This is a genomic window from Streptomyces sp. NPDC101225, from assembly GCF_044767585.1.
Taxonomy (GTDB): Bacteria; Actinomycetota; Actinomycetes; order Streptomycetales; family Streptomycetaceae; genus Streptomyces.
Genome location: NZ_JBIWOE010000020.1, coordinates 1 through 56,755, shown reverse-complemented (window position 1 = coordinate 56,755; position 56,755 = coordinate 1). Strand labels below are relative to the sequence as shown.

Annotated in this window: 46 protein-coding genes, 1 tRNA gene and 6 pseudogenes (1 of these 53 cut by a window edge); 21 read left to right on the top strand and 32 right to left on the bottom strand. The window is 71.8% G+C overall.

Going from position 1 to position 56,755, the window contains the following annotated elements:
• Positions 1-1,224, bottom strand: partial view of a lytic transglycosylase domain-containing protein gene (locus ACIRPX_RS26110; RefSeq protein WP_404199135.1) — the 5' portion only. It extends 531 nt beyond the left edge of the window; the window shows 1,224 of its 1,755 coding nt (coding positions 1-1,224); the start codon lies at positions 1,222-1,224; its stop codon lies off the left edge, out of view.
• A gap of 358 nt (positions 1,225-1,582) precedes the next feature.
• Here ACIRPX_RS26110 and ACIRPX_RS26105 point away from each other — a divergent pair.
• Both ACIRPX_RS26105 and ACIRPX_RS26100 read left to right on the top strand, forming a co-directional pair.
• A pseudogene (locus ACIRPX_RS26105) lies at positions 1,583-1,630 on the top strand (hypothetical protein); the annotation flags it as partial.
• 71 nt (positions 1,631-1,701) lie between these two features.
• The gene (locus ACIRPX_RS26100) at positions 1,702-2,604 is read left to right on the top strand and encodes a DUF4184 family protein (protein WP_404199132.1); all 903 of its coding nucleotides are present in this window, start codon (positions 1,702-1,704) and stop codon (positions 2,602-2,604) included.
• On the opposite strand, the gene ACIRPX_RS26095 is transcribed toward ACIRPX_RS26100, so the two are convergent.
• Positions 2,570-2,929 carry a hypothetical protein gene (locus ACIRPX_RS26095; protein ID WP_404199129.1) on the bottom strand — a complete coding sequence of 120 codons (360 nt, stop codon included), beginning with the start codon at positions 2,927-2,929 and terminating at the stop codon, positions 2,570-2,572. The two genes, ACIRPX_RS26100 and ACIRPX_RS26095, sit on opposite strands and share 35 nt — an antisense overlap.
• A 429-nt stretch (positions 2,930-3,358) precedes the next feature.
• Positions 3,359-6,085 carry a DNA polymerase I gene (polA, locus tag ACIRPX_RS26090; protein ID WP_404199127.1) on the bottom strand — a complete coding sequence of 909 codons (2,727 nt, stop codon included), beginning with the start codon at positions 6,083-6,085 and terminating at the stop codon, positions 3,359-3,361.
• 134 nt (positions 6,086-6,219) lie between these two features.
• Between polA and ACIRPX_RS26085 the strand changes: the two genes are divergently transcribed.
• The 9 genes from ACIRPX_RS26085 (at position 6,220) to ACIRPX_RS26045 (ending at position 16,186) form a co-directional block, all read left to right on the top strand.
• Positions 6,220-8,514, top strand: a complete 2,295-nt coding sequence (locus ACIRPX_RS26085; RefSeq protein WP_404199124.1) for an FdhF/YdeP family oxidoreductase — start codon at positions 6,220-6,222, stop codon at positions 8,512-8,514.
• Positions 8,515-8,566: 52 nt separating this feature from the next.
• Positions 8,567-9,058 (top strand): PaaI family thioesterase, encoded by a 492-nt coding sequence (locus ACIRPX_RS26080; RefSeq protein ID WP_404199121.1) that lies wholly within the window; start codon positions 8,567-8,569, stop codon positions 9,056-9,058.
• A 73-nt stretch (positions 9,059-9,131) separates the two neighbouring features.
• On the top strand, positions 9,132-9,545 hold the full coding sequence (locus tag ACIRPX_RS26075; RefSeq protein WP_404199118.1) for a hypothetical protein: 414 nt from the start codon (positions 9,132-9,134) through the stop codon (positions 9,543-9,545).
• Positions 9,542-10,159: a Tat pathway signal sequence domain protein gene (locus ACIRPX_RS26070; RefSeq protein ID WP_404199393.1), complete on the top strand. Its 618-nt coding sequence runs from the start codon at positions 9,542-9,544 to the stop codon at positions 10,157-10,159. The genes ACIRPX_RS26075 and ACIRPX_RS26070 overlap by 4 nt, the downstream gene beginning before the upstream one ends.
• Positions 10,160-10,448: 289 nt before the next feature.
• The gene (locus tag ACIRPX_RS26065) at positions 10,449-11,678 is read left to right on the top strand and encodes a branched-chain amino acid ABC transporter substrate-binding protein (RefSeq protein ID WP_404199115.1); all 1,230 of its coding nucleotides are present in this window, start codon (positions 10,449-10,451) and stop codon (positions 11,676-11,678) included.
• Positions 11,679-11,790: 112 nt separating this feature from the next.
• Positions 11,791-12,723, top strand: a complete 933-nt coding sequence (locus tag ACIRPX_RS26060; protein ID WP_404199112.1) for a branched-chain amino acid ABC transporter permease — start codon at positions 11,791-11,793, stop codon at positions 12,721-12,723.
• A gap of 5 nt (positions 12,724-12,728) precedes the next feature.
• Positions 12,729-14,555: a branched-chain amino acid ABC transporter permease gene (locus tag ACIRPX_RS26055; protein ID WP_404199109.1), complete on the top strand. Its 1,827-nt coding sequence runs from the start codon at positions 12,729-12,731 to the stop codon at positions 14,553-14,555.
• 6 nt (positions 14,556-14,561) lie between these two features.
• Positions 14,562-15,473, top strand: a complete 912-nt coding sequence (locus tag ACIRPX_RS26050; protein WP_404199106.1) for an ABC transporter ATP-binding protein — start codon at positions 14,562-14,564, stop codon at positions 15,471-15,473.
• Positions 15,470-16,186, top strand: coding sequence for an ABC transporter ATP-binding protein (locus ACIRPX_RS26045; protein ID WP_404199103.1), 717 nt, complete (start codon positions 15,470-15,472; stop codon positions 16,184-16,186). The genes ACIRPX_RS26050 and ACIRPX_RS26045 overlap by 4 nt, the downstream gene beginning before the upstream one ends.
• A gap of 74 nt (positions 16,187-16,260) precedes the next feature.
• On the opposite strand, the gene ACIRPX_RS26040 is transcribed toward ACIRPX_RS26045, so the two are convergent.
• Positions 16,261-16,917: an ANTAR domain-containing response regulator gene (locus ACIRPX_RS26040; protein ID WP_404199100.1), complete on the bottom strand. Its 657-nt coding sequence runs from the start codon at positions 16,915-16,917 to the stop codon at positions 16,261-16,263.
• Positions 16,918-17,018: 101 nt separating this feature from the next.
• Between ACIRPX_RS26040 and ACIRPX_RS26035 the strand changes: the two genes are divergently transcribed.
• Positions 17,019-17,093, top strand: a tRNA-Leu gene (locus ACIRPX_RS26035).
• A 37-nt stretch (positions 17,094-17,130) separates the two neighbouring features.
• Here ACIRPX_RS26035 and pyk read toward each other — a convergent pair.
• The 8 genes from pyk to ACIRPX_RS25995 form a co-directional block, all read right to left on the bottom strand.
• Positions 17,131-18,567, bottom strand: coding sequence for a pyruvate kinase (pyk, locus tag ACIRPX_RS26030; RefSeq protein WP_404199097.1), 1,437 nt, complete (start codon positions 18,565-18,567; stop codon positions 17,131-17,133).
• A gap of 146 nt (positions 18,568-18,713) precedes the next feature.
• Positions 18,714-19,424 carry an SIMPL domain-containing protein gene (locus ACIRPX_RS26025; protein WP_404199094.1) on the bottom strand — a complete coding sequence of 237 codons (711 nt, stop codon included), beginning with the start codon at positions 19,422-19,424 and terminating at the stop codon, positions 18,714-18,716.
• Between the two features lie 13 nt (positions 19,425-19,437).
• Positions 19,438-20,880, bottom strand: a complete 1,443-nt coding sequence (locus ACIRPX_RS26020) for a lysine N(6)-hydroxylase/L-ornithine N(5)-oxygenase family protein (RefSeq protein WP_404199091.1) — start codon at positions 20,878-20,880, stop codon at positions 19,438-19,440.
• Positions 20,877-22,310 (bottom strand): pyridoxal phosphate-dependent decarboxylase family protein, encoded by a 1,434-nt coding sequence (locus ACIRPX_RS26015; RefSeq protein WP_404199088.1) that lies wholly within the window; start codon positions 22,308-22,310, stop codon positions 20,877-20,879. Before ACIRPX_RS26015 ends, ACIRPX_RS26020 begins: the two co-directional genes overlap by 4 nt.
• A gap of 226 nt (positions 22,311-22,536) precedes the next feature.
• Positions 22,537-25,059 carry an aminopeptidase N gene (gene pepN, locus ACIRPX_RS26010; protein WP_404199085.1) on the bottom strand — a complete coding sequence of 841 codons (2,523 nt, stop codon included), beginning with the start codon at positions 25,057-25,059 and terminating at the stop codon, positions 22,537-22,539.
• Positions 25,060-25,136: 77 nt separating this feature from the next.
• A complete protein-coding gene (locus tag ACIRPX_RS26005) occupies positions 25,137-25,688 on the bottom strand; it encodes a two-component system response regulator (protein WP_404199083.1) in 552 nt (183 codons plus the stop codon).
• A gap of 152 nt (positions 25,689-25,840) precedes the next feature.
• The gene (locus ACIRPX_RS26000) at positions 25,841-26,179 is read right to left on the bottom strand and encodes a chorismate mutase (protein ID WP_404199080.1); all 339 of its coding nucleotides are present in this window, start codon (positions 26,177-26,179) and stop codon (positions 25,841-25,843) included.
• Positions 26,180-26,213: 34 nt separating this feature from the next.
• Positions 26,214-27,110 carry a helix-turn-helix domain-containing protein gene (locus ACIRPX_RS25995; RefSeq protein WP_404199078.1) on the bottom strand — a complete coding sequence of 299 codons (897 nt, stop codon included), beginning with the start codon at positions 27,108-27,110 and terminating at the stop codon, positions 26,214-26,216.
• Between the two features lie 88 nt (positions 27,111-27,198).
• Between ACIRPX_RS25995 and ACIRPX_RS25990 the strand changes: the two genes are divergently transcribed.
• Both ACIRPX_RS25990 and ACIRPX_RS25985 read left to right on the top strand, forming a co-directional pair.
• Positions 27,199-28,974, top strand: a complete 1,776-nt coding sequence (locus tag ACIRPX_RS25990; protein ID WP_404199075.1) for a beta-galactosidase family protein — start codon at positions 27,199-27,201, stop codon at positions 28,972-28,974.
• Positions 28,975-29,010: 36 nt separating this feature from the next.
• The gene (locus ACIRPX_RS25985; protein ID WP_404199073.1) at positions 29,011-29,907 is read left to right on the top strand and encodes a hypothetical protein; all 897 of its coding nucleotides are present in this window, start codon (positions 29,011-29,013) and stop codon (positions 29,905-29,907) included.
• Positions 29,908-29,917: 10 nt separating this feature from the next.
• On the opposite strand, the pseudogene ACIRPX_RS25980 reads toward ACIRPX_RS25985, so the two are convergent.
• Positions 29,918-30,154 (bottom strand): annotated as a pseudogene (locus ACIRPX_RS25980) (SDR family NAD(P)-dependent oxidoreductase); the annotation flags it as partial.
• Here ACIRPX_RS25980 and ACIRPX_RS25975 point away from each other — a divergent pair.
• A pseudogene (locus ACIRPX_RS25975) lies at positions 30,152-30,704 on the top strand (NAD(P)H-dependent flavin oxidoreductase); the annotation flags it as partial. The pseudogenes ACIRPX_RS25980 and ACIRPX_RS25975 sit on opposite strands and share 3 nt — an antisense overlap.
• A 16-nt stretch (positions 30,705-30,720) precedes the next feature.
• Here the strand turns inward: ACIRPX_RS25975 and ACIRPX_RS25970 are convergent.
• From ACIRPX_RS25970 to ACIRPX_RS25960, 3 genes are read right to left on the bottom strand one after another with little or no spacing between them, the layout of a single operon-like run.
• Positions 30,721-31,878, bottom strand: coding sequence for an acetyl-CoA C-acetyltransferase (locus ACIRPX_RS25970; protein ID WP_404199072.1), 1,158 nt, complete (start codon positions 31,876-31,878; stop codon positions 30,721-30,723).
• A 23-nt stretch (positions 31,879-31,901) separates the two neighbouring features.
• Positions 31,902-32,513, bottom strand: coding sequence for a TetR/AcrR family transcriptional regulator (locus ACIRPX_RS25965; protein ID WP_404199070.1), 612 nt, complete (start codon positions 32,511-32,513; stop codon positions 31,902-31,904).
• A 26-nt stretch (positions 32,514-32,539) separates the two neighbouring features.
• Positions 32,540-33,331 (bottom strand): SDR family oxidoreductase, encoded by a 792-nt coding sequence (locus tag ACIRPX_RS25960; protein ID WP_404199067.1) that lies wholly within the window; start codon positions 33,329-33,331, stop codon positions 32,540-32,542.
• A 73-nt stretch (positions 33,332-33,404) separates the two neighbouring features.
• Between ACIRPX_RS25960 and ACIRPX_RS25955 the strand changes: the two are divergent.
• Positions 33,405-34,311: pseudogene (locus ACIRPX_RS25955) on the top strand (acyl-CoA dehydrogenase family protein).
• On the opposite strand, the gene ACIRPX_RS25950 reads toward ACIRPX_RS25955, so the two are convergent.
• Together ACIRPX_RS25950 and ACIRPX_RS25945 are read right to left on the bottom strand one after the other, a co-directional pair.
• Complete coding sequence (locus ACIRPX_RS25950; RefSeq protein ID WP_404199064.1) at positions 34,286-35,935, bottom strand: cytochrome bc complex cytochrome b subunit; 1,650 nt, start codon at positions 35,933-35,935, stop codon at positions 34,286-34,288. The pseudogene ACIRPX_RS25955 and the gene ACIRPX_RS25950 overlap by 26 nt on opposite strands.
• Before the next feature lie 69 nt (positions 35,936-36,004).
• On the bottom strand, positions 36,005-36,730 hold the full coding sequence (locus tag ACIRPX_RS25945; RefSeq protein WP_404199062.1) for a vWA domain-containing protein: 726 nt from the start codon (positions 36,728-36,730) through the stop codon (positions 36,005-36,007).
• 97 nt (positions 36,731-36,827) lie between these two features.
• On the opposite strand from ACIRPX_RS25945, the gene ACIRPX_RS25940 reads away from it, so the two are divergent.
• Both ACIRPX_RS25940 and ACIRPX_RS25935 read left to right on the top strand, forming a co-directional pair.
• A complete protein-coding gene (locus ACIRPX_RS25940) occupies positions 36,828-37,739 on the top strand; it encodes a rhomboid family intramembrane serine protease (protein WP_404199059.1) in 912 nt (303 codons plus the stop codon).
• Positions 37,740-37,775: 36 nt separating this feature from the next.
• Positions 37,776-38,681 (top strand): chitosanase, encoded by a 906-nt coding sequence (locus tag ACIRPX_RS25935; protein WP_404199057.1) that lies wholly within the window; start codon positions 37,776-37,778, stop codon positions 38,679-38,681.
• Positions 38,682-38,801: 120 nt separating this feature from the next.
• On the opposite strand, the gene ACIRPX_RS25930 is transcribed toward ACIRPX_RS25935, so the two are convergent.
• The 3 genes from ACIRPX_RS25930 to ACIRPX_RS25920 all read right to left on the bottom strand — a co-directional run bounded on the left by ACIRPX_RS25930 (position 38,802) and on the right by ACIRPX_RS25920 (position 45,948).
• Entirely contained in the window at positions 38,802-40,265 is a 1,464-nt protein-coding gene (locus ACIRPX_RS25930; RefSeq protein WP_404199054.1) for a glutamate synthase subunit beta, read from the bottom strand.
• Positions 40,258-44,850, bottom strand: coding sequence for a glutamate synthase large subunit (gltB, locus tag ACIRPX_RS25925; RefSeq protein WP_404199052.1), 4,593 nt, complete (start codon positions 44,848-44,850; stop codon positions 40,258-40,260). Before gltB ends, ACIRPX_RS25930 begins: the two co-directional genes overlap by 8 nt.
• 366 nt (positions 44,851-45,216) lie before the next feature.
• The gene (locus ACIRPX_RS25920) at positions 45,217-45,948 is read right to left on the bottom strand and encodes a VIT1/CCC1 transporter family protein (protein WP_404199050.1); all 732 of its coding nucleotides are present in this window, start codon (positions 45,946-45,948) and stop codon (positions 45,217-45,219) included.
• A gap of 273 nt (positions 45,949-46,221) precedes the next feature.
• On the opposite strand from ACIRPX_RS25920, the pseudogene ACIRPX_RS25915 reads away from it, so the two are divergent.
• Positions 46,222-46,842, top strand: a pseudogene (locus tag ACIRPX_RS25915) (ADP-ribosylglycohydrolase family protein); the annotation flags it as partial.
• Positions 46,823-47,125: pseudogene (locus tag ACIRPX_RS25910) on the top strand (CoA ester lyase); the annotation flags it as partial. The pseudogenes ACIRPX_RS25915 and ACIRPX_RS25910, both read left to right, overlap by 20 nt.
• Before the next feature lie 5 nt (positions 47,126-47,130).
• Here ACIRPX_RS25910 and lgt read toward each other — a convergent pair.
• The 11 genes from lgt to hisI form a co-directional block, all read right to left on the bottom strand.
• Complete coding sequence (gene lgt, locus ACIRPX_RS25905; protein ID WP_404199047.1) at positions 47,131-48,114, bottom strand: prolipoprotein diacylglyceryl transferase; 984 nt, start codon at positions 48,112-48,114, stop codon at positions 47,131-47,133.
• Between the two features lie 82 nt (positions 48,115-48,196).
• Positions 48,197-48,970, bottom strand: a complete 774-nt coding sequence (locus ACIRPX_RS25900; protein ID WP_404199044.1) for a DsbA family protein — start codon at positions 48,968-48,970, stop codon at positions 48,197-48,199.
• A gap of 84 nt (positions 48,971-49,054) precedes the next feature.
• Positions 49,055-49,873, bottom strand: a complete 819-nt coding sequence (gene trpA / locus ACIRPX_RS25895; protein WP_404199042.1) for a tryptophan synthase subunit alpha — start codon at positions 49,871-49,873, stop codon at positions 49,055-49,057.
• Positions 49,870-51,153: a tryptophan synthase subunit beta gene (trpB, locus tag ACIRPX_RS25890; protein WP_404199040.1), complete on the bottom strand. Its 1,284-nt coding sequence runs from the start codon at positions 51,151-51,153 to the stop codon at positions 49,870-49,872. The genes trpA and trpB overlap by 4 nt, the downstream gene beginning before the upstream one ends.
• A gap of 68 nt (positions 51,154-51,221) precedes the next feature.
• Positions 51,222-51,407, bottom strand: a complete 186-nt coding sequence (trpM, locus tag ACIRPX_RS25885; protein WP_404199391.1) for a tryptophan biosynthesis modulator TrpM — start codon at positions 51,405-51,407, stop codon at positions 51,222-51,224.
• A 42-nt stretch (positions 51,408-51,449) separates the two neighbouring features.
• Positions 51,450-52,259: an indole-3-glycerol phosphate synthase TrpC gene (gene trpC, locus ACIRPX_RS25880; RefSeq protein ID WP_404199038.1), complete on the bottom strand. Its 810-nt coding sequence runs from the start codon at positions 52,257-52,259 to the stop codon at positions 51,450-51,452.
• A gap of 144 nt (positions 52,260-52,403) precedes the next feature.
• Positions 52,404-52,853, bottom strand: a complete 450-nt coding sequence (locus tag ACIRPX_RS25875) for a DUF2752 domain-containing protein (RefSeq protein ID WP_404199036.1) — start codon at positions 52,851-52,853, stop codon at positions 52,404-52,406.
• Positions 52,854-52,941: 88 nt separating this feature from the next.
• The gene (locus tag ACIRPX_RS25870; protein WP_404199034.1) at positions 52,942-53,202 is read right to left on the bottom strand and encodes an HGxxPAAW family protein; all 261 of its coding nucleotides are present in this window, start codon (positions 53,200-53,202) and stop codon (positions 52,942-52,944) included.
• A 142-nt stretch (positions 53,203-53,344) separates the two neighbouring features.
• Positions 53,345-53,986, bottom strand: coding sequence for a TIGR02234 family membrane protein (locus ACIRPX_RS25865; protein WP_404199031.1), 642 nt, complete (start codon positions 53,984-53,986; stop codon positions 53,345-53,347).
• Between the two features lie 70 nt (positions 53,987-54,056).
• On the bottom strand, positions 54,057-55,535 hold the full coding sequence (locus tag ACIRPX_RS25860; protein ID WP_404199028.1) for an anthranilate synthase component I: 1,479 nt from the start codon (positions 55,533-55,535) through the stop codon (positions 54,057-54,059).
• 11 nt (positions 55,536-55,546) lie between these two features.
• Positions 55,547-55,939: a phosphoribosyl-AMP cyclohydrolase gene (gene hisI, locus ACIRPX_RS25855; RefSeq protein ID WP_404199027.1), complete on the bottom strand. Its 393-nt coding sequence runs from the start codon at positions 55,937-55,939 to the stop codon at positions 55,547-55,549.
• Between the two features lie 83 nt (positions 55,940-56,022).
• Between hisI and ACIRPX_RS25850 the strand changes: the two genes are divergently transcribed.
• On the top strand, positions 56,023-56,658 hold the full coding sequence (locus ACIRPX_RS25850; RefSeq protein WP_404199025.1) for a TIGR03085 family metal-binding protein: 636 nt from the start codon (positions 56,023-56,025) through the stop codon (positions 56,656-56,658).
• Positions 56,659-56,755 lie beyond the last annotated feature (97 nt).

Sequence of the window (56,755 nt, the reverse complement as noted above, 5' to 3'; positions counted from 1 at the left end):
GTCGGTGACGACCGTGGCGGCCTTCTCGCCGCCGGTGAAGGCGGCGTCGGTGTCACCGGTGACGGTGAAGCGGATCTCGACCTTGGCCACGGCCTTGCCGGCCTTGGTCACGGCCTTGACGCCCACCTTCTGCGTGAAGGCGTCGCCCGCCATCGCGGTGAGCGTGCCGGTGCCCGAGTCCGCCAGGTGGTCGACGGTGTCGGCCGGCGGCGGCGTGGGCGACGGTGACGGACTGCCCGGCGTGCTGGGTGTGCTCCCGGGCGTGTCCGGTGTGCCGGGCGTGCTCGGCGGCGGCGTGGCGGGGGTCGACGGGCCGTGGCCGGACGGGGTCTTCGGAGGCTTCGACGAGGGCGGGGCCGACGGCTTCTTCCCGGACTTCTTGCCGCTGTCGCTGCGGTGGGACGGGATCGTGCCGGTGCCGTCCGGGATCTCGTGGGTGCCGTTGCGGTAGTACTCCAGCCACGACAGGACGAGGTTCAGGTAGTCCTGCGAGTTGTTGTAGCTGAGGATCGCGCGGTTGAGGCCCGCCTGCTCGGCCATGTTCCAGTTGTTGCGGCACAGGTAGTGGCCGGCGGCGAGGGCGGCGTCGTAGACGTTGTTGGGGTCCTTGACCCCGTCGCCGTTGCCGTCGCGGCCCGCCCACGCCCAGGTGGACGGGATGAACTGCATGGGCCCGACGGCCTGGTCGTAGGAGCTGTTGCCGTCGTACCTGCCGCCGTCGGTGTCCTTGATCAGCGCGAAGCCGTTGCCGTCGAGCTGCGGACCGAGGATCGGGGAGAGGGTGGTGCCGTTCGCGTCGACCCGGCCGCCGCGGGCCTGGCCGGACTCGACCTTGCCGATCGCCGCGAGCAGCTGCCAGGGCAGGTGGCAGCCCGGCTTGGAGGAGCTCAGCTCGGCCGCGGCCTTCTTGTAGGCGGCGAGCACCGTCGCGGGGATGCCGGACTCGGAGGGGCCCTGGGTCACGGGGGTGGCGGTCGGGGACGGCGAGGGGCTCGGGCTGTTGAGCGGCGGCAGGTCGGTGTAGTACGGCGAGTCGCCGGTCGCGCCGCCCTCACCGGTGGCGGTCGCTTCGGGAGAGGGCTGCGCGTCGGAGGCGGTCCGTCTGCCGTGGTCGTCGACAGTGACCCCCGGGGCCTGGGACGCGGACAGGGCCGCGACCGCGGCCGCCGCGACGGCGGTCGTCGCCGCCCCCTTGCACAGCCTCCTGCCGAATTGCGCCGCCATAGAGTGAACCCCTCCCAGGGACGCGCGCGCGTCCGTCTTCGTCTGCCGAGCGTGTCCGCTCGCCCCAGGTGTGACGAGCGACCGGGCGATCGGGTTGCCTTCGCGGGCTGCCGAGTCGTGTCTTTTTCTGTTGGCTCTCCTGTTCGACCGCGCACCTGGCACGGCGACCCAGGCGACCCTACGACAACTTCCTTTGCGCCGGGAGCCGTTCGTGCCCGGTTTTCACCGCTTGGCCATGTGCGATCGACCCGGCGGCCACATCCGCATACTGGAGCGAGGCGATCACCCGGGCCGGCCGTCCGGGCAACGTCCGGCGTGAGGAGCCCCGTTGCCGTTCACCCTGAGCCATGCGGCAGCGGTGCTGCCCGGCGTACGCGGCGACGGCAGCGGCCGGGGCCGGCTGGTCCCGGCCGTCCTCGTGGCCGGTTCCTTCGCGCCCGATATGACGTATTACGCGGCGGCGCGGTGTCCGGGGCGATGGGGTTCGGGGACGTCACCCACTCCTTCCCCGGTGTCTTCACGGTCGACGTGCTGGTGGCCTGGGCGCTGGTGTGGCTGTGGCTGCTGGTGCGCGAGCCGCTGGTGGCGCTGCTGCCGCGGTCCTGGCAGCCGCGGCCGGCCGCGCTGCTGCGGTGCGGGGCGCCGCGGGCGCGTGTCCGTCCCGCGCTGGTCGCGCGATGGTACGTGTCCGCCGCGCTCGGCGCGCTCACGCACGTCGTCTGGGACGCGTTCACGCACCACGACCGGTGGGGCGTGCGGCTGTTTCCCGTGCTGGATCGGGAGTTCGCGGGCTTCCCGCTGTACTGGTACCTCCAGTACGGCGGCTCGGCGGTGGCCGCGGTCGTGATCGCCGTGTGGGTGATGCGTGCGCTGCGGCGGGTGCCGGTGGGGCCGGGGGCGGTGGTGCAGGGGGCGGTGACGCCGGGAGCCGTCGTGCCGGGAGCGACGGTGCCGGAGGCGGTCGTGCCGGGAGCGGTGACGCCGGGAGCCGTCGTGCCGGGAGCGGCGGTGCCGGAGGCGGTCGCGCCGGGAGCCGTCGTGCCGGAGGCGGTCGCGCCGGGAGCGGTCATGCCGGGAGCCGTCGTGCCGGGAGCGGTGGGTGTCCCCTTGTTGTCTGTGCGGGACCGGTGGTGGGCCGGTGCCGTGATCGGTGGGTGCGGTGCCGTGGGCGCCGTGCAGCGCGCGACCCGGTGGTGGGCGTACTGGGGGTCGACGGCCCGGCCCTGGGAACTGATTCCGGCCGTCTGCTTCGGAGCGGGCGCGGGGCTGGTGCTGGGGCTGGTGCTCCACGGGGCCGGGACCCGGGTGCGGCACCCGGCGCGAGCGGCCGCGCAACCGGAGCGGGTCAGCGCCGGGGGCGGCCGTCCGGCCGGTCGCTGAGGGTACGGGCGGTCACGACGAACACCGTGACGCGGCGCGCGGAGCGGCTGCGGCGGACGCGGCCGACGAGGTTGGTCACGTAGCTGCGGCCCAGGCCGGCCCACAGCCGCCAGGTGGGTGGCTCCGTGCCGCCCGTCGCGATACGGCGCAGCCGGCGCCGGAGGTCCGCCGCCGTGCGGCGCAGGACGACCCTGAGGTCGGTGGGGATGCGGGCGGTGCTTGCGCGGGCTGCGGAAGCCGGTACGGGCGCGAGCGGCACCACGGGCGCCGCCTCGGCACTCGCCTGCGCTCTCGCCGGCCGGCGGTTGAGCATGCGTATACCCATGCCCGCATCCTGTACAGGCGACGGACGGGCGGCGCCTTTGCGGGGGCCACGTGAGTGACGGGCCCCGTGGGGCTCCGGCCGGGAGGGCACGGGTGGGGCCGGGGGCGCCGGCGGCCCGTGCCGGGTCCGCACGGGCCGCCGTCCCTGCTCGCCGCCGCGGGACGTCTCCCGCACCCCCGCCCAGCACCCGGCGCGACAGGAGACGGCCGGCTGCGGCCCCGGCACGACAGGACACGGGCGGCAACGGATCCAGCACCACCGGCGCACCGCTGTCATCGCTCGCCGCCACGGACCCCCTGTGCACCCCGGCCGGCACGATGCCGGCCGTCGTGGCTCCGCGACGAGGGCGCTCCGGCGCCTTGCGATCGCACGCACCAGACGCCGCGGTGCCCGCCCTCCGGGCGGACGACGGGCATGGTCGGACACCCCCTAGTGCGCCGCGGACTCCCAGTCCGTGCCGTCGCCGACCGAGACGCCGAGGGGGACCCTCAGCCGGACGGCGTCGGCCATTTCGCGGCGGACGATCTCCTCCGCCGCCGCGCGCTCGCCGGGAGCGATCTCGAGGACGATCTCGTCGTGGACCTGGAGGAGCATGCGGGAGGTGAGCCCCGCCTCCTGGAGCGCGCCGTCGACCTTGAGCATGGCGATCTTGACGATGTCCGCCGCGGTGCCCTGGATGGGCGCGTTGAGAGCCATGCGCTCGGCGGCCTCACGGCGCTGGCGGTTGTCGCTGTTGAGGTCGGGGAGGTAGCGGCGGCGCCCGAACAGCGTCGCCGTGTAGCCCGTCGCCCGCGCCTCGTCGACGGCCCGGCGCAGATAGTCCCGGACGCCGCCGAAGCGCTCGAAGTACGCGTCCATCAGACCGCGCGCCTCCGCCGCCTCGATGTTCAGCTGCTGGGACAGGCCGAACGCGGACAGACCGTAGGCCAGGCCGTACGACATCGCCTTGATCTTGCGGCGCATCTCCGCGTCCACCGCGGTCGGCTCGACGGCGAACACCTGGGAGGCCGCCGTGGTGTGCAGGTCCTCTCCGGAGGTGAACGCCTCGATCAGGCCCTCGTCCTCGGAGAGGTGGGCCATCACCCGCAGCTCGATCTGGCTGTAGTCGGCGGTCATCAGGGACTCGAAGCCCTCGCCGACGACGAAGCCGCGGCGGATGGCCCGGCCCTCGTCGGTGCGGACCGGGATGTTCTGCAGGTTCGGGTCCGTGGAGGACAGCCGGCCGGTCGCGGCGACCGTCTGGTTGAAGGTGGTGTGGATGCGGCCGTCCGTGGCGATCGTCTTGATCAGGCCCTCGACCGTGACCCGCAGCTTCGCCTGCTCGCGGTGGCGGAGCATGATCACCGGCAGCTCGTTGTCCGTCTGCGTGGCGAGCCAGGCCAGGGCGTCGGCGTCCGTGGTGTAGCCGGTCTTCGTCTTCTTCGTCTTCGGCAGCGCCAGCTCGCCGAAGAGGACCTCCTGCAGCTGCTTGGGCGAGCCCAGGTTGAACTCGTGCCCGGCGGCCGCGTGCGCCTCCTTCACCGCCTGCTGGACGGCGCCCGCGAACATCTGCTCCATGGCCTCCAGGTGGGCCCGGTCCGCCGCGATGCCGTGCCGCTCCATCCGGGCCAGCAGCGCGGACGTCGGCAGCTCCATGTCCCGCAGGAGGTCCGCGGCGCCGACCTCCTCCAGGCGGCTTTCGAACGCCTCGCCCAGGTCGAGGACGGCGCGGGCCTGGACCATCAGGGCCTCGGCCTCGGCCCCGTCGTCCGCGCCGAAGGCGAGCTGGCCGTCGGCCGCGGCGGCGGGGGCCAGCTCCCGGTGCAGGTACTCGAGGGACAGCGCGTCCAGGTCGAAGGAGCGGCGGCCCGGCTTGACCAGGTAGGCGGCGAGCGCGGTGTCCATGCGGACGCCGGCGATGCTCCAGCCGTGCTCGGCGAAGACCCGCATCGCGCCCTTCGCGTTGTGGAAGACCTTCGGCCGGCCGGCGTCGGCGAGCCAGGCCGCGAACGCCTGCTCGTCGGTCTCGTCCAGCTGCGCGGGGTCGAACCAGCCGGCCGCTCCCCCGGCCGCGGCGAGGGCGACCTCGGCGACCGAGCCGGTGCCGAGCGCCCAGGTGTCGACGGTGGCGACGCCCAGGGTGTCACCGCCGTGCTCGGCCAGCCAGGGCGCCAGCTCGCCCGTGCCGAGCACGGCGCCGTCCAGCTCCACGCCCTCGGCCGTGACCGGCGTGGCCTCGGCCTCCTCGGCGCCGGGGTCCACGCCGAAGAGCCGCTCGCGCAGGGAGGGGTTCCTGATCTCCAGGGTGTCCAGGACCATCGAGACGGCCTTGCGGTCGTACGGCTCGCGGGCCAGGTCGGTGACGGCCTTGGGCAGCTCGACACCGCGCTCCAGCTCGGTGAGACGGCGGTTGAGCTTGACCGACTCCAGGTGGTCGCGCAGATTCTGCCCGGCCTTGCCCTTGACCTCCTCGACGCGCTCGACCAGCTCGGCGAAGGAACCGAACTGGTTGATCCACTTCGCGGCGGTCTTCTCGCCGACACCGGGGATGCCCGGCAGGTTGTCGGACGGGTCGCCGCGCAGGGCGGCGAAGTCGGGGTACTGCGCGGGCGTCAGCCCGTACTTCTCGAAGACCTTCTCCGGGGTGAACCGGGTCAGCTCGGAGACGCCCTTGGTCGGGTACAGCACGGTCGTGTTCTCGCTGACCAGCTGGAAGGAGTCGCGGTCACCGGTGACGATCAGGACCTCGAAGCCCTCGGCCTCGGCCCGGGTGGCGAGGGTGGCGATGATGTCGTCCGCCTCGAAGCCGTCGACCGCGAAGCGGGAGGCGTGCATGGCGTCCAGGAGCTCGCCGATCAGCTCCACCTGGCCCTTGAACTCGTCCGGCGTCTTGGAGCGGTTCGCCTTGTACTCCGTGAACTCCTGCGAGCGCCAGGTCTTGCGGGAGACGTCGAAGGCCACCGCGAAGTGCGTGGGCGCCTCGTCGCGCAGGGTGTTGGCCAGCATCGACGCGAAGCCGTAGATCGCGTTCGTCGGCTGGCCCGTCGCGGTCGTGAAGTTCTCCGCGGGCAGCGCGAAGAACGCGCGGTAGGCCAGTGAGTGCCCGTCCATGAGCATGAGGCGGGGCCGCGTGCCGTCGGTGGTCTGCTCGGTCTTCTTCGATGCTGTCTCTGCCACGCCCCCGATCCTGCCACGTACCACTGACAGCCGGACCTCCGCACGCCCGGCGGCCCGCTTGGCTCCCCCGGTGTCACCCGCGCGTGCGAGGATCGGAGGGGTAGTTCGCAGGTGCAGGTGAAGGAGAGTGCGCGATGGCGACGAAGCCACCCCAGAGCGATCCCGTCCAGGACGCGCCGCAGGTCGCGGAGCCGCAGCACGCGGCGGCGGGGCTGCCCGCGATCGGTCACACCCTGCGCGTCGCCCAGCAGCAGATGGGCGTGCGGCGCACCGCTCTGACGCTGCTGCGCGTCAATCAGAAGGACGGCTTCGACTGCCCGGGCTGCGCCTGGCCGGAGCCGGAGCACCGGCACACGGCGGAGTTCTGTGAGAACGGCGCGAAGGCGGTGGCCGAGGAGGCCACCCTGCGCCGGGTCACCCCGGAGTTCTTCGCCGCGCACCCGGTCGCCGACCTCGCGACCCGCAGCGGCTACTGGCTCGGCCAGCAGGGGCGGCTCACGCACCCCATGTACCTCCCCGAAGGCGGAGATCACTACGAGCCGGTGACCTGGGAGCGCGCCTTCGACATCGTCGCCGAGGAGATCGCCGCGCTCGGCTCCCCGGACGAGGCGGTCTTCTACACCTCGGGCCGCACCAGCAACGAAGCGGCCTTCCTCTACCAGCTGTTCGCCCGCCGGCTGGGCACCAACAACCTCCCCGACTGCTCCAACATGTGCCACGAGTCGTCCGGCTCGGCACTCACGGAGACCATCGGCGTCGGCAAGGGCAGCGTCCTGCTGGAGGACCTGTACAAGGCCGACCTGATCATCGTCGCCGGCCAGAACCCCGGCACCAACCACCCGCGCATGCTCACCGCCCTGGAGAAGGCGAAGGCGGGCGGCGCGAAGATCATCAGTGTCAACCCGCTGCCCGAGGCGGGCCTGGAGCGCTTCAAGAACCCGCAGACCGCGCAGGGCATGCTCAAGGGCGCCGCGCTCACCGATCTGTTCCTGCAGATCCGCATCGGCGGCGACCAGGCCCTCTTCCGCCTCCTCAACCAGCTGATCCTCGACGCCGACGGCGCGGTCGACGAGGAGTTCGTACGCGAGCACACCCACGGCTACGAGGAGTTCGCGGCCGCCGCCGGGGACGCCGACTGGGACGGGACGCTCGCCGCGACCGGCCTCACGCGCGAGGAGATCGAGCGGGCCCTCGGCATGGTGCTCGCCTCGAAGCGCACCATCGTCTGCTGGGCGATGGGCCTCACTCAGCACAAGCACTCCGTGCCGACCATCCGCGAGATCGTCAACTTCCTTCTGCTGCGCGGAAACATCGGCCGCCCGGGCGCGGGCGTGTGCCCGGTGCGCGGCCACAGCAACGTGCAGGGCGACCGCACGATGGGCATCTTCGAGCGCCCCGCGCCCGCCTTCCTGGACGCCCTGGAGCGGGAGTTCGGCTTCGCGCCGCCGCGCGAGCACGGCTACGACGTCGTCCAGGCGATCCGCGCCCTGCGCGACGGCGCGGCGAAGGTCTTCTTCGCCATGGGCGGCAACTTCGTCTCGGCCTCCCCCGACACGGACGTCACCGAGGCGGCCATGCGCCGCGCCCGGCTGACCGTGCACGTGTCGACGAAGCTCAACCGCTCGCACGCGGTCACGGGCGCGCGCGCCCTGATCCTGCCCACCCTCGGGCGCACCGAGCGCGATCTGCAGGGCAGCGGCGAGCAGTTCGTCACCGTCGAGGACTCCATGGGCATGGTGCACGCCTCCCGCGGCCGCCTGGACCCCGCGAGCAGGCACCTGCTGTCGGAGCCGGCCATCGTCTGCCGGCTGGCACGCCGCGTGCTGGGCGCTCAGGACCCGCTGCCGTGGGAGGAGTTCGAGAAGGACTACGCGACGGTCCGCGACCGCATCGCCCGCGTGGTCCCCGGCTTCGAGGACTTCAACGCGCGCGTGACCGGTTCCGCCGGTCGCCCCGGCGGCGGCTTCGCCCTGCCGCACGCCCCGCGCGACGAGCGCCGCTTCCCGACGGCGACGGGCAAGGCCAACTTCACCGCCGCGCCCGTCGAGTACCCGGAGCTGCCGGCGGGCCGGCTGCTGCTGCAGACGCTGCGCTCGCACGACCAGTACAACACCACGATCTACGGCCTGGACGACCGCTACCGCGGGATCAGGAACGGCCGCCGGGTCGTGCTGGTCAACCCCGACGACGCGCGGGCGCTCGGGGCCGCCGAGGGGTCGTACGTGGACCTGGTGAGCGAGTGGAAGGACGGCGTCGAGCGCAGGGCGAGCGGCTTCCGGGTCGTGCACTACCCGACGGCCCGCGGCTGCGCGGCCGCGTACTACCCCGAGACCAACGTCCTCGTCCCGCTGGACGCCACCGCGGACACCAGCAACACCCCGGCCAGCAAGTCGGTCGTCGTGCGTCTGGAACAATCGGCAGCCGACTGAGCGTTTGCTCAGCCGACGTGGACGATGGTTCAGGACGAACGGAGCAGGACCGATGGGCGAGCAGAACAACGTGACGTTCCCGCAGGAGGTCGTCGACGAGTACGCCGCACTCGGCGTCGACCTCCCGGCCCTGTTCTCAGCCGGCCACCTCGGCACCCGGATGGGCGTGGAGATCCGGGAGGCCTCGGCGGACCGCGTCGTCGGCACGATGCCGGTCGAGGGCAACACCCAGCCCTACGGCCTGCTGCACGGCGGCGCCTCCGCCGTGCTGGCCGAGACCCTCGGCTCCGTCGGCTCGATGCTGCACGGCGGCAGCTCCAAGATCGCGGTCGGCGTCGACCTCAACTGCACCCACCACCGCGGCGTCCGCTCCGGCCTGGTCACCGGGGTGGCCACGCCCGTGCACCGGGGCCGGTCGACGGCGACGTACGAGGTCGTGATCAGCGACGAGGAGGAGCGCCGTGTGTGCACCGCCCGCCTGACCTGCCTGCTCCGTGACGTACGGCCCGGCGACGGGGCGCCGGTGGGCGCCGACGCGGGCTGACCGCCCCGGCCTGCCCGCCGGTCCCGCGTCCCGCCTCTGGTCCGACCGGCCGATCAGGCCATAACGTCATGACATGAGAACGGGAGGAGCCGCCCGGCCGACGACGGTGGTCGGCTGCGGGCCGGCACTGGTGCTGGTGGCGGGCGGTGCGTGCGCCGGGTGCGGCTCGCCGGACTCCGGGAGCCGCGCGACCGCCGCACGCGGCGTCTCGGCCACACCGTCCGCGACCACGCCCGAGGCGCTGTGCGCGCGGGTCGTCACGTACTGGTCGCGCAAGGTCCTGGACAGCCACACCTACGGGGACTACCAGACGATGGGCCTGTCCAACGGCCAGTACGACATCCTGCGCAAGGTCGTGGACGCCGCGCGGGCCGCCAAGAAGCGCCAGGGCGCCGCGGCGGCCGACGAGTTGATCGTTCGTCAGGTCCGCCAGGGCTGCCGGGACTGGTACCGCACGGGCGGTCCGAGCAACGGGCCGTGGCAGTGAGCGGCGTCGGCCCGCTGGAGCCGGGCGAGGGCACCCGGGCCTGGGACACGCAGGAGGGCGGCACCGCCGCCCTGCCCCGCCGCCCGCGCGGCCCGCTGCGGCAGTGGTACGACCGGCACCGGCGCGCCGCCGTCGCCGGCGCCACGGCCGCGGCCGTCCTCACCGCCGGCGGCTACCTGTACCTCACCCGGCCGCACAGGCCGCCGCCCCCTCCGCCGCCGTACCCGTCTCAGGTGGTGGACATCACCTACCTCGACCCGGTGACCACCTCGAAGCAGGACAGACCCGGCAGCTTCAGCTTCGCGGTGGACCTGAGCGTGGCGTCCGGACCGCCCGTCACGGTCCGGGACATCGCCCAGCCGTACGCCGGCCTGAGCCTGACCTCGCAGCCGCGCACTCCTTTCCGGACACGGGCGGGCGAACGCCGCAAGGTCGTGATCACCATGCACGTCACGCAATGCCGGAAAGCGCCGGAAAGCGCCGGACTCCCTTTCCTGGACGTAACTCTGCGTAATACGCGCGCAATAGAGGTCCACAGTTTCATCCTGGGGCAGCGCTATGCACAGCACCTCTCCAGCGCCCTGCAAGCCGTCTGCGGCACCGCTTCGAGGTAATTGGCAAAACCCCTGAAGCACCTGACAGCCCGGCGTGGGTCCTGCAGGTTCTCAGCATGCGGACGGGGCGAATCGGCTGGAATTCCGCTGTTCCACCCACCGTGTACCGCTCTGCATAACCTGGTGTCATAACAAGACAGTCACAGCCTCAGTCAGACCCTCCTCCAGGCTTCCTCCACACGCTTAGAGTCACCGCCAGTCACCGTGCTGCCGAAAAACCCCTTCGGCCCGGCGCAGCGACTCGGCCACTTCCACGGGGAAGGGGCCGGTGACAGGGAAAGGACTGATCGTGCGTCAACGTTCGCTCATCGCCATCACCGCCGCCCTGGCGGCGGGAGCACTCACCCTCACCGCCTGCGGCTCGCGCGACAGCGGCGACAAGGGCAACTCCGGGAGCGGCGGCACCACCGTCACCATCGGAATCGACGCCCCGCTGACCGGCGACCTGTCCGCGCTGGGCCAGGGCATCAAGAACTCCGTGGACCTCGCCGCCAAGACGGCCAACAAGCAGAAGTTCGTCGACGGCGTCACGTTCAAGGTCGTGGCCAAGGACGACCAGGCTCAGGCCTCCTCGGGCCAGCAGAACGCCACCTCTCTGGTCGCCGACAAGAGCGTCCTCGGCGTCGTCGGCCCGCTGAACTCCAACGTCGCCGAGTCGATGCAGAAGGTCTTCGACGACGCCAAGCTGGTCGAGGTCTCCCCGGCCAACACCAACCCGGCCCTGACCCAGGGCACGAACTGGCAGACCACGAAGTCCCGCCCGTTCAAGTCGTACTTCCGCACCGCGACCACGGACGCCATCCAGGGCCCGTTCGCCGCCGAGTACGTCTACAACACGGCGAAGGCGAAGAAGGTCTTCGTCATCGACGACAAGAAGACCTACGGCGCCGGCCTCGCCGCGACCTTCACCAACGAGTTCAAGAAGCTCGGCGGCACGGTCGTGGGCACCCAGCACATCAACCCGGACACCAAGGACTTCTCCTCGGTCGCCACCCAGGTGAAGAACTCCGGCGCCCAGGCCGTCTACTACGGCGGCGAGTACCCGCAGGCCGGCCCGCTCAGCAAGCAGATCAAGGCCGCCGGCGCCAAGATCCCGCTCGTCGGCGGCGACGGCATCTTCGACCCGACCTTCATCAAGCTGGGCGGCGCCAGCAGCGCCGGTGACCTCGCCACCTCCGTCGGCGCCCCGGTGGAGACCCTTGACTCCGCCAAGAAGTTCGTCGCCGACTACAAGGCGGCCGGCTACTCGGGCGACTACGGCGCCTACGGCGGCTACTCCTACGACTCCGCCTGGGCCATCATCGAGGCCGTGAAGAAGGTTGTCGACGACAACAACGGCAAGCTGCCCTCCGACGCCCGCGCGAAGGTCACCGCCGCCATGCAGGACGTGTCCTTCGACGGAGTCACCGGCAAGGTCTCGTTCGACCAGTACGGTGACGCCACCAACAAGCAGCTCACCGTCTACGCCGTGAAGAACGGTGCCTGGGCGGCCGTCAAGTCCGGTACGTTCACCGGCTGACCTCACCCGCACCACTCACGAGCCGCGCGGGGCGCTGTTCCACAGGCGCCCCGCGCGTTCTCGCATCCGGCCTCATCCGTCGAAATCATCCGAAAGTCTCGGAGGACATGCGGTGAACGAACTGCCGCAGCAGCTGGTCAACGGCCTGCTACTGGGATCCATGTACGGGCTGATCGCCATCGGCTACACGATGGTCTATGGCATCGTCCAGCTCATCAACTTCGCCCACGGCGAGATCTTCATGACCGGAGCCTTCGGTGCTCTGACGGTCTACGCATACATTCTGCCCAACGGCACCTCGATGTGGATCGCGCTGCCGCTGATGCTGATCGGCGCCATCATCGTGGCCACGACCGTCGCCGTGGGAGCGGAACGGTTCGCCTACCGCCCCCTGCGAGGCGCCCCCCGCCTCGCCCCCCTCATCACCGCCATCGGCCTCTCCCTCGCCCTCCAGCAAGCGGTGTGGGCCTGGTACCCGGAGGCCAAGTCCTCGCGGACCTTCCCGCAGATCGACGGCGGGCCCTTCCACATCGGAAACGTCACCATCCAGACCGGCGACGTCTTCCTGCTCATCGCCGCCCCGGTCAGCATGGCCGTCCTCGGCTACTTCGTCATGAAGACCCGAACCGGACGCGGTATGCAGGCCACCGCGCAGGACCCGGACACGGCCAAGCTCATGGGCGTCAACACCGACCGCATCATCGTCATCGCGTTCGCCCTGGGCGCCGTCTTCGCCGCCATCGGAGGTGTCGCCTACGGCCTCAAGTACGGCGAGATCAACTTCCGTATGGGCTTCATCCTCGGCCTCAAGGCGTTCACCGCGGCCGTCCTCGGCGGTATCGGCAACATCTACGGAGCCATGATCGGTGGCGTCGTGCTCGGTGTCGCCGAGACCCTGGCCTCCGCCTACATCTCCGACATCCCGGGCATGGAAAAGTTCGGCAGCCAGTCCTGGGCGGATGTCTGGGCCTTCGTACTCCTCATCCTTGTGCTCCTCTTCAGGCCTCAGGGTCTGCTCGGCGAGCGCGTCGCGGACAGGGCGTGACACCGATGACCACACAGACCACCGCTCCAGAGACCCCTGAGACCCCGGCCGCGGCCGCCCCGTCCGGCCTGATCGCCCTCCCGCCGCAACTCGGCCGCGCCCTCGCCCTCGGCGGCGGCGTACTCACGATCATCTCGACGTTCATGTCCTGGACCTGGACGTCCGCGTTCCCCGGCGACCTCACCGTCTACGGCTACCCGGGCGGCCTGCAGGTCCTCGTCCTGATCGGCGGCATCTTCACCACGCTCTTCGCCCTGGCCGGTTACGGCGTCGGGTGGCTGCGCGGGCTCGTGCCCGCCGGCGGCGACGCCGCCCTGAAGATGGCCGCGCTCGCCGCGTTCGCCACCGCCTGGTACACGGTCATCGCGATCAGCGACGAACTCGGCGGCGTCGTCAATCTCGACCCGGGCGGCTACCTCGTCGCGATCGCCAGCCTCGCCGCCTTCGTCGGTGCCCTGGCACTGCCCTTCCAGCACCCCGAGCCCGACCCGATCGACCCCGACGACTCCGCCTGGGAGCACTTCAAGAACACGTCGTCCCACCGGTGGGAGACCGTCAAGAAGGCCTTCGCCGCCAACCCCGCGCGGCCCGTCGGCAAGCTCCCGGCCTTCGTCGAGATCCTGATCATCGCGGGCATCATGGCCGTCGGCCTGCTGGTCTTCACCTACGGCATCGGCACCGAGTACGACGAGCTCTTCGTCGGCTTCCTGATCACCGCCGGCTTCGGCTTCGCCGCCCTCAACAAGGCCGGCCTGGTCGCCCAGGCCTCCCAGATCACCGCCCGGCACCAGACCATCACCGTCTGGGGCGCCTTCATCGCGGCGGCGCTGTTCCCCTTCACCCAGACCGACGACCAGTACGCGACCCTCGGCGTCTACATCCTGATCTTCGCCACCGTCGCCCTCGGCCTGAACATCGTCGTCGGCCTCGCCGGCCTCCTCGACCTCGGATACGTCGCCTTCCTCGGTGTCGGCGCCTATGCCGCGGCCCTGGTCTCCGGCTCGCCCAGCTCGCCGTTCGACGTGCACTTCCCGTTCTGGGCGGCCGTCCTCGTCGGCGCCGCGGCCTCGCTCACCTTCGGCATCCTCATCGGTGCGCCGACCCTGCGGCTGCGCGGCGACTACCTGGCCATCGTCACCCTCGGCTTCGGTGAGATCTTCCGCATCACGGCCAACAACCTGGACGGCACCTCCGGTCCCGACATCACCAACGGGTCCAACGGCATCTCGTCGATCCCGAACCTGAAGATCCTCGGCTGGGACCTCGGTGCCCCGCACGACATCCTCGGTTTCACCATCGGCCGGTTCGCCAACTACTTCCTGCTGATGCTGATCATCACGGCCGTCGTCGTGCTCGTCTTCCGGCGCAGCGGCGACTCCCGCATCGGCCGTGCCTGGGTCGCCATCCGTGAGGACGAGACCGCCGCCCTGGCCATGGGCATCAACGGCTTCCGGGTCAAGCTCATCGCCTTCGCCGTCGGCGCCTCCCTCGCGGGTCTCGCCGGCACCGTGCAGGCGCACGTGACCTACACCGTGACACCCGAGCAGTACCAGTTCGCCGGCCCGATCCCGCCGAACTCCGCGTTCCTGCTCGCCGCGGTCGTCCTCGGCGGCATGGGCACCATCGGCGGCCCCCTCATCGGCGCCGCGCTGCTTTTCCTCATCCCCAACAAGCTCCAGTTCCTCGGCGACTACCAGCTCTTCGCGTTCGGTGTCGCGCTCATCCTGCTGATGCGCTTCCGCCCGGAGGGCCTCGTTCCCAACCGGCGCCGCCAGCTGGAGTTCCACGAAGAGGCCGAAGCGCCCACAGTCCTCGGCAAGACAGGGGTCTGACCACACATGACCACCGACACCTCCACCCAGGGCACCACCCCGGACGCCACCGCCCCCGGACAGGTCGTACTCGACGCCCGCGGCGTGACCATGCGCTTCGGCGGCCTGACCGCGGTGCGCAACGTCGACCTCACCGTCAACAGCGGCGAGATCGTCGGCCTCATCGGGCCCAACGGCGCCGGCAAGACGACCTTCTTCAACTGCCTCACCGGCCTCTACATCCCCACCGAGGGCGAGGTCCGCTACAAGGACGAGGTGCTGCCGGCCAAGTCCTTCAAGGTGACCGCGGCCGGCATCGCGAGGACCTTCCAGAACATCCGTCTGTTCGCCAACATGACGGTCCTGGAGAACGTGCTCGTCGGCCGCCACACCCGCACCAAGGAGGGCTTCTGGTCCGCGGTGCTGCGCCTGCCCAGCTTCCACCGGGCCGAAGCGAAGTCGCGCGCACGCGGCATGGAGCTCCTGGAGTTCGTGGGCCTCGCGGCCAAGGCCGACCACCTCGCCCGCAACCTGCCCTACGGCGAACAGCGCAAGCTGGAGATCGCCCGGGCCCTGGCGAGCGAGCCGGGTCTGCTGCTGCTCGACGAGCCGACCGCCGGCATGAACCCGCAGGAGACCAGGGCCACCGAGGAGCTGGTCTTCGCGATCCGCGACCGGGGCATCGCCGTCCTCGTCATCGAGCACGACATGCGGTTCATCTTCAACCTCTGCGACCGGGTGGCCGTGCTCGTCCAGGGCGAGAAGCTCGTCGAGGGCGACAGCGCCACCGTCCAGGGCGACGAGCGCGTCGTCGCCGCCTACCTCGGAGAGCCCTTCGAGGACTCGCGCACCGACGAGGAGGCCGCCCGGGCCGAAGGCGCCGAGGCCCAGGCCGACACCCCGACGGACGCCGCGCCCGGCAAGGAGACCGACCGATGACCGCACTGCTCGAGGTCGAGGACCTCCGCGTCGCCTACGGCAAGATCGAGGCCGTCAAGGGCATCTCGTTCAAGGTGGAGGCGGGCGAGGTCGTCACCCTGATCGGGACCAACGGCGCCGGCAAGACCACCACGCTGCGCACCCTGTCGGGTCTGCTCAAGGCGGTCGGCGGCCAGATCAAGTTCAACGGCAAGTCGCTGAAGAAGACCCCGGCCCACCAGATCGTCGCCCTGGGGCTCGCCCACTCGCCCGAGGGGCGGCACATCTTCCCCAGGATGGCGATCGAGGACAACCTGCGGCTGGGCGCCTTCCTCCGCACCGACAAGCCGGGCATCGAGAAGGACATCCAGCGGGCCTACGACCTCTTCCCGATCCTGGGAGAGCGGCGCAAGCAGGCCGCGGGCACCCTGTCCGGCGGTGAGCAGCAGATGCTCGCCATGGGCCGCGCCCTCATGTCGCAGCCCAAGCTGCTGATGCTCGACGAGCCCTCCATGGGCCTGTCGCCGATCATGATGCAGAAGATCATGTCGACGATCGCCGAGCTCAAGTCGCAGGGGACGACGATCCTGCTGGTCGAGCAGAACGCCCAGGCGGCGCTGTCGCTGGCCGACCACGGCCATGTGATGGAGGTCGGCAACATCGTCCTGTCCGGCACCGGACAGGACCTGCTGCGCGACGAGTCGGTGCGCAAGGCGTACCTCGGCGAGGACTGAGCACCTCCCGCCCGCCACGACGAGGCCCGCGCTCCCCGGACGACCGGGGGACGCGGGCCTCGTGACGTGCGCGGTCAGCTCTTGGACGCCTTCTTCTCGTCCGCGTCCTGGATGACCGCCTCGGCGACCTGCTGCATCGACATGCGGCGGTCCATGGAGGTCTTCTGGATCCAGCGGAAGGCGGCCGGCTCGCTCAGGCCGTACTCGGTCTGGAGGATCGACTTCGCGCGGTCGACCAGCTTGCGGGTCTCCAGACGCAGCGTCAGGTCGGCGACCTCCTTCTCCAGCTCCTTCAGCTCGGTGAAGCGGGAGACGGCCATCTCGATCGCCGGTACGACGTCGGACTTGCTGAACGGCTTCACGAGGTACGCCATCGCGCCGGCGTCCCGGGCGCGCTCGACGAGGTCGCGCTGGGAGAAGGCGGTGAGCATCAGCACCGGGGCGATGCTCTCCTCGGCGATCTTCTCGGCCGCCGAGATGCCGTCCAGCTTGGGCATCTTGACGTCGAGGATGACCAGGTCCGGCTGGTGCTCACGGGCGAGTTCGATGGCCTGCTCGCCGTCACCGGCCTCGCCGACGACGGAATAACCCTCTTCCTCGAGCATCTCTTTGAGGTCGAGCCGAATCAGGGCCTCGTCCTCCGCGATGACGACACGGGTCGTCATCGGAGGCACGTGCGACTTGTCCTCGTCGGGCGTGTCCACGGGCTGGGGCGACTCGGGGGCGGTCACTTGAGCTCCTTGTTGCAGGGCAGGGGTGCTGCTGACAAGAGCCTACCCAGCTGCGGTAAAGTAGGTGCGCGGAGGGTCGGGGGAAACCTTTGATTCTGCGAGCCCCGGTAGCCCAATTGGCAGCAGGCAACGGATTCAAAACCCGTACAGTGTCGGTTCGAGTCCGACCCGGGGCACTTTTACTTCGATTCCAAGGTCGCCCCGATGAGCTGCTCAGGCCGGGCTGTCGTCCTCGCCGACGTGATGCACCCGGACCATGTTGGTCGAGCCGGACACCCCGGGCGGTGAACCGGCCGTGATCACCACGATGTCGCCCTTCTCGCAGCGGCCGTACTTCAGCAGCAGATCGTCGACCTGCTCGACCATCGCGTCCGTGGAACCCGCGTGCGGCCCGAGGAACGTCTCCACGCCCCAGGTCAGGCTGAGCTGGGAGCGGGTGGCCGCCTCGGGCGAGAAGGCGAGCAGCGGGATCGGCGAGCGGTAGCGGGACAGCCGGCGGGCGGTGTCGCCCGACTGGGTGAACGCGACCAGGAACCTCGCGCCGAGGAAGTCGCCCATCTCCGCCGCCGCACGGGCCACCGCGCCTCCTTGCGTGCGCGGCTTGTTCCGTTCGGTCAGCGGCGCCAGGCCCTTGGCGAGCAGATCCTCCTCCGCCGCCTCGACGATCCTCGCCATCGTCCCCACCGTCTCGACCGGGTACTTGCCGACGCTCGTCTCGCCGGACAGCATCACCGCGTCCGTGCCGTCGATGACGGCGTTGGCCACGTCGCTCGCCTCGGCGCGCGTCGGCCGTGCGCTGTCGACCATCGAGTCGAGCATCTGGGTCGCCACGATCACCGGCTTGGCGTTGCGCTTCGCCAGCTTGATCGCGCGCTTCTGGACGATCGGGACCTGCTCCAGCGGCATCTCCACGCCCAGGTCCCCGCGGGCGACCATGATCCCGTCGAAGGCGGCGACGATGTCGTCGATCGCCTCGACCGCCTGCGGCTTCTCCACCTTGGCGATGACGGGGAGGCGGCGGCCCTCCTCGGCCATGATGCGGTGGACGTCCTCGACGTCCCGGCCGCTGCGGACGAAGGAGAGCGCGACGACGTCGAAGCCGGTGCGCAGCGCCCAGCGCAGGTCGGCCTCGTCCTTCGCGGAGAGCGCGGGGACGGAGACCGCGACGCCGGGGAGGTTCAGGCCCTTGTGGTCGGAGACCATGCCGCCCTCGACGACGGTGGTGCGGATCCGGGGGCCGTCCACGGACGCGACCTCCAGGCAGACCTTGCCGTCGTCGACCAGGATGCGCTCACCGGGAGTGACGTCACCGGCGAGACCCGGGTAGGTGGTGCCGCAGGTGTGGCCGTTCCCCTGCACGCCCTCCTCGACCGTGATGGTGAAGGTGTCACCGCGTTCAAGGAGTACGGGCCCTTCCGCGAAACCGCCGAGCCGGATCTTCGGGCCCTGAAGATCCGCGAGGAGCCCGACGCTGCGGCCGGTCTCGTCGGCGGCCTTCCGCACCCGCCGGTACCGCTCCTCGTGCTCGGCGTGATGGCCGTGGCTGAGATTGAACCGGGCCACGTCCATTCCGGCGTCGACCAGCGCTTTGATCTGGTCGTACGAGTCGGTGGCGGGTCCCAGGGTACAAACGATCTTTGCTCGGCGCATGATTCGAGCCTAGGCCTTACCGGCGGGTAGAGAATTGGCCGGGCATGACCACTCAACAACCTTTGGGTGAAGGGGTGTTGACAAGTATTGAATTGTGCGGTGGGACGCTCTGATGAGCATTTCCCCGGTCAGGGCCGTGTCCCCGGCTATACGCGCGGCGGATGCATGGTGAACCGGGCGTTGACCGCGGCATGGACCTTCTGGCGCTGGGGTTCGAGGTCGAGGGCCGGTGCGGCGTCCTCGGCAGCGCCGTACGCCATCGAGCGCATGCGGCCGGAGGGCTGGGGGTAGGGCTGGGCATCCTCGGCGCCGATGTCGGCCAGCTCCACCAGGGCCGCCAGCGAGGTGCCGAGCGCCTCCGCGTACTCCCGGGCGCGCTGGACCGCCTCCCGCACCGCCTGCTGCCGGGCCTCGCGGTGGGCCGGCGAGTCCGGGCGCAGTGCCCACCAGGGGCCGTCCACCCGCGTCAGCTCCAGGTCGGCGAGGCGGGTGGTGAGCTCGCCGAGGGCGGTGAAGTCGGTCAGCTCGGCGGTGAGGTGGACCCGGCCGTGGTAGGCGTGGACCCGCTCGCCACGGCCCTTCTCCCTGAGCTCCGGGCTGATCGAGAAGGCGCCCGTCTCCAGGTGCTCCACCGCCTCCCCGTAGGACTTGACCAGATCCAGGGCGGTGGCGTTGCGCCGGGTGAGGTCGTCGAGGGCGGCGCGGCGGTCCTTGCCGCGGGAGGCGACCGTGACGCCGATGCGGGCGATCTCCGGGTCCACCTCGAGACGCGCCTCGCCTCGGACGGCGATGCGGGGCGCGTCGGGGGTGCCGTAGGGGACGGCGGGGCCGGGGTCGTCCGCTGCAGGGAGGGTCATACGACCCACTCTGTCACCTTCCGTCGGCGAGCGGGGTGAGCACCTGGGCCTGCCGTGCCTGCGGGATCCGCGGCGGCTGCTGCGACTGGTCGAGCCCGAAGGTGGTGAAGGCCGTCCGGGTGGGAAGCGGGTACGTCTCCCTGCCCGTGAGGGAGTTGATGATGGTGGCACTGCGCCAGGCGGCGAGGCCGAGATCGGGCGCGCCGACGCCATGGCTGTGCCGTTCGGCGTTCTGGACGTAGATGTGGCAGCCGGAGCCGCTGACGCTGGGGTCCAGGGCGAGGCGGAACCGCTCGTCCACACGCGGGCGTTCGCGGTTGTCGCGGCGCAGACAGGGGTCGAGGCCGGCGAGGAGGCGGTCGAGCGGGCGCTCGCGGTAGCCGGTGGCGAGGACGACGGCGTCGGTGGTGAGCCGGCTGCGGGTGTCCTGCTGCACGTGCTCCAGATGGAGTTCGACCTTGGTGGTGGCGACACGGCCCGCGGTGCGCACGCGGACGCCGGGGGTGAGGACGACGTCGGGCCAGCCGCCGTGCAGGGAGCGGCGGTAGAGCTCGTCGTGGATGGCGGCGACGGTGCCGGCGTCGATGCCCTTGTGCAGCTGCCACTGCCCGGCGAGGAGCCGGTCGCGCACGCCTTCGGGCAGGGCGTGGAAGTAGCGGGTGTAGTCGGGTGTGAAGTGCTCCAGTCCGAGCTTGGAGTACTCCATGGGCGCGAACGCCTCGGTGCGGCCCAGCCAGTGGAGCTTCTCGCGGGCGGCGGGGCGGGCGCGGAGCAGGTCGAGGAAGATCTCCGCGCCCGACTGCCCCGAGCCGATGACGGTGACGTGCTCGGCGCCGAGCAGGGCCTCGCGGTGGGCGAGGTAGTCGGCCGCGTGCACCACGGGCACGCTCGGCGCGTCGGCGAGCGGCTTGAGCGGGTCGGGCACGTAGGGCTCGGTGCCGATGCCGAGGACGATGTTCCTGGTGTAGGTGCGGCCGAGCGCCTCGGCCTCCCCGTCGGCGTCGAGCTGGGTGAAGTCGACCTCGAAGAGGTTGCGTTCGGGGTTCCAGCGGACGGCGTCGACCTGGTGGCCGAAGTGGAGTCCGGGGAGGCTGTCGGCGACCCAGCGGCAGTAGGCGTCGTACTCGGCGCGCTGGATGTGGAAGCGCTCGGCGAAGTAGAAGGGGAAGAGCCGGTCGCGGGCCTTGAGGTGGTTGAGGAAGCTCCATTCACTGGCGGGGTCGGCGAGGGTCACCAGGTCGGCCAGGAAGGGGACCTGGATGCGGGAGCCCTCGATGAGCAGGCCCGGGTGCCAGGCGAAGGAGGGGCGCTGGTCGTAGAAGACGCCGTCCAGGCCGGCCAGCGGCTGGGCCAGGGCGGCGAGGGAGAGGTTGCAGGGGCCGATGCCGATGCCGACCAGGTCGCGGGGGGCGTCGGGCTCGTGGGGAGCGGGGTGGGGGCGGGGGGTGGTGCTCATCGGGGGGTGGATCCTTCCACGAGTGCGTCGGCTTGATCTGCGGCTGCCGCGGCCTTCTCGGCTTCCTCGGCGGCCTTTTTCGCGGCCTCTTCGACGAGGGCGAGGAGCGTGGCCAGGTCGGCGGGGCGGGTGTCGGGGTTGAGCAGGGTGGCCTTGAGCCAGAGCCGCCCGTCGAGGCGGGCCCGGCCGAGGACGGCACGGCCCTGCTGGAGGAGGCTTCGGCGGACGGCGGCCACCGTGGCGTCGGTGGTGTGCGCGGGCCGGAACAGGACCGTGCTGATGGTGGGCCGGTCGTGGAGTTCGAAGGCCGGATGGTGCTGGACGAGGCCCGCGAACTCACGGGCGTGGCCGCAGACTTGGTCGACGAGCGCACCCAGGCCGCTGCGGCCGAGGCTCTTCAGCGTGATGGCGATCTTGAGGATGTCGGGGCGCCGGCTGGTGCGCAGGGAACGGCCCAGGAGGTCGGGGAGACCGGCCGCGGTGTCGTCGTCGGCGTTCAGGTAGTCGGCGTGGTGCCGGAGGGCGGCCAGATCGCGGGGGTGGCGGACCGCGAGGAGCCCCGCGGCGACCGGCTGCCAGCCCAGTTTGTGCAGGTCGAGGGCGATGCTGTGGGCGCGCTCCAGACCGGCGAGCTGCTCACGGCGGCGCTCGCTGAACAGCAGGCCCCCGCCGTAGGAGGCGTCGATGTGCAACCGGGCGCGGTGGGCCGTGCACAGGGCGGTGATCTCGGGGAGGGGGTCGATGAGGCCCGCGTCGGTGGTCCCGGCGGTGGCCGCGACGAGGTGGGGACCGGGCAGGGCGGTCAGAGCCTCGTCCAGGGCGGCGGGGTCGAGGGTGCCGGCGGGGGCGGGGACGATCACCGGGTCGGGCAGGCCGAGGAGCCAGGCGGCACGGGGCAGCGAGTGATGGGCGTTCGCACCGCAGACCAGGCGGATGCCGGCGCCGTGCCGCTCGCGGGCCAGCAGCAGCGCGAGGTGGTTGGACTCGGTGCCGCCGGTGGTGACGACGGCGTCGGCGACACCGGCCTCCCGCGCCAGCGCGCGGGTGACGAGGGCCTCCAGGGCGGAGGCGGCCGGTGCCTGGTCCCAGGAGTCCAGGGACGGGTTGAGGACGCTCGCCGCCAGGTCGGCCGCGGCGGCGACGGCCAGCGGCGGGCAGTGCAGATGGGCGACGCAGTGCGGATCGGCCGGGTCGGCCGCGCCCTCCGCGAGCGCGTGCACGAGGACGCGCAGGGCGTCGGGGTCGCCGTCCTGCGGCAGTACGTCCCCGACCGCGGCGTGCACGCGTGCGGTGACGGCGTCCGGTCCGCCGGCGGGCAGGGGACCTCCGCGCGCCCGGGCGCCCGCCTCCAGCGCGTCGAGCACGGTGTCGAGCAGGGGGCGCAGGGCGCCGCGGCCTTCGGGGCCCGAGGCGAGGCTGGACGTGCTCATGGGTTCCTCCCGGGCGCGCGGGCTGAGGGAGTTCCAGCTTGGACGCGGATGCGTGCGCGTGCCCGAGGAGTCAACGATCGGAACCCGAAAGTGGGTACGCCTGCGGCGCTGCGGCGGGGAGGGACGCCGCGGCGCCGGGGTCCGGGGCCGCGGCCCAGGGCGTGTTTCGACGGTCCCGCCTGCCCGGCGGGCGGACGACGCTACGTCCGAAACACGCCCTCGGCCCTCAAGGAGCCTTGTCCCCGAGCGCCGGACGGGCTGAAACGACCCGCAACGCCCTCGCCAGGTCGTCCAGTTGGTCGATCAGCTTCCTCCGCAGCGCCGGGATCGGCTTCGCGTCCGCCAGGCAGGTCTGGCCCAGGGCGAGGGTCTCCTGGTCGACGGCGTGGAGCGGGAAGGCCCAGCGGCCGGCGGCGTCGGCGATGGCAGGGCCGCGACGGGCGGCCACCGCCACCGCGTCCTCGTAGTAGCGCGGGACGTAGTCGCGGACGAGGTCGGCCTGCTCGGGCTGCCAGAAGCCCTGGGCGGTCGCGATGAAGAGGTAGTTGGAGAGGTCGGTGCGCTCGTCGCCGCCGAACATCGCCTCCCAGGCGCGTGCCTTGGCCTGCTCGTCGGGCAGGGAGGCGCGGCAGCGGGCGGCACCCTCCCGGCCGGTGGCGGAGGGGTCGCGGTCCAGTTCGGCGGCGATGGCGGCCTCGTCGGTGGCGCCGAGCACGGCGAGGCGGGCGAGGACGCGCCAGCGCAGGTCGGGGTCGAGCTCGGGGCCGCCGGGGACGGTGCCCTCGGCGAGCCAGGCGGCGATGGTGTCGGGCTGCGCGGCCACGGCGATGAAGTGGCGTACGGCGATCAGGCGCAGTCCGGGGTGGTCGCCGTCCTCGGTGCGGCGGATGAGGTCGCGGCACAGGGAGGAGAGCGTGCTCAGGGCCGCCGGACGCTCCTCGGGGGTGACGTAGCGGCCGGCCACCTGGGCGGAGGCGAAGGCCAGGACGCCCTGCACGAGGGCGAGGTCCGTCTCGTGCGGGAGGTGCGTGCGGGCCACCTCCAGGTAGGCGGCGGGTGGGAGCCGGCCGTCCCGGACGGCGTCGCGCAGGGCGTTCCACACGACCGCGCGGGTGAGCGGGTCGGGCAGGCCGGACAGGCTGGTGCGGACCGTCTCGAAGGACTCCGCGTCGAAGCGGATCTTGGCGTAGGTGAAGTCGCCGTCGTTCAGCAGGAGCAGGGCGGGGCGCTTGCCGAGCGCCTGCGGCCCGGTCTGCGGGATGTCGAGGTCGAGGCGCTCGCGCAGGACGAGCTGCCCGTCCTCGTCGGAGACGTCCTGGTCGTAGAGACCGACGGCGATGCGGTGCGGGCGGCTGCCGGCGCGGTCGACCTGGAGCGTGTACGTGCCCGGGTCGCCGCGGGTCACCTCCGGGCTGAGCGTGTCGACCCCGGTGGTGCGCAGCCAGGCGTCGGCCCAGGCGTGCACGTCGCGCTCGGTGGCGGAGGCGAGGGAGTCGATGAAGTCGGCGAGTGTGGCGTTGGCGAACTTGTGGCGCGCGAAGTGGGTGTTGATGCCCGCGAGGAAGTCCTTCTCGCCGAGCCAGGCCACGAGCTGACGCAGCGCGGAGGCGCCCTTGGCGTAGGAGATGCCGTCGAAGTTGAGGAGGGCGGAGGCCGTGTCGTCGACGTTCTCCGGGGCCACGGGGTGGGTGGACGGGCGCTGGTCTGCGTCGTAGCCCCAGGACTTGCGGGCGACGCCGAAGTCGGTCCAGGTGTCGGTGAACCGGGTCGCCTCGGTGAGGGTCTGGTAGCCCATGTATTCGGCGAAGGACTCGTTCAGCCAGATGTCGTCCCACCACCGGAGGGTGACGAGGTCGCCGAACCACATGTGGGCCATCTCGTGGGCGATGACCATGGCGCGGGTCTGCCGCTCGGCGTCGGTGACCGCGGAGCGGTAGACGAACTCGTCGCGGAAGGTGACCAGGCCCGGGTTCTCCATGGCGCCGGCGTTGAACTCGGGGACGAACGCCTGGTCGTAGGAGTCGAAGGGGTACGGCTCCTGGAACTTCTCGTGGTAGCGGTCGTAGCACTGCCGGGTGACCTCGAAGAGCTCCTCGGCGTCCGCGTCCAGGTGGGCGGCGAGCGAGCGGCGGCAGTGGATGCCGAAGGGCAGGCCGCGGTGCTCGGTGCGCACCGAGTGCCAGGGCCCGGCGGCGACGGCGACGAGGTAGGTCGACATCGGCGGGGTGGGCGCGGCCTGCCAGCGGCCCTCGCCGAGGTGTTCGGTGACGCCGTTGGCGAGGACGGTCGAGCCTTCGGGGGCCTTGACGGTCAGTTCGAAGACGGACTTGAGGTCGGGCTGGTCGAAGGCGGCGAAGACGCGCTGCACGTCCTCCATGAACAGCTGGGTGTAGAGGTAGGTCTCGCTGTCCGTGGGGTCGGTGAAGCGGTGCATGCCCTCGCCGGTGCGGGAGTAGCGCATGCTCGCGTCGACGCGCAGCTCGTGCTCGCCGGCCGTGAGTCCCTTCAGCGGCAGGCGGTTCTCGCGCAGGGTCTCGGGGTCGAGGGGCTGTCCGTCGAGCGTGACCGAGCGCAGCTCGGCGGGCTTGACCTCCACGAAGGTGTCGGCGTCCGCGTGCGCGCTGAACCGGATGACGGTACGGGAGTCGAAGGTCTCGTCGCCGGTGGTCAGATCGAGGTCGATCGTGTAGCGGTGGACGTCGAGGAGCGTGGCACGGGTCTGCGCTTCGTTGCGCGTCAGTACGGACATGCAGGCAATGCTGCCTGATGGCACTGACAAGGCACAGGGGGAATCGGTACGCGGGCCCTGCCCGCTCCCCCCTCGTGCTACGTCCGCTCCTGTTCGAGCTCTGCCTCGTGCGCCCTGCCGGTGCGCCGGACGGGCGGGCGGGAGTCCGGGTGGGGCAGGGCGGGGGCGCGGGGCGCGGGGCCGTCGGCGTCGGTGCGGCCCTTGACCAGGGCGCGCAGGTCGCGCAGTTCCTGCTCCAGGTCGAGGAAGCGCTGATGGGCGTCGTAGAGGTAGCGGACCTTGGTGCGCAGGGCCCAGGGGTCGATGGGCTTGACGACCAGGTCGGCGACGCCGAGTCCGAAGGCCGCGGAGGTCAGGAGGTGGTCGAGGCCGAAGCCGGTGAGCAGGACCACCGGTATGTGCTGGGTCTGTTCGACCCGGCGCATGTAGCGGACCACGTCCAGGCCGCTGACGCCGGGCATGCGGACGTCGAGCAGCAGGAGGCCGACCTGCCCGCGGAGCACCTGCTTGAGGGCGTCGTCGCCGTTCGTGGCCCGTCCCAGCCGGTAGCCCAGCGGCGCCAGGGCGCTCTCCAGGGCGTACAGGGTGTCCTCGTGGTCGTCGACGATGAGGATCTTGGCATCCGGCATGGCCCGACGTCCCTCCCGCGTGGACAACCAGCTTATGACCGGAATACTGACGTGGCGTGCTCGTCAGCTGACAAGGAGTGCACAGCGCAGCATGCCCCCTGCCGGCCGTGCTGTCACTCCCCCTGTGGCATCTGCCGAGGTCAATTGGCCGTCTACGCGGAGCCGTTCACGGTGTCCTCGGCGATGCGCTCGTGGTGACGGATCACTTCCGCGACGATGAAATTCAGGAACTTCTCAGCGAACGCCGGGTCCAGCTTCGCGCTCTCCGCGAGGGCGCGCAGGCGCGCGATCTGGCGCGCCTCGCGGGCCGGGTCGGCGGGCGGCAGCCGGTGGGCGGCCTTCAGATGTCCGACCTGCTGGGTGGCCTTGAAGCGCTCGGCGAGCATGTGGATGACGGCCGCGTCGATGTTGTCGATGCTGTCGCGCAGCCTGGCGAGTTCCGCGCGGACGGCGGGGTCGACGTCCTGAGTGCCGGTGTTGCTGGTGGTCATGGGCGTCCACCCTACGGGGCGGGCCGGGGTGCGATCATCCCCGCGGACCGGGCGAGGGGCCGATCCTCGGCGGGTCGTCGGGATCCGGCACGCGGTCGCTCCAGCCGCCGGGCACGGCGCGGTACTGCTGGGCGCGGAAGCGGACCGGGGGCATGCCGACGCGGCGGGTGAACAGGCGGGAGAAGTAGGCCGGATCGTCGTAGCCGACGCGGCGGGCGACGGCGGCGACGGGCAGTTCGGTGGCGGCGAGGAGCTCCTTGGCCCGGCCGAGGCGGATGCCGAGCAGGAAGTCCTTGGGGCTGCAGCCGGCGCCGCGGCGGACGGCGGCGCGCAGTTCGGCCGGGCTCATGCCGTGCCGGGCGGCGTGCTCCGCGACCGTCATGGGCAGACAGGCGTCGCGGGCCAGGGCCTTGAGAACGGGGTCGCCGTCGGGGGCGAGGTCGGCCCGGGCACGGCGCAGCGCGACGAGGAGCTCGTGGACGGCGGCGCCGGTCTCGACCTCCAGCAGCGGGTTGCCCCGGCGGGCGGCCCGCGCGATGCGGCCGATCACCCCGCGCGCGTCCGCGGCGTCCGAGAGCGGCACCACGGGGCGGTCCGGCTCGATGTAGCCGAGTTCGGTGTACGGGGCGACGGCGGGCCCGGTGAAGACGACGAAGCCCTCGTCCCAGCCGCCGTCGGGCCCGGCGCCGTAGTGGTGCGGCACTCCGGGGGTGAGCCACAGCAGCGCGGGCGCGGTGACGGCCACGCGGCGGCCGTCGGGGGCGAGGAACCAGCCGCCGCCCGCGCTGACGACGACGGCGACGTGGTGGTCGAGGGTGCGGGGGCCGACGGTGGGCAGCGCGCCGTACTGCAGGCCGACGCCGAGGCAGACCAGGCCCGTGCGGTGGTGGGCCGGTCCGGGCGTGAAGAACCGCATCCAGGTGTGATACATCCGCGCTCCCTGTGCGCGTGTTTCGGTCCAAGCAACGGTGATCTTTGTCCATGGACGGGGCCGCCGCCAGGGGGTCAGGGTGGGAGGCATGAGCGAGTTCGGGGTGGGGGACGCTGATTTCCTGCTGGACGGCCGCCCGGTGCGGCTGCTGTCCGGCGCGCTGCACTACTTCCGGGTGCACGAGGCGCACTGGGAGCACCGGCTGGGGATGCTGCGGGCGATGGGTCTCAACTGCGTGGAGACGTACGTCCCGTGGAACCTGCACGAGCCGCGGCCGGGCCGGTACCGGGACGTGCGGGCGCTCGGCCGCTTCCTGGACGCGGCCCGGGCGGCGGGGCTGTGGGCGATCGTGCGCCCGGGGCCGTACATCTGCGCCGAGTGGGAGAACGGCGGCCTGCCGCACTGGCTGACGGGCGAGCTGGGCACGCGCGTGCGTACCCGCGACGAGACGTACCTGCGGTACGTGCGGGGCTGGTTCGGGCAACTGCTGCACGAGATCGTGCCGCGGCAGATCGACCGCGGCGGCCCCGTGATCATGGTGCAGGTCGAGAACGAGTACGGCAGCTACGGCTCGGACGCCGCGTATCTGCGCGGCCTCGCCGACCTGCTGCGGGAGCGGGGCGTCACGGTCCCGCTGGTCACCTCCGACGGCCCGGAGGACCACATGCTGAGCGGCGGCTCGATCCCCGGTGTGCTCGCGACGGTGAACTTCGGCTCCCACGCGCGCGAGGCGTTCGGGGCACTGCGCCGGCACCGCCCCGGGGGTCCGCTGATGTGCATGGAGTTCTGGTGCGGCTGGTTCGACCGCTGGGGCGGCGAGCACACCGCCCGTGACGCGGGGGACGCCGCGGACGCGCTGCGGGAGATCCTGGAGTGCGGGGCGTCGGTCAACCTGTACATGGCGCACGGCGGCACCAGCTTCGCCGGCTGGGCGGGCGCCAACCGGGGCGGCGGCGACCTGCACGAGGGCCCCCTGGAGCCCGACGTGACGTCGTACGACTACGACGCCCCGATCGACGAGACGGGACGTCCCACGGAGAAGTTCTGGCGGATGCGCGAGGTCCTCGCCGAGTACGCCGGGGGCCCGCTGCCCGAGCCGCCGCCCCCGCCCGCGCCGCTGGGGGCGCCGGCCGAGGTGCGGCTGGAGGGCTGGGCGCCCCTGGACGTGGTGCTGGAGGCGCGTGGCGGCCCGGAGAGGGCGGCTCCGGTGCCGCCCACCTTCGAGGAACTGGACGTGGACCGGGGGCTCGTGCGGTACACGGTCGCGGTGCCCGGCCCGCGCCGGCCGTATCCGCTGACCGCCCGCGGGCTGCGGGACCTGGCCGTGGTGTACGTCGACGGTGAGCGGGCGGGTGTGCTCGGCGAGGGCGACGAGCAGCTCAAGGAGCCCGTCGCGGGGCCCGCGCGCGTGGAGCTGTGGGTGGAGTCCCTGGGGCGGGTCAACTACGGGCCGCGCGGCGGCGAGCCCAAGGGCATCACCGGTGGCCTGCTGCACGAACGGCAGTATCTGCACGACGTACGCGCGCGTGGACTGCGTCTGGACGCACTCGACGACATCGGGGGCGTCCCCTTCGGGCCGCTGCCCGAGGACGAGGGCCCAGGGCTGTACCGGGGCACCGTCACGGTGCGCGGCGCCGGTGACGCACGGCTCGAGCTGCCGGGCCGGACCCGCGGCTTCGTCTGGGTCAACGGGTTCGGCCTGGGCCGCTACTGGTCGGTCGGCCCGCAGCGCTCGCTGTACGTGCCCGGGCCGGTGCTGCGCGAGGGCGAGAACGAGGTGTGGCTGCTGGAGCTGGACGGTTCGGACCCGGCCGGAACGGGGAGCGTCCTCCTGCGGACCCTCCAGGGGTCCGCCTCCCCGTAGAGTGGAACAGGGTGCAGGTCGTCCTGGGGGTCAGGCGTGGCGAACGGCGGACCGGTCGAGCACGGCTTCCCACACCTGGAGAAGGTGCGGGACGCCATCACCGCGCTCTACCGGCGGTTGTCGTACGACACGATCCGGACGTTCTCCAGCAGCGTCGCCCCCGCCGACGTGGCCTTCGTGGACACGGACGACCTCTATCTGGGCGCCCAGCGGGTGGCCCGCGAACTCGTGCGGCACTACCGCCTCCCGGACGCCCGCCTGATCGTCGGCTTCCGGGAGATGGAGCACGCGGCGAACATCGAACTCGCGGCGGGCCCGGAGTACTTCGTCGAGCTGAACGACCGCTTCCGCACCCACCGCCGGGACATCGGTGCCGCGCTCTCCCACGAGATCATGCACGTCTATCTGCACCGGCTGGACCTGTCCTTCCCCGGCACCCGCGACAACGAGATCCTGACGGACACCGCGACGACCTATCTGGGAGCGGGCTGGCTGCTGCTGGACGCCTACCGCGAGGACGCGGCCTCCTCCCAGAAGCTCGGCTATCTGACACCGGAGGAGTTCGGCTACGTCCTGGCGAAACGGGCGCTGGTCTTCGACGAGGACCCGTCGATCTGGTTCACCAGCCCGCAGGCCTACGAGGCCTACAACCGCGGCATGGCCAAGGCCCGCCACGACGAGCAGCAGCCCCCGCTGACGGCGGCCGGCTGGGCGGGGCGGCGGCGCTACGCCCGCGACCGCCGGCACGCCCAGGACCACCACGCCCCGGCGTCGCACCCCGGTGCGCCGTACTCGTTCAGCCCGGACGGCCGTGGTCCGCTGCGGGTGTCGTTCCCGTGTCCCACGTGCCATCAGCGCATTCGGGTGCCCGTACGGGGACGCGTCCGCGCACGCTGCGGGCTGTGCCGCACGGTACTGGAGTGCGACACATAGGCGGCCGGGGCGCGACGCACACCGGGGACGCGGCCCCCTCGGTGGTCGCGATGTCGCCGCCGTGCGCGACCGCCTCGCCGCCCGCCGCGCGGATCTCGGCCACGACCTGCCCGGCCGGGCTACCGGCGCCGGGCGCGCCGTCCAGGCCCACGCCCAGGTCGTTCACCACGACCCGCGCTCCCTCGGCGGCGAACGCGAGCGCGTGCGCCCGTCCGAGGCCGCGCCCGGCACCGGTGACGACGACCACCCGCCCGTCGGCCTGGTCGCGGCCCTGGCCTACGGGGCGGCGGGCGTCGCGATGGGCACGCGGTTCCTGCTCACCTCGGACTCGACGGTGCCGCCGGCGGTCACGGCGCAGGTATCTGGCGGCGACCGTCAAGGACGTCACCGTGACGACGGCGGTGGACGGCCTGCCGCACCGGATGCTCCGCACGGACCTGGTGAACTCGCTGGAGGACGCCGGCCGTACGACGGCCCTGGTGCGCGCCGTGCGCCGGGCGGCCGGGTTCCGGAAGCTCTCGGGCCTCACCTGGCGGCAGATGGTGCGCGACGGGCTCGCGCTCCGGCACGGCAAGGAGCTGTCCTGGAGTCAGGTCCTGCTCGCCGCGAACACCCCGATGCTGCTCAGGTCGGCGATGGTGGACGGCCGCGCGGACCTCGGGGTGATGGCGTCGGGGCAGGTCGCCGGGGTGATCGACGATCTGCCGTCGTGCGCCGAGCTGGTGGAGCGGGTGATGTCGCAGGCCGCGCAGATCGTCGGCGCGCTGCCGGCGGGCGGGGCTTCCCCGCGCGCATGACGCAGCCCGGAGCCCCTCAGAGCCGCTGGATGATCGTCACATTGGCCTGCCCGCCGCCCTCGCACATCGTCTGCAGCCCGAACCGGCCCCCGGTGCGCTCCAGTTCGTGCAGCAAGGTCGTCATCAGCCTGGTGCCGGTCGCGCCGAGAGGATGGCCGAGGGCGATCGCACCGCCGTTGACGTTGACCTTCTCCGGGTCGGCGCCGGTCTCCTTCAGCCAGGCGAGGACGACCGGCGCGAAGGCCTCGTTGATCTCGACGAGGTCGATGTCGTCGATGCTCAGGCCGGTCTTCTTCAGGGCGTGGGCGGTGGCCGGTATCGGCGCCGAGAGCATCCGGATCGGGTCCTCGCCCCGTACGGAGAGGTGGTGCACGCGTGCGCGTGGCGTGAGCCCGTGCTCGCGCACCGCCCGCTTCGAGGCGAGCAGCATCGCCGCCGCCCCGTCGGAGACCTGCGAGGAGCAGGCGGCGGTGATGGTGCCGCCGTCGAGGACCGGCTTGAGCCCGGCCATCTTCTCCAGGGAGGTGTCCCGGCGCGGCCCCTCGTCGGCGCCGACCTCGCCGTACGCCACGATCTCCCGCTCGAAGCGGCCCTCGTCGACGGCCCTCAGCGCCCGCCGGTGGGAGCGCAGCGCGAACTCCTCCTGGTCCCGCCGGGTGATTCCCCACGTCGCGGCGATCATCTCGGCCCCGGCGAACTGGTTCACGGGCCGGTCGCCGTACCGCGCGCGCCAGCCCTCGCTGCCCGCGAACGGGCCCTGTGTGAGGCCCAGAGGCTCGGCGGCCCGGCGGGAGGCGAAGGCGATCGGGATCTGCGACATGTTCTGCACGCCGCCCGCGACCACCAGGTCCTGTGTGCCCGACAGCACGCCCTGCGCCGCGAAGTGCACGGCCTGCTGCGAGGAGCCGCACTGCCGGTCGACCGTCACCCCCGGCACCTCCTCGGGCAGCCCGGCCGCCAGCCAGCAGGTCCGCGCGATGTCCCCGGCCTGCGGCCCCACCGCGTCCAGACAGCCGAAGACGACGTCCTCGACGGCGGCCGGGTCCACTCCCGCGCGCGCCACCAGTTCCTTCAGCACGTGGGCGCCGAGGTCGGCCGGGTGGACCCCGCTCAGCCCGCCTCCCCGCCGTCCGACGGGCGTGCGTACCGCTTCGACGATGTAGGCCTCGGCCATGGCGACTCCCTCGGCAGAAAGGGCTATGTGCGTACGGCGATCCCGTCCAGCACCATCGACAGGTACTGCCGGGCGATCTCTTCGGGGCTGTGCTGTCCGCCCGGCCGGTACCAGGACGCGGCCACCCACACGGTGTCGCGCACGAACCGGTAGGTGAGCCGGACGTCGAGATCGGCCCGGAAGACCTGGGCGGCGACCCCGCGCTCCAGCGTGGACAGCCACGCCTTCTCGAAGCTCCGCTGCGACTCCGCGAGGAACGCGAACCGCTCCTGCGCGACCAGCTGCTTGCTCTCCTTCTGGTAGATCGCGACGGCGGCGCGGTGCCGGTCGATCTCCCGGAACGACTCGGTGACCAGGGCCTCCAGGGTCTCCCGCGGTCCCGACTCGGCCCGCAGGACGGCGTCGTAGCCGCTCCAGAGCTCGTCGAGGAAGGTGCGCAGGATCTCCTCCAGCATCGATTCCTTGGAGTCGAAGTGGTAGTAGAGGCTGCCCGCGAGCATGCCCGCGTGGTCCGCGATCTTGCGTACGGTGGTGGCGTTGTAGCCCTGCTCGGCGAAGACCTCGGCGGCGGTGTCGAGGAGTTCACGGCGCCTGGCGGGGGCGGCGGTCACCTGGGGCTTCTTCTGGGTCGGCACGGTTCCATTGTGAGCTGCTCCGGTCCTCAGGGGTGCTGGCTGCTGACGGAGACGGCCTCCCCGGTGAGGTACGAGGCATACCCGGACGCCAGGAACACGATCACGTTGGCCACCTCCCAGGGCTCGGCGTACCGCCCGAACGCCTCGCGCGCGGTGAGCTCCTCGAGCAGCTCGGGCGTCGTCACCTTCGCCAGGTGCGGGTGCATGGCGAGGCTCGGCGAGACGGCGTTGACCCGCACGCCGAACCCGGCGGCCTCCATCGCGGCGCACCGGGTCAGCGCCATCACGCCCGCCTTCGCGGCGGCGTAGTGCGCCTGCCCGGCCTGGGCGCGCCAGCCGACGACGGAGGCGTTGTTGACGATCACGCCGCCGCGGCCGTCCGCCCGCATCCGCCGCAGCGCCGCCCGGGTGCACCGGAAGGTGCCGTTCAGCGTCACGTCGAGGACGCGGGTCCACTGCTCGTCGGTCATGTCGGCGAGGGCCGAAGTGCCGCCCAGACCGGCGTTGTTGACCACGACGTCCAGCCGGCCGTGCTCCCCCAGGGCCGCCTCGAACAGGGCCTGGACCTGGCGCTCGTCGGTGACGTCGCAGGGCAGCGCCGCCACCGACGACGCCCCGAACTCGCCCGCCAGCTCGGCCTCGTGCTCCTTCAGCCGCCGAGCGTGCGCGTCGCTGATCAGCACGCGTGCGCCCTCCTCCAGGAAGCGCCGTGCGGTCGCACCGCCGATGCCCGCGCCGGCGGCGGCGGTGATGACGGCGGTGCGTCCCTTCAGCAGCCCGTGTCCCGGTTCGTACACAGGGCTCTCGACGGCTGTCACGGCTCCACGCCAACCTACCAAACACTTGTTAGGGAAGGATGGCCGCCGCGCCCTCGCCGCCTCCCTGGACGCCATGCTCACGGCGGCGGACACTCCGTCGGCCGTCCGGGACTGGAGCCAGGGCGACCCTGCGCGCGGACGTGCGCTGTGGTCCCGTGTCGCCGAGGCGGGCGTCTTCTCGCTCGCGGTGCCGGAGAAGTACGGCGGCGTGGGCCTGCGCCCGGTCGAACTCGCTCTCGCCTTCGTCGAGTTGGGACGGCACGCGGTGCCGGGGCCGCTGGTGGAGACGGTCGCCGCGGCCGCGCTGTTCACCGGGCCGGGCCGGGACGCCGAGCGGCTGCTCCCGCCGCTGGCGTCGGGCGCGGCGATGGCCACGCTGGCTCCCGAAGGGGCGCGCGCTGGATGCGGACGTGGCCACCGTCCGGCTCTCGGTGACGCCCGGCGGTGTGCGGCTCGCCCCCGGCCACGGCCCGCTGCGGACGTCGCTCGACCCGGCCCGCCGGCTCGCGCTCCTGGCGCCGGGCGGGGAGCTGCTCAGCGGGCCGCGGTCCGTCGAGCGCGCACTGGCCTGCGCCCGCCTCACCACCGCCGCCCAGGCCCTGGGCGTCGGCCTCGCCCTCCTGGACCGCACCGTCGCGTACACCGGGCAGCGCACCCAGTTCGGCGTCCCCATCGGCTCGTTCCAGGCCGTCAAGCACCGTCTCGCCGACGCGAAGATCGCCCTGGAGTTCGCGCGGCCGGTTCTCCTCGGCGCCGCCTCGACCCTCGCGCCCGCCGACGTCGCGGCCGCCAAGGTCACCGCGTGCGAGGCTGCGTACGCCACCGCCCGTGCCGCGCTGCAGCTGCACGGCGCGATCGGGTACACCGCCGAGTACGACCTGTTCCTGTGGCTGACCAAGGCCCGTGCGCTGCGCTCCGCCTGGGGCGGGCCCCAGGAGTGCCGGGACGTGGTGCTCAGTGGTGGTGATCGCCGCCGGTGAGTTCGCGGTACTCCTCCACCGTCGGCTTCGGGATGCGCGAGTCGGACCCGAACATGGCGCGGGCCAGCTGCGCGCGCACCCGCTGGGAGACCGTGACCGGCCGCCGCACACCGTTGGCGTCGACCGTCGGACCGATCTCGTAGGGCGGATTCTGCTCGTGCTGGGTGAGTGTGAACAGCTGGTCCTGCGCGAGGGGTTCGTGGACCTCGACGAACTCGCCGGTCGGCAGCCGCTTGATGGTGCCGCTCTCCCTGCCGTGCAGCACCTTGTCCCGGTCCCGGCGCTGCAGGCCCATGCAGACCCGCTTGGTGATCACGAACGCGGCCACCGGCGCCACGAAGAACGCGATCCGCACGAACCAGGTGATCGCGTTGATGGACAGATGCAGATGCGTGGCCACGATGTCGTTGCCGCCGCCGATCAGCAGGACCGCGTACAGCGTCAGCCAGGCCACGCCCAGGCCGGTGCGGACGGGCACGTTGCGCGGCCGGTCCAGGATGTGCTGCTCACGCCGGTCGCCGGTGATCCATGCCTCGACGAAGGGGTAGAGCCCGAGGGCGAGCAGGATCAGCGGGAAGAGCGAGAAGGGGATGAGGACACCGGGCACCAGCGTGTGGCCCCAGACGTTGATCTCCCATCCCGGCATCACCCGGATCAGGCCCTCGGAGAAGCCGAGGTACCAGTCGGGCTGGGCGCCGGTGGTGACGAGGTCGGGCCGGTACGGGCCGAAGGCCCACACGGGGTTGATGCTCGCGATGCCGCCCATGATCGCCAGCACACCGAAGACGAGGAAGAAGAAGCCGCCCGCCTTCGCCATGTAGACCGGCAGGAAGGGCATGCCGACCACGCTCTTCTGGTCCCGCCCGGGCCCCGGGTACTGCGTGTGCTTGTGGTAGAAGACCAGGATCAGATGGGCGACCACCAGGCCCAGCATGATCCCGGGCAGCAGCAGGACGTGGACCGGGAACAGCCGCGAGATGATGTCGTGCCCCGGGAACTCCCCGCCGAACAGGAACATCGACAGATACGTCCCGACGATCGGGATCGACAGGATCGCGCCGTCGGCGAAGCGGATGCCGGTGCCGGAGAGCAGGTCGTCGGGGAGCGAGTAGCCGGTCAGCCCGGTGATGATGCCGAGCAGCAGCAGGGTCCAGCCGAACAGCCAGTTGAGCTCGCGCGGCTTGCGGAAGGCGCCGGTGAAGAACACCCGCATCATGTGCACGAGCATGCCGGTGACGAAGACCAGCGCGGCCCAGTGGTGGATCTGCCGGATCAGCAGCCCGCCGCGCACGTCGAAGCTGATGTCGAGGGTGGACTCGTAGGCCCGCGTCATCGAGATGCCGTTGAGCGGGGTGTACGAGCCGTGGTAGATCACCTCGACGCCGCTCGGCTCGAAGAAGAGGGTGAGGTAGATGCCGGTGAGGATCAGGATGAGGAAGCTGTAGAGGCAGATCTCCCCGAGCATGAAGGACCAGTGGTCCGGGAAGACCTTGCGCATGTTGGCCCTGGCCAGCCCGTAGAGCCCCAGCCGCCCGTCGGCCCAGTCGGCGATCCGCTCGCCCGGGCCGGCCGGCTCCCTCCGTGCGGAGCTCGCCGTTTCGTTCCCCGATCGTGCGCCGTCCATACGTTCGTCGCCTCCCCGTCGGATCATCCTCAGGGTGGCACGGGGGCCCGGCCCGGGCCAACGGTCCGGTCAGGACGGCGGCAGGATCCCCTGGGCCCGCGCCGCCACCAGCCACGTCGGGAACTCCCCGACCAGCCGGTCGTACAGCTCCTCGTCGGACACCGCCGCGGGGTCCGCACCGGCGTGGAAGAACCCGGCGTTGTCCACCACCCGCCGGTCCGGCACCGCCAGTTCGTCGAGCCTGCGCAGGAAGTCGAACTGCTTGCTGTCCGGGTCCCCGAAGCCCACGAACTGCCAGAACAGGGGCAGCTTCGCGGCCTTGCACAGATACCGTTCGGCGGCGAGCCTGCTGATCGGGCCGCCGTCGGTCTGGAAGACGACGAGCGCGGGGGCGGTGGAACCGCTGTCGAGGTAGTGGTCGATCACGGCGTCCATCGCCAGGTGGTAACTGGTCCGCCCCATGTGCCCGAGGCCGGCCACGATCCGCTCGATGCGGCCCTCGTGACGGGCCAGCTCGATGTCGGTCTCGGCGTCGACGTCCGTCGAGAAGAAGACCACCGGCACGCGTCCGTCGTCGTCGAGGTGTGCGGACAGGCCGAGCACCCGGTCGGCGAGCGCCTGCACACTGCCGTCCTTGTAGTACGGCTTCATGGAGCCGGAGTGGTCGACCACCAGGTACACGGCGGCACGCGTTCCCGCCAGGCCGTGCCGGTGCAGCGAGACCCCCGCGCTCTTGTACAGGCTGACCAGCGCGGGCGCGGTCTCCTCGACCTTCTTGAGACTGATCGCAACCATGACCCCTACTCTCCCATCCGCCACCGGTGTTCGTTATTTTGTTCGGCGCCGTCCCCACCGGCTCACCGTCCGTCCCACCCCTTCCGAGGAGCCGGCTGTGGAACCCGAGTCCGCCGTCACCACCTGCTACCGCCACCCCAAGGTGGAGTCCCATGTCCGCTGCACCCGCTGCGACCGCTACATCTGCCCGGACTGCATGCGGGAGGCGGCCGTCGGCCACCAGTGCGTGGAGTGCGTGAAGGAGGGCGCGCGGTCGGTGCGGCAGGCGCGCACGGTGTTCGGCGGCCGGATCGCGGCCGTGCCCGTGGTGACGTACGTGCTGATCGGCGTCAACGTGCTCGCGTACCTGGCCGAGTTGGTGCGCCCGGCGTTCGTGGACCGCTTCGAGATGCTGGGCCGCGGCCTCGCGGGACCGGACGGCGGCCACTACGTCTGGCAGGCCGCCCACCCCTCGGGCTACCACGCGGAAGGTGTCGTGGACGGCGAGTGGTACCGCCTGCTGACCGGCGCGTTCCTCCATCTCCCGGTCACCGGGGGGACGTTCGGGATCCTGCACATCGTGATGAACATGGTGGCGCTGTGGAACATCGGCCGGGTGGTGGAGTACCAGCTGGGCCGGGTCCGCTACGTCACGCTGTACCTGCTGTCCGCGCTCGGCGGCTCGGTCCTGGTCCTGCTGCTCGCGCCCGGCACCCCCACGCTCGGCGCCTCCGGTGCGATCTTCGGGCTCGGGGCGGCGTACTACGTGATGGCCCGCCGCCTCGGCGCCGAGATGAGCACCGTCAACCGCTTCATGGCGGGCCTGCTGCTGTGGCTGCTGATCTCCGCCGGCCTCACCTCCTGGCAGGGCCACCTCGGCGGGCTGCTCGCGGGCGGCCTGGTGACGCTGGCGTACGCCTACGCGCCGCGGGACCAGCGCCGCGACCTCGTCCAGGCCGGTACCTGCGTCGCCGTGCTGGCGCTGCTGGTGGTCCTCAGCATGGCGAAGGTCGCGGAGCTGACCGTGTGATCCGATCATGGAACATGTGCACGTAATGTGTGCCCCATGAAACGTGCCGGCTGTCTGCTGTTCGCGGCCCTCCCCGTGGTCATCACGGCGGGCGTCTACGTCCTCACGCCCGCGCACTCCGACGACGGCACCCCGAAGACCACCGTGTCCGCGGCGCAGCACGGCGCCGCGGACGCCAAGAACCGGGCCGAGAAGGAGCGGGCGGAGGACGACGAGGTGATCGCCGACCTGCCGCCCGGCCTCGCCGCCCCGGCCAAGAAGGAGCTGGCCCAGAAGCTGGTCGCGAGCGCCGAGAACTCGACCCTGGACTGGCGCAGCGCGTACGGCTACATCGAGGACATCGGCGACGGCCAGGGCTACACGGCCGGCGTCATCGGCTTCTGCACCGGCACGCACGACCTGCTCACCCTGGTGGAGCGCTACACCAAGGCGCACCCCGGCAACGGCCTCGCCGGGTACCTCCCGGCCCTGCGCGCCGTCGACGGCACGGACTCCCACAAGGGCCTGGACCCGGGCTTCACCGCCGCGTGGAAGGCCGAGGCCCGGCTGCCGGCCTTCCGCCGGGCCCAGGACGAGGAGCGCGACCGCGTCTACTTCAACCCGGCCGTCCGCCTCGCCAAGCTCGACGGCCTCGGCACGCTGGGCCAGTTCATCTACTACGACGCCCTGGTCTTCCACGGCCCCGGCACCGGCCCGAACAGCTTCTACGGGCTGCGCGAGCGCGCCATGCGCGAGGCGGACACCCCGTCCCAGGGCGGCTCCGAGAAGCACTACCTGGACATCTTCCTGGACGTCCGCCGCAAGGCGATGCGGGCCAAGAAGGCCGGCATCGACACCTCCCGCATCGACACGGCCCAGCGCCAGTTCCTCTACGACGGCAACCTGAACCTGAAGACACCGCTGACGTGGAAGGTGTACGGGGAGACGTACAGGGTGCCGTAGCCGACGGCGGACATGCGACGGCGCCCGCCCACAGTCCGGTCGGGGACTCAGGGGGACGGGCGCCGTCGGTGTTCCGTACGCCTTTGTACGGGACGTCCTGTGGTGCTTCCCGAGGGGCCGTCAGGCCATCAGGGAGCGGTCCGTCGGGCGGATCGGGGCCGGCAGGTCGCTGGCGCCGGTCAGGAAGCGGTCCGCTCCCTTGGCGGCGGAGCGGCCCTCGGCGATCGCCCACACGATGAGCGACTGGCCACGGCCCGCGTCACCGGCGACGAAGACACCGGGGACGTTGGTCTGGAAGTCGGCGTCGCGGGCGATGTTGCCGCGCTCGTCGAGCTCCAGGCCGAACTGGTCGACCAGGCCGTTGTCGCGGTCGGTGCCGGTGAAGCCCATGGCGAGGGTGACCAGCTGGGCGGGGATCTTGCGCTCCGTGCCCGGCTTCGAGGTCAGCTTGCCGTCGACGAACTCGACCTCGGTCAGGTGCAGCCACTGGACGTTGCCGTCCTCGTCGCCCTCGAAGTGGGTCGTGGAGACGGAGTAGACCCGCTCGCCGCCCTCCTCGTGCGCCGAGGTGACCTTGTAGAGCATGGGGAAGGTCGGCCAGGGCTGGCTGGTCGGGTGCCGCTCGTCGTTCGGGCGGGGCATGATCTCCAGCTGCGTGACGGAGGCCGCGCCCTGGCGGTGGGCGGTGCCCACGCAGTCGGCGCCGGTGTCGCCGCCGCCGATGACCACGACGTGCTTGCCCTCGGCCGAGATCGGGGCGGTGACGTAGTCGCCCTCCTGGACCTTGTTGGACAGGGGCAGGTACTCCATCGCCTGGTGGATGCCCTGGAGCTCGCGGCCGGGGACCGGGAGGTCACGGGCGGTCGTCGCGCCGGCGGCGACGACGACCGCGTCGTACCGCTTCTTCAGGTCGGTCGCCTTGAGGTCGCGGCCGATCTCGATGCCGGTACGGAAGCGGGTGCCCTCCGCGCGCATCTGCTCGATACGGCGGTTGATGTGCCGCTTCTCCATCTTGAACTCGGGGATGCCGTAGCGCAGCAGGCCGCCGACGCGGTCGGCACGCTCGTAGACGGCGACGGTGTGGCCGGCCCGGGTCAGCTGCTGGGCGGCGGCCAGGCCCGCCGGGCCCGAGCCGATGACGGCGACGGTCTTGCCGGACAGGCGCTCGGGGATCTGCGGGGCGACGTCCCCGGTCTCCCACGCCTTGTCGATGATCGAGACCTCGACGTTCTTGATGGTGACCGGTGCCTGGTTGATGCCGAGCACGCACGCCGACTCGCAGGGCGCCGGGCAGAGACGGCCGGTGAACTCCGGGAAGTTGTTGGTCGCGTGCAGGCGCTCGGAGGCGGCCGCCCAGTCCTCGCGGTAGGCGTAGTCGTTCCACTCGGGGATCAGGTTCCCCAGCGGACAGCCGTTGTGGCAGAACGGGATGCCGCAGTCCATGCAGCGGCTGGCCTGCTTGCTGATGATCGGCAGCAGGGAGCCGGGGACGTAGACCTCGTTCCAGTCCTTGACGCGCTCGGTGACGGGGCGGGTCTTGGCGACCTCACGGCCGTGGTTCAGGAAGCCCTTCGGGTCAGCCATTGATCGCCGCCTCCATCATCTTCTCGGTGATCTCGGTCTCGGTGAGACCGGCTCGCTCGGCGGCGTCCTTGGCGGCGAGCACTGCCTTGTACGTGCTGGGGATGATCTTGCTGAAGCGCTCCACGGCGGTGTCCCACTCGGCGAGCAGCTTCCCGGCGACCGTGGAGCCCGTCTCCTCCTGGTGCCGGCGCACGACGTCGTGCAGCCACTGCTTGTCGGAGTCGTCGAGGGCCTCCACGGCGCTGGCGTTGCCGACGTTGACGTTGTCGACGTCCAGGTCGATCACGTACGCGACACCGCCCGACATGCCGGCCGCGAAGTTGCGGCCCGTCTCGCCGAGCACCACCGCGTGACCGCCGGTCATGTACTCGCAGCCGTGGTCGCCCACGCCCTCGGAGACGACCAGCGCGCCGGAGTTGCGGACGCAGAACCGCTCGCCCGTACGGCCGCGCAGGTACAGCTCGCCGCCGGTGGCGCCGTAGGCGATGGTGTTGCCCGCGATCGTCGAGTACTCGGCGAGGTGGTCCGCGCCCCGGTCCGGGCGGACGATCACGCGGCCGCCGGACAGGCCCTTGCCGACGTAGTCGTTGGCGTCGCCCTCCAGGCGCAGCGTGACACCGCGCGGCAGGAAGGCGCCGAAGGACTGGCCCGCCGAGCCGGTGAAGGTGATGTCGACGGTGTCGTCGGGCAGGCCCGCGCCACCGAACTTCTTCGTCACCTCGTGGCCGAGCATGGTGCCGACCGTGCGGTTGATGTTGCGGATGGCGACCTGGGCGCGCACCGGCTGGGCGTCGGTGGCGGAGTCCGCGGCCAGGGCATCGGCGGCGAGCTTGATCAGCTCGTTGTCGAGCGCCTTGGTCAGGCCGTGGTCCTGCTCGATCAGCCGGTGGCGCACCGCGCCCTCGGGCAGCTCGGGCACGTGGAACAGCGGCTCGAGGTCCAGGCCCTGCGCCTTCCAGTGGTCGACCGCGCGGGTCACGTCGAGCGCCTCGGCGTGGCCGACGGCCTCCTCGATGGAGCGGAAGCCGAGCTCGGCGAGGATCTCGCGGACCTCTTCGGCGATGTACCGGAAGAAGTTGACGATGTACTCGGCCTTGCCGGTGAACCGGTCCCGCAGGGTCGGGTTCTGGGTGGCGATGCCGACCGGGCAGGTGTCCAGGTGGCAGACGCGCATCATCACGCAGCCGGAGACGACGAGCGGCGCGGTCGCGAAACCGAACTCCTCGGCGCCGAGCAGCGCGGCGATGACCACGTCACGGCCCGTCTTGAGCTGGCCGTCCGTCTGGACCACGATGCGGTCGCGCAGGCCGTTGAGCAGCAGGGTCTGCTGGGTCTCGGCGAGGCCGAGCTCCCAGGGGCCGCCCGCGTGCTTCAGCGAGGTGAGCGGGGAGGCGCCCGTGCCGCCGTCGTGGCCGGAGATGAGCACCACGTCCGCGTGCGCCTTCGACACACCCGCGGCGACCGTGCCGACGCCGACCTCCGAGACCAGCTTCACGTGGATCCGCGCCTGCGGGTTCGCGTTCTTCAGGTCGTGGATGAGCTGGGCCAGGTCCTCGATGGAGTAGATGTCGTGGTGCGGCGGCGGGGAGATCAGACCGACACCCGGGGTGGAGTGACGGGTCCTGGCGACCCACGGGTAGACCTTGTGGCCGGGCAGCTGCCCGCCCTCGCCGGGCTTGGCGCCCTGGGCCATCTTGATCTGGATGTCGTCCGCGTTGACCAGGTACTCGGAGGTCACGCCGAAGCGGCCGGAGGCGACCTGCTTGATGGCGGACCGGCGGGCCGGGTCGTACAGGCGGTCCGGGTCCTCGCCGCCCTCGCCGGTGTTGGACTTGCCGCCCAGCTGGTTCATGGCGATGGCGAGCGTCTCGTGCGCCTCGCGCGAGATGGAGCCGTAGGACATGGCGCCGGTGGAGAAGCGCTTGACGATCTCGGAGGCCGGCTCGACCTCGTCGACGGAGATCGGCTCGCGGCCGGACCTGAAGCCGAACAGGCCGCGCAGCGTCATCAGGCGCTCGGACTGCTCGTTGACCCGCTCGGTGTACTTCTTGAAGACGTCGTAGCGGCCGGTGCGCGTGGAGTGCTGGAGGCGGAAGACGGTCTCCGGGTCGAACAGGTGCGGCTCGCCCTCGCGGCGCCACTGGTACTCGCCGCCGATCTCGAGGGCGCGGTGGGCCGGCGCGATGCCGGAGGCCGGGTACGCCTTCGCGTGGCGGGCGGCGACCTCCTTGGCGATGACGTCGATGCCGACGCCGCCGATCTTGGTGGCCGTGCCGTTGAAGTACTTCTCGACGAAGGTCTCGTCGAGACCGACGGCCTCGAAGACCTGGGCGCCGCGGTAGGAGGCGACGGTCGAGATGCCCATCTTGGACATGACCTTCAGCACGCCCTTGCCGAGGGCGTGGATCAGGTTGCGGATGGCCTGCTCGGCCTCTATGTCCGTCAGGAAGGTGCCGGCGCGGACCAGGTCCTCGACCGACTCCATGGCCAGGTACGGGTTGACCGCCGCGGCGCCGAAGCCGATGAGCAGGGCGACGTGGTGGACCTCGCGGACGTCGCCGGCCTCGACCAGCAGGCCCACCTGGGTGCGCTGCTTGGTGCGGATGAGGTGGTGGTGGACGGCCGCGGTGAGCAGCAGCGACGGGATCGGCGCGTGCTCGGCGTCCGAGTGGCGGTCCGACAGGACGATCAGCCGGGCGCCGTTCTCGATGGCGGCGTCGGCCTCGGCGCAGATCTCGTCGATGCGCGCGGCCAGCGAGTCGCCGCCGCCGGAGACCCGGTACAGGCCGGAGAGGGTCGCCGCCTTGAAGCCGGGCATGTCGCCGTCGGCGTTGATGTGGATGAGCTTGGCCAGCTCGTCGTTGTCGATCACCGGGAAGGGCAGCAGGACCGAGCGGCAGGAGGCCGCCGTCGGTTCGAGCAGGTTGCCCGAGGGGCCCAGCGAGGAGCGCAGCGAGGTGACGAGCTCCTCGCGGATGGCGTCCAGCGGCGGGTTGGTGACCTGCGCGAACAGCTGGGTGAAGTAGTCGAAGAGCAGCCGCGGACGCTCGGACAGGGCCGCGATCGGGCTGTCCGTACCCATCGAACCGATCGGCTCGGCGGCGGCCTTGGCCATCGGCGCGAGGATGACGCGCAGCTCCTCCTCGGTGTAACCGAAGGTCTGCTGGCGGCGGGTGACCGAGGCGTGGGTGTGGACGATGTGCTCGCGCTCGGGCAGGTCGCCCAGCTCGATCTCGCCGGCCTCGATCCACTCGGCGTACGGCTGCTCGGCGGCCAGCGTCGCCTTGATCTCGTCGTCCTCGATGATGCGGTGCTCGGCCGTGTCCACGAGGAACATGCGGCCGGGCTGCAGCCGGCCCTTGCGCACGACCTTGGCCGGGTCGATGTCGAGGACGCCGACCTCGGAGCCGAGGACGACCAGGCCGTCGTCGGTGACCCAGTAGCGGCCGGGGCGCAGTCCGTTGCGGTCGAGGACCGCGCCGACCTGCCTGCCGTCGGTGAAGGTGACACAGGCCGGGCCGTCCCAGGGCTCCATCATCGTGGAGTGGAACTGGTAGAAGGCACGCCGGGCCGGGTCCATGGAGTCGTGGTTCTCCCACGCCTCCGGAATCATCATCAGCACGGAGTGCGGCAGCGAACGGCCGCCCAGGTGCAGCAGTTCGAGCACCTCGTCGAAGGACGCCGAGTCGGAGGCGTCCGGCGTGCACACCGGGAACAGACGCTCCAGGCTCTGCTCGCCGAACAGGTCGGAGACCAGCTGCGACTCGCGGGCGCGCATCCAGTTGCGGTTGCCCTTGACGGTGTTGATCTCACCGTTGTGCGCGACGAAGCGGTAGGGGTGCGCGAGCGGCCACGACGGGAAGGTGTTCGTGGAGAAGCGCGAGTGGACCAGCGCGATGGCCGACGCGAAGCGGCGGTCGGAGAGGTCCGGGAAGAACGGCTCCAGCTGGCCGGTGGTCAGCATGCCCTTGTAGACGATGGTGCGGGCGGAGAGCGAGGGGAAGTAGACGGCCGCCTCGCGCTCGGCGCGCTTGCGCAGCGCGAAGGCCCTGCGGTCGAGCGCGATGCCCTTGCTCGCACCGTCCGTCACGAAGATCTGCCGGAAGGCGGGCATGGTCGAACGGGCGGTGGCGCCGAGGAGTTCCGGGGCGACCGGGACCTCGCGCCAGCCGAGCACCGTGAGGCCCTCCTCGGCGGCGATCGTCTCGATGCGCGAGACGGCGTCGTCGGTGCCCTCCTCGGGGAGGAAGGCGATGCCGACCGCGTAGGCGCCCGCCTCGGGCAGCTCGAAACCGGCCACCTCGCGGAAGAAGGCGTCGGGCACCTGCGCGAGCAGGCCGGCGCCGTCGCCGGAGTCCGGCTCGGAGCCGGTGGCGCCGCGGTGTTCGAGGTTGCGCAGCACCGTCAGGGCCTGTTCGACCAGGGTGTGGGACGCCTCGCCGGTGAGGGTGGCCACGAAGCCGACGCCGCACGCGTCGCGTTCGTTGCGGGGGTCGTACATACCCTGCGCAGCAGGGCGAGCATCCATGAAGGACCAGTTCTGGCCATTCGCGGAATGCTGGGACGGCTGGCGCGGCGTACGCATCGGCTCTCCCGTCGTCGTCTCAGGTGGCATGTTCAAGGTGCCGAGGGACGACGTTGGCCCTCTGCTCGGTGCAAAATTTCGTGCAGGTTACATGATGGAGCGGTTCTCGGGAAGCGGATGCTTCGTTCCAACATGCGGACACCGCGGGGCGGCGGGGGTACCGCGCCTGCGGTGGAAGCCATGGGGACCGAACGGGACAGATCGATGTCCGTCGGTCCAAGGCGGGAGGGGCGTCGTCGCCCGCCCCGCGGGTGCGCGACAGGCGTCATTGCCCACAGCGCTTACGGCTCATGCCCCGTGGTCATGCATCCGAAACCAGCGAGTAACGGCTACTTATGCGGCCCAACGCATAGTCTGCAACGGCCTTTATCCTACGGCCGTCCCGAAGAGGATGCCCAGGGCGTACGTCACACCGGCCGCCGCACCGCCGAGGGCGAGCTGCCTGAGTCCGCTGTACCACCAGCTGCGTGCCGTCACCCGGGCCACCACCGCACCGCAGCCGAACAGCCCGAAGAGCGCGAGCAGCACGGCCGGCCACAGCACGGTCGCACCGAGCAGATACGGCAGCACGGGCAGCAGGGCGCCCAGCGCGAAGGACCCGAACGACGACACGGCCGCGACCAGCGGGGACGGCAGGTCGCCGGGGTCGATGCCGAGCTCCTCGCGGGCGTGGATCTCCAGCGCCTGCTCGGGGTCCTTCGACAGCTGCCGGGCCACTTCCCGCGCCAGCTCGGGCTCGACCCCGCGGGCCTCGTAGAGTGCCGCGAGCTCCGCCTCCTCGTCCTTGGGGTGCTTGCGCAGCTCCCTGCGCTCCACGTCCAGCTCCGCCTCCACGAGCTCGCGCTGCGAGGCGACGGACGTGTACTCACCGGCGGCCATCGAGAAGGCTCCGGCCGCGAGGCCCGCCAGCCCGGTCAGCACGATGGCCTGCCGGCCGACGGCGCCACCGGCGACACCGGTCATCAGCGCGAGGTTCGAGACCAGGCCGTCCATCGCGCCGAAGACGGCGGGGCGCAGCCAGCCGCCGTTCACATCCCGGTGCGTGTGGTTGTCGCGGTGCGCTTCGTGCAGCGCGGCTTCGGTCTCGATGATGGCCACGGGTCTCCCCCAGGAAAGCTAAGCCAAAGCTAACTTTGGACACGTTCTATGTTTCGACAACCCAGAATGTACGCCTCGCATTCCCTCCCCGCCACCAAGGAAAGGCTCGGCTAACCTGCGGTTTCGCCCGCGGCCGGTCATCCGCCACGGCCTGCGCGCACATGCCGACCGGGTGACGCCGGCGCCCGCCGGGCTCGGCGGAACCGCTCCGGTGGGACACATCCGCAAACGGCTCCCGGAGTACCGGAGTCCCGCGGGAGAGGCCGCGCGCGTATGACATCGGTCGCCTGCACTCCCTCCGTCCCGCCGCCCGGCGACGCCGCCGGAATCCGCGAACGGGCGCGCGGCGCGCTGCTCGGCCTCGCCGTCGGTGACGCCCTCGGGGCCCCGGCGGAGAACATGAGGCCCTCGGAGATCCGCGCCCGCCGGGGCCGTATCACCGGCTATGTCACCGACCGCCCCTGCGGCACCGACGACACCGAGTACGCGATCTTCTCCGGTCTGCTGCTCGCCCGGCACGGCGCGGCCCTCACCCCGGCCCATGTGGAGGCGGCCTGGCACGAGTGGATCGCGGACCGGGAGGAGGGGCCGTTCCGCGGCGCGGGCTTCAGCGAACGCGGCACCCTGGAGAACCTCCGCCGCGGTCTCGCCGCGCCCATCTCGGCCCAGCACCGGCACGCCTGGAGCGACGGCCTGGCCATGCGCGCGGCCCCCTTCGGCGTCTTCGCCGCGGGGCGCCCCGCCGAGGCGGCCCGGCTGGCCGCCATCGACGGCTCGGCCAGCCATGACGGCGAGGGCATCTACGGCGGCCAGGCGGTGGCGGCGGGCGTCGCCGCGGCGATGGCGGGCGCCCCGCCCATCGCCGTCGTGGCCTCCGCCCCCGCAGTCGGTCCACCCGGACATCCGCGACCTGGAGGGGCTCGCGGCCTCGTGCGCCCGCGGCCGCACCCTGGGCCTCCTCGGCCGGGCCGCCATGCACCCGCGCCAGCTGCCCATCATCGAACGGGCCTGCCTGCCCACGGCGTGGGAGATCGAGGAGGCCGAGACGGTCGTCAAGGCGGCGACGACCCGGCAGGGCGCCCAGGCCCTGCCGAACGGCCGGTTCGTCGACGCGGCGGTGGTGGCGACGGCGCACCGCACGCTGTCGCCGGCCGGCCGCCGGCAGGCATTCCTCTGAGAGGGTCAGCTCTTCTTGGCCGACCCGGCGCCGTCCGTCGCCTCGTCCTTGACGCCGGTGTCCGCGTCCGCGTCCCCGTCCTCGTCCTTCGCACCGGCGTCCTCAACGGTGCCTTCGTCCCCGGCCGGAGCGTCACCGGCCGGGCCGTCACCGTCGGCCTCCCCGTCGGAGACACCCGGCTCGACCACGGCCTCCCGCCCCGGCCGGATCCTCGACGAGACGACGATGTACGCCACCGCGAGCAGGAACACGAGCAGCGCGGTCCAGTCGTTCAGCCGCAGGCCCAGGATGTGGTGGGCGTCGTCGACGCGCATGTACTCGATCCAGGCCCGGCCCACGCAGTAGGCGGCGACGTAGAGCGCGAACGCCCGTCCGTGCCCGAGCTTGAAGCGGCGGTCGGCCCAGATGACCAGGAAGGCGACGCCGACGCACCACAGGGACTCGTAGAGGAACGTCGGGTGGTAGTACCCGGGCACACGTCCGTCGGTCGAGGACGTGATGTGCAGCGCCCAGGGGACGTGCGTCTCTCTGCCGTACAGCTCCTGGTTGAACCAGTTGCCCCAGCGGCCGAGCGCCTGGGCGAGGACGATGCCGGGCGCGACGGCGTCGGCGTACGCGGGCATCGGGATGCCGCGGCGGCGGCAGCCGATCCAGGCGCCCAGGGCACCGAGAGCGATGGCGCCCCAGATGCCGAGCCCGCCCTCCCACACCTTGAAGGCGTCCACCCAGTCACGGCCCTCGCTGAAGTACAGCTCGTAGTCCGTGATGACGTGGTAGAGCCGGCCGCCGACGAGACCGAAGGGCACCGCCCAGACAGCGATGTCGGCCACCGTGCCGGCCCGTCCGCCGCGGGCGATCCAGCGCTTGTTGCCGAGCCAGACCGCGACGAAGACGCCGATGATGATGCAGAACGCGTAGCCGCGCAGCGGGATGGGGCCGAGGTACAGCACCCCACGCGACGGGCTCGGAATGTAGGCAAGTTCTTCCATGGCAAGGTCGACGCTACCGTGCCGGGCGGGCCGGACGGCAGGCGGACCGGCTACGGCTCCATAACGGGCGGACGTGAATCTCTTACCCCTTGTTCGCCTGCTGCACCAGTTGCTTCAGCTTCGCGGGCGTCATCGTCTGGTCCTGGTAGATGTTCTTGCCGTTGAGCAGAACCGTCGGCGTCCCGCCGAAGCCGCCGGCCTTGAAGGCGTCGTTGGACTTGTTCACCCAGCTGTCGTGCGTGCCGCCGTCGACGCAGGAGCGGAAGGCGGGCGTGTCGAGGCCCTTCACCTTGCCCGCCAGACCGATCAGCTTGCTGTTGTCGCCGAAGGCGTCGTCGGTCTCCTTCGGCTGGTTCGCGTACAGCACGTCGTGGTAGTCGCGGAACTTCCCGGCGTCCTGGGCGCACGCCGCGGCGTTGCCCGCGCGCAGCGAGCCGGTGCCTCCGAGGTTGCCGTCGATCAGCCTGACCAGGTGGTACTCGATCCGCATCTGCCCGGAGTCGGTCAGCTCGTGCAGCGTGGGGCGGTACGCCGTCTCGAAGGCCATGCAGGCCGGGCAGCGGAAGTCCTCCCAGATCGTGAGCGTCGACTTGGCGCCGTCCTTGCCCACCGGGATGGCCAGGCTGTCCTTGCCCTGTGCCCCGGAGGGCGCCACGGCCGGGCCGGACGCCTTCGTCTTGTCCTTGCCCGAGTTCGCGGCGACCACGCCGATCACGGCGGCAAGGCCCAGGACGCAGACGACGCTCGCGCCCACGATCAGCGCCCGCCGTCGCTTGTCGGCGGCCTTCTGCTTCGCGCGCTCGTCCGCCAGCCGCTCCCGGGCGGTGCGCTTTTCCTCACGGTTCTTCTCGCTCACACCCCCAGAACGAACCGGGGAGGCGCATTGCGCCTCCCCGGTGCCAGATCCACCCGTAAGGGGGACGAGGGTGACACGCGACGTCTACGCCTGGCCGCGCACGCCCTTCGCGAGGTCGGCGGCGAGCGAGCGGACGGCCTCGACGCCGGCCGCGTGGTCCGGCGCGTCCAGCATCCGCTTGACGAAGGCCGAGCCGACGATCACGCCGTCGGCGAAGCCGGCGACCTGGGCGGCCTGCCCGGCGTCGGAGACGCCGAGACCGACGCAGACGGGCAGGCCCGTGCCGGTGGCCCGGGTGCGCCCGACCAGGTCCTGCGCCTGCGCGCCGACCGACTCGCGGGTGCCCGTGACGCCCATCAGCGAGGCCGCGTAGACGAAGCCGCTGCCCGCGCCGGTGATCTGCGCCAGCCGTTCGTCCTTGCTGCTGGGCGCGACCACGAAGACGGTGGCCAGCCCGTGCTTGTCGGCGTGCTCCCGCCACAGCGCCGACTCCTGCACCGGCAGGTCGGGCAGGATGCAGCCCGCGCCGCCCGCCTCGGCGAGCTCGGCGGTGAAGCGCTCGACGCCGTAGCGGTCGATCGGGTTCCAGTACGTCATGACGAGGATCGGCTTGCCGGTGGCCTCGTAGGCCTCCTTGACCGTCCGCATGACGTGCGCGATCTTGACGCCGCCGCGCAGGGCGATGTCGTCGGCGGTCTGGATGACGGGCCCGTCGAGGACCGGGTCGCTGTGCGGCAGGCCGACCTCGACGACGTCCGCGCCGCCGTCCAGGGCCGCCTTGACCGCCTCGATGCCGCCGTCCACGGTCGGGAAGCCGGCCGGGAGGTAGGCGATGAGCGCGGAGCGCCCCTCGGCCTTGGCGCGGGCGAGGGTGTCCGTCAACAGCTGGATGGTGCCGCTCACTTGGCGTCCCCCTCGATCTCGGCGGTGTCGGCCCGGTCGGCGGCGACCTCCGCGTCGGTGTCGTACAGGCCGAAGTAGCGGGCGGCCGTGTCCATGTCCTTGTCGCCGCGGCCGGACAGGTTGATGACGATCAGGCCGTCCCCGCCCAGCTCCCTGCCGACGTCCAGGGCGCCCGCGAGGGCGTGCGCGCTCTCGATCGCCGGGATGATGCCCTCGGTGCGCGACAGCAGGCGCAGGGCCTGCATCGCCGCGTCGTCGGTGACCGCGCGGTACTCGCCGCGGCCGCTGTCCTTGAGGTAGGAGTGCTCCGGGCCGATGCCCGGGTAGTCCAGACCGGCCGAGATGGAGTACGGCTCGGTGATCTGGCCCTCGTCGTCCTGCAGGACGTAGGAGCGGGAGCCGTGCAGGATGCCGGGCTCGCCCGCGGTCAGCGTGGCCGCGTGCTCGCCCGTCTCCACGCCGTGCCCGGCCGGCTCGCAGCCGATCAGGCGGACGGAGGCGTCCGGGATGAAGGCGTGGAAGAGGCCGATGGCGTTGGAGCCGCCGCCCACGCAGGCGACGGCGGCGTCCGGGAGACGGCCGGCGCGTTCCAGCAGCTGGCGCCTGGTCTCCACGCCGATGACGCGGTGGAAGTCGCGGACCATGGCCGGGAACGGGTGCGGGCCGGCGACCGTGCCGAAGAGGTAGTGGGTGTGGTCGACGTTGGCGACCCAGTCGCGGAAGGCCTCGTTGATGGCGTCCTTGAGGGTACGGCTGCCGGACTTCACCGCGACGACCTCGGCGCCGAGCATGCGCATGCGGGCCACGTTCAGGGCCTGGCGCTCGGTGTCGATCTCGCCCATGTAGATGGTGCAGTCGAGGCCGAACAGCGCGCAGGCCGTGGCGGTCGCCACGCCGTGCTGGCCGGCGCCGGTCTCGGCGATGACGCGGGTCTTGCCCATGCGCCGGGTGAGCAGGGCCTGGCCGAGGACGTTGTTGATCTTGTGGGAGCCGGTGTGGTTGAGGTCCTCCCGCTTCAGGAAGATCCGGGCACCGCCGGCGTGCTCGGCGAACCGGGGCACCTCGGTCAGGGCGCTGGGCCGGCCGGTGTAGTCGACCAGCAGGTCGTCGAGTTCACGGGCGAACTCGGGGTCGTGCTTGGCCTTGTCGTACTCGACGGCCACCTCGTCCACGGCGGCGACCAGGGCCTCCGGGATGAACTTGCCGCCGAACGCGCCGAAGTAGCCCTCGGGCGTGGGGACCTGACCCGAGGGGTCGGGGATGAAGAAGTCGCTGGGCATGCGGATACCTCACGGTGAGTGCGTGGAAGGACACTGATCGCCGTGGGGGCGGAGCCTGTCGTGCGGCCTCAGGCCGTGGCGGGCCGGCCGCGCGGTTCCCCGCGCCCCCGTGGGGCGCGCTGCCATCGTCGGCCGTTGACCTGCCCGGGTTCGTCTCCGATGACGTACCTGACCCTGCGGCCGTGCACGCGGCGGGCCGGAGCACGGCAGCCGCGAGGGCGGCAGCCACGCGCGAGGCGGGCGTGCCGGTCCATGGTGGTCACGGTGAGAGTCATCGGGACAAGCCTAGCCGGGCGTCAGCCCCGGCCGTGCCGCAGGGCGGGGTGTTCGCCCGCCGCGACCAGGTCGGAGACCGCGGACTTCGGGTCCTTGCCGGTGACCAGGGACTCGCCGACGAGGACCGCGTCGGCCCCGGCGTTGGCGTACGCGATGAGGTCGTGCGGACCGCGGACGCCGGACTCGGCCACGCGGACGAGATGGGCCGGGATCTCGGGCGCGACGCGCTCGAACGTGCCCCGGTCGACCTCGAGGGTCCTGAGGTTGCGCGCGTTGACGCCGATCACCTTCGCGCCCGCGTCGACGGCCCGCTCGACCTCGTCCTCGTCGTGGACCTCGACGAGCGCGGTGAGGCCGATGGACTCCGCGCGCTCGATCAGCGACTCCAGGGCCGGCTGCTCCAGGGCGGCGACGATCAGCAGCGCGAGGTCGGCACCGTACGCGCGGGCCTCCCACAGCTGGTACGAGGTGACGATGAAGTCCTTGCGCAGCACCGGGATGTCGACCCGGGCCCGCACGGCCTCCAGGTCGGCCAGCGAGCCGCCGAAGCGGCGCTGCTCGGTCAGGACGGAGATGACGGCCGCGCCGCCCGCCTCGTAGTCCGCGGCGAGTCCCGCCGGGTCGGCGATCGCGGCCAGCGCGCCCTTGGAGGGGCTGGAGCGCTTGACCTCACAGATGACCTTGACACCGTCGCCGCGCAGCGCGGCCAGCCCGTCCTTGGCCGCGGGGGCCTTCGCCGCGCGTTCCTTGAGCTCGTCGAGGCTGACGCGCGCCTGCCGCTCCGCGAGGTCGGCACGGACTCCGTCGATGATCTCGTCGAGCACACTCACGCGAGCGGCCCCCTTCCAGACGGTTGACTGTTCAGAGGTTGACCCAGGGGGAAAACCGGTGGTCACTGCGATGGTATCCGCAGGAGGGCGTAGGCCTCGCATCCGGTTGACGCCGGTCCCACTACCTGGACGTTCCCCTGTTGATCAAGGATGGAGCCAGCCACCGAACGGCAGGTTCCGGACAACCGTGAAGACCAGCAGCAACGTTCCCACGGTCCACAGGTGGACCGGCCCGAGGTCGAGGCGCAGCGGCCGGCCGCGGGCCGCACGCACCACCCATACGGTCCACAGCACGGCGAAGCCCAGATAGCCGACGACCGCGGGAGCGTTGTCCTGGAGGGCCGCCAGGAAGTCGCCGTGGATGAAGGAGTACGCGCTGCGCAGGCCACCGCAGCCGGGGCAGTAGATGCCGGTGAACCCGTAGAGCGGGCAGACGGGGTAGTGGCCGGGCCGGTTCGGGTCCACCGTGCCGACGTAGGCGAAGGCCCCGGCGACGGCCGCGAGCAGTCCGGCGGGCACGGCGAGCCGGGACACCGCCGTACGGCCGGCGGTCGCCTGGAGGGGAATCGGGCTCTCGGCGTTCACGTCCAGCATTCTCCCCCCGGCGGGGCCGCCACGCGCGCGTGAGGGGCGATCCGGTGCCGGATCGCCCCTCAGCGGTGGACGCGGACGCCGTACGGGGTCAGCCCTTCGTCGGGCTCGCGGCGGCCTGGCTCTGCGCCAGCGCCGTCTGGAAGTCCTGGTGCGCGTCCTTCGGCTGTCCCATGCCCATCGCGCTCATGACCCAGCCGACGACACCGCCGACGACCACGATGCCCATACCGGCCCAGAAGCCCGCGGGCTGAGCCATCACCATGAAGGCACCCGCGACGCAGAAACCGACGAAGGCGATCATGACACCGGTCCAGGCGGCCGGGGTGTGACCGTGGCTGCTGCCCGCCATTGCTTGCTCCTCATTGCTGTATTCGTGTCTGAGCCGGACGCTCGTGGAACATTGTCCCGCACGCGCGCGGGCCCGCCGCTCGGGGGTGGCCATCGTGCGTCGGCTCCGGTGGTGGACCGGACGCGGTGCGCCTCGCGGGAGGCTACGCGCCGGTGGGGTCCTCGCCCCGGTCCAGGGCCTTCCAGATGTCCTCGGGGCGGTCGGGGTCGACGGCCGCGGGCCTGCGGCGGGGCTTGGGGGCGCCGGTGCGTTCGTAGCGTCCGGACATCGTGGGCCACTGGCGGCCGTAGCGCAGGGCGAGCAGTCCGGCCACGAGGAGCAGGGCGCCGCCGGCCGCCGCGACGTAGGGCCAGGCGGTGTGGGTGAGGGCGCCCACCGTGGCCGAGGTGTCTCCGGCGGCCTGGGCGGCCTTCTCGTCGAGCGCGGAGGTGTCGGAGACGCCGAGCAGGGCCGCGGCGACGGTGCCGGCGCCGGAGAGCGCGAGCAGGGCCGAGACCAGCAGGCGGCCGCCGCTGCGGACGGCGAAGACGGCGACGAGCGCGGCGAGGCCCACTATGGCGAGCGCCGCGGGGACGCCGGTGACGTCGCTGCCCTTGGCGGTCAGGGAGAAGGCGCCGCCGGCCACCGTCGTGGTGCCCTCCGACCAGCGCTGGCGGGTGGACAGCAGCGCGACGGCCGCGCCGAGCGCACCGCACAGCAGGGCAATGGCGAGACTCCGGCGGCCGGCCCGTGCGGGTCCGTCGGCTTCGGAACGGGGGTGAGGAGCAGCAGTCACGTACTCCACTATCACCCGAACCCCGTGCGAACCGTCACCCGGGGTTCACGTGAGAAGCGCCCCACCGCCCCCGGACGTCCTATCCGCCGAGCCTGTTCGCCGTGTGGACGGCCCGGAGCACGGCGGCCGCCTTGTTGCGGCACTCCTGGTCCTCGGCGACCGGGTCGGAGTCGGCGACGATGCCTGCGCCCGCCTGGACGTACGCCGTGCCGCCGCGCAGCAGGGCCGTGCGGATGGCGATGGCGGTGTCGGAGTCGCCCGCGAAGTCGAGGTAGCCGACGCAGCCGCCGTACAACCCCCGCCGGGACGGCTCGAGTTCGTCGATGATCTGCATCGCCCGCGGCTTGGGCGCGCCGGAGAGGGTGCCGGCCGGGAAGCAGGCCGTGAGGACGTCGAAGGCGGTGCGGCCCCGGGCGACCGTGCCGGTGACGGTCGAGACGATGTGCATCACGTGCGAGTACCGCTCGACCGACATGAAGTCGACGACCTCGACCGAACCCGGCTCGCAGACCCGTCCCAGGTCGTTGCGGCCGAGGTCGACCAGCATCAGGTGCTCGGCGCGCTCCTTGGGGTCGGCCATCAGCTCGTCGGCGAGGGCCTGGTCCTCCTGCGGGGTCGCCCCGCGCGGCCGGGTGCCGGCGATGGGGTGCACCATGGCCTGCCCGTCCTCGACCTTCACCAGCGCCTCGGGGCTGGAGCCCACGACGTCGAAGCCGTCGAACCGGAAGAGGTACATGTACGGCGAAGGGTTGGTGGCCCGCAGCACCCGGTAGACGTCCAGCGCGCTCGCCGTGCACGGCGTCTCGAAGCGCTGCGAGGGGACGACCTGGAAGGCCTCGCCCGCGCGGATGCGCTCCTTGACGTCCTCGACGGCCGCCCGGAAGTCGGGGCCGCCCCACAGGGCGGTGTACTCCGGCAGTTCGGAGGGCGGGAGCACGGCGGGCGGCTGGGCGACCGCGCGCGTGAGGTCCGCCTCCATGGCGTCGAGGCGGGCGACGGCGTCGGCGTGGGCCTCGTCGACCCCCGTGTCGAGGTCGTTGTGGTTGATCGCGTTGGCGATCAGCAGGACCGAGCCCTCCCAGTGGTCCATGACGGCGAGGTCGCTGGTGAGGAGCATGGTCAGCTCGGGCAGTTCGAGGTCGTCCCGCTCGCCGGGGCCGATCTTCTCCAGGCGGCGCACGATGTCGTAGCCGAGATAGCCGACCATGCCGCCGGTGAAGGGCGGCAGGCCCTCCTGGTGCGGGGTGTGCAGGGCCTCGATGGTGGCGCGCAGGGCGGCGAGGGGATCGCCCTGCGTGGGGACGCCGACGGGCGGGACGCCGAGCCAGTGCGCCTGGCCGTCGCGCGACGTCAGGGCGGCGGCGGAGCGCACGCCCACGAACGAGTAGCGGGACCAGGAGCGGCCGTTCTCCGCGGACTCCAGCAGGAAGGTGCCGGGGCGCTCGGCGGCCAGTTTGCGGTAGAGCGCGACCGGGGTGTCGCCGTCGGCGAGGAGCTTGCGGGTGACCGGGATGACACGGCGGTCGGTGGCCAGCTTGCGGAACGTCTCGAGGTCCATGGCGGCTGACCTTACTGATCCGCGCCGGACGGACCGGAATCGGCGTCCTTGTGCAGGACGTCGGCCTCGAAGCAGGTGCGTGCCCCGGTGTGGCAGGCGGCACCGACCTGGTCGACCTTGACCAGCACGGTGTCCGCGTCGCAGTCCAGCGCGACGGACCTGACCCACTGGACGTGGCCGGAGGTGTCGCCCTTGACCCAGTACTCCTGGCGGCTGCGCGACCAGTAGGTGCAGCGGCCGGTGGTCAGGGTGCGGTGCAGTGCCTCGTCGTCCATCCAGCCGAGCATGAGCACCTCACCGGTGTCGTACTGCTGGGCGATGGCGGGGACGAGCCCGTCGGCACTGCGCTTCAGGCGCGCGGCGATCTCCGGGTCGAGGCTGCTGACTGGGGGCTTGCTGGTCATGGGTGCCATTGTGCCGCGCGGCACCGGCCGTCACGGTGGCGAGTCCACTGGGCGGACCCGGTAGGGGGCCGTAGGCTGACTCCATGTCGACTTTCGCCAAGCGTGAACGACTTCTCCTGGCCGACCTGTTGGAGGCCGCGGGCCCGGACGCCGCGACCCTCTGCGAGGGCTGGCAGACCCGTGACCTCGCCGCGCACGTCGTGGTGCGCGAGCGCCGCCCCGATGCCGCCGGCGGCATCCTGATCAAGCAGCTCGCCTCCCGTCTGGAGCGGGTGATGGCGGAGTTCGCCGCCAAGCCGTACGAGGAGCTGATCCAGCTCATCCGCACCGGCCCGCCGCGCTTCTCGCCGTTCCAGCTCAAGCAGGTCGACGAGATGTCGAACACGGTGGAGTTCTACGTCCACACCGAGGACGTCCGCCGCGCGCAGTCCGACTGGACGCCGCGCGAGCTGGACCCCGTCTTCCAGGACGCCCTGTGGTCCCGCCTCGAACGCTCGGCCCGGCTGATGGGCCGCGGCGCCCCCACCGGCCTCGTCCTGCGCCGCCCGGACGGCCAGACGGCGGTCGCCCACCGCGGCACGCCCGTGGTCACGGTCACCGGCGAGCCCTCGGAACTCCTCCTGTTCTCCTACGGCCGCCAGAACGCCGCGCATGTGGAACTGGAGGGCGACAAGGACGCGGTGGCCAAGCTGCACGAGGCGAAACAGCTGGGGATCTAGAGCCAACGCCGTGTAGTTAGCGCTGGGTGTCCGGTGTCAAGTTGTGCGGGTGGTCTGGATGTCGATGCTGATGGTGGCTTTGTAGCTGGTTCTGTCG

Excerpts from the sequence above, each read along its gene's own strand:
- ACIRPX_RS26100 (WP_404199132.1), top strand. The coding sequence starts at position 1,702 with ATGGGGTTCGGGGACGTCACCCACTCCTTCCCCGGTGTCTTCACGGTC.
- ACIRPX_RS26095 (WP_404199129.1), bottom strand. The coding sequence starts at position 2,929 with ATGGGTATACGCATGCTCAACCGCCGGCCGGCGAGAGCGCAGGCGAGT.
- ACIRPX_RS26085 (WP_404199124.1), top strand. The coding sequence starts at position 6,220 with ATGGCGACGAAGCCACCCCAGAGCGATCCCGTCCAGGACGCGCCGCAG.
- ACIRPX_RS26080 (WP_404199121.1), top strand. The coding sequence starts at position 8,567 with ATGGGCGAGCAGAACAACGTGACGTTCCCGCAGGAGGTCGTCGACGAG.
- ACIRPX_RS26075 (WP_404199118.1), top strand. The coding sequence starts at position 9,132 with ATGAGAACGGGAGGAGCCGCCCGGCCGACGACGGTGGTCGGCTGCGGG.
- ACIRPX_RS26055 (WP_404199109.1), top strand. The coding sequence starts at position 12,729 with ATGACCACACAGACCACCGCTCCAGAGACCCCTGAGACCCCGGCCGCG.
- ACIRPX_RS26050 (WP_404199106.1), top strand. The coding sequence starts at position 14,562 with ATGACCACCGACACCTCCACCCAGGGCACCACCCCGGACGCCACCGCC.
- ACIRPX_RS26045 (WP_404199103.1), top strand. The coding sequence starts at position 15,470 with ATGACCGCACTGCTCGAGGTCGAGGACCTCCGCGTCGCCTACGGCAAG.
- pyk (WP_404199097.1), bottom strand. The coding sequence starts at position 18,567 with ATGCGCCGAGCAAAGATCGTTTGTACCCTGGGACCCGCCACCGACTCG.
- ACIRPX_RS26025 (WP_404199094.1), bottom strand. The coding sequence starts at position 19,424 with ATGACCCTCCCTGCAGCGGACGACCCCGGCCCCGCCGTCCCCTACGGC.
- ACIRPX_RS26020 (WP_404199091.1), bottom strand. The coding sequence starts at position 20,880 with ATGAGCACCACCCCCCGCCCCCACCCCGCTCCCCACGAGCCCGACGCC.
- ACIRPX_RS26015 (WP_404199088.1), bottom strand. The coding sequence starts at position 22,310 with ATGAGCACGTCCAGCCTCGCCTCGGGCCCCGAAGGCCGCGGCGCCCTG.
- pepN (WP_404199085.1), bottom strand. The coding sequence starts at position 25,059 with ATGTCCGTACTGACGCGCAACGAAGCGCAGACCCGTGCCACGCTCCTC.
- ACIRPX_RS26005 (WP_404199083.1), bottom strand. The coding sequence starts at position 25,688 with ATGCCGGATGCCAAGATCCTCATCGTCGACGACCACGAGGACACCCTG.
- ACIRPX_RS26000 (WP_404199080.1), bottom strand. The coding sequence starts at position 26,179 with ATGACCACCAGCAACACCGGCACTCAGGACGTCGACCCCGCCGTCCGC.
- ACIRPX_RS25995 (WP_404199078.1), bottom strand. The coding sequence starts at position 27,110 with ATGTATCACACCTGGATGCGGTTCTTCACGCCCGGACCGGCCCACCAC.
- ACIRPX_RS25990 (WP_404199075.1), top strand. The coding sequence starts at position 27,199 with ATGAGCGAGTTCGGGGTGGGGGACGCTGATTTCCTGCTGGACGGCCGC.
- ACIRPX_RS25970 (WP_404199072.1), bottom strand. The coding sequence starts at position 31,878 with ATGGCCGAGGCCTACATCGTCGAAGCGGTACGCACGCCCGTCGGACGG.
- ACIRPX_RS25950 (WP_404199064.1), bottom strand. The coding sequence starts at position 35,935 with ATGGACGGCGCACGATCGGGGAACGAAACGGCGAGCTCCGCACGGAGG.
- ACIRPX_RS25945 (WP_404199062.1), bottom strand. The coding sequence starts at position 36,730 with ATGGTTGCGATCAGTCTCAAGAAGGTCGAGGAGACCGCGCCCGCGCTG.
- ACIRPX_RS25935 (WP_404199057.1), top strand. The coding sequence starts at position 37,776 with ATGAAACGTGCCGGCTGTCTGCTGTTCGCGGCCCTCCCCGTGGTCATC.
- ACIRPX_RS25930 (WP_404199054.1), bottom strand. The coding sequence starts at position 40,265 with ATGGCTGACCCGAAGGGCTTCCTGAACCACGGCCGTGAGGTCGCCAAG.
- gltB (WP_404199052.1), bottom strand. The coding sequence starts at position 44,850 with ATGCGTACGCCGCGCCAGCCGTCCCAGCATTCCGCGAATGGCCAGAAC.
- lgt (WP_404199047.1), bottom strand. The coding sequence starts at position 48,114 with ATGGAAGAACTTGCCTACATTCCGAGCCCGTCGCGTGGGGTGCTGTAC.
- trpB (WP_404199040.1), bottom strand. The coding sequence starts at position 51,153 with ATGCCCAGCGACTTCTTCATCCCCGACCCCTCGGGTCAGGTCCCCACG.
- trpM (WP_404199391.1), bottom strand. The coding sequence starts at position 51,407 with ATGGACCGGCACGCCCGCCTCGCGCGTGGCTGCCGCCCTCGCGGCTGC.
- ACIRPX_RS25875 (WP_404199036.1), bottom strand. The coding sequence starts at position 52,853 with ATGCTGGACGTGAACGCCGAGAGCCCGATTCCCCTCCAGGCGACCGCC.
- ACIRPX_RS25870 (WP_404199034.1), bottom strand. The coding sequence starts at position 53,202 with ATGGCGGGCAGCAGCCACGGTCACACCCCGGCCGCCTGGACCGGTGTC.
- ACIRPX_RS25860 (WP_404199028.1), bottom strand. The coding sequence starts at position 55,535 with ATGGACCTCGAGACGTTCCGCAAGCTGGCCACCGACCGCCGTGTCATC.
- hisI (WP_404199027.1), bottom strand. The coding sequence starts at position 55,939 with ATGACCAGCAAGCCCCCAGTCAGCAGCCTCGACCCGGAGATCGCCGCG.
- ACIRPX_RS25850 (WP_404199025.1), top strand. The coding sequence starts at position 56,023 with ATGTCGACTTTCGCCAAGCGTGAACGACTTCTCCTGGCCGACCTGTTG.